The organism is Stenotrophomonas sp. 14P6.2.3, assembly GCF_057799055.1.
This window is the reverse complement of record NZ_JBYOLA010000001.1, coordinates 57,672-115,342: the sequence shown is the minus strand read 5'-3', so window position 1 is coordinate 115,342 and position 57,671 is coordinate 57,672. Positions and strand designations below refer to the sequence as shown.

The 57,671-nt window shown below is 67.2% G+C and carries 50 protein-coding genes (2 of these 50 cut by a window edge); 17 read left to right on the top strand and 33 right to left on the bottom strand.

Features of this window, described 5'->3' with window-relative positions:
* The 4 genes in view from AC27VL_RS00485 to AC27VL_RS00470 are tightly spaced (at most 2 nt apart) and all read left to right on the top strand, a layout consistent with a single transcriptional unit that may run on beyond the window.
* A protein-coding gene (locus AC27VL_RS00485) for a TonB-dependent receptor domain-containing protein (protein WP_488765247.1) crosses the window boundary here: on the top strand, positions 1 to 499 show its 3' portion. The gene continues 1,445 nt to the left of window position 1, outside the view; 499 of the gene's 1,944 nt are visible here — the last part of the coding sequence; the start codon falls outside the window, past its left edge; its stop codon occupies positions 497 to 499.
* Between the two features lie 2 nt (positions 500 to 501).
* A complete protein-coding gene (gene cobN, locus AC27VL_RS00480; protein WP_488765246.1) occupies positions 502 to 4,404 on the top strand; it encodes a cobaltochelatase subunit CobN in 3,903 nt (1,300 codons plus the stop codon).
* Positions 4,401 to 4,877, top strand: coding sequence for a MotA/TolQ/ExbB proton channel family protein (locus AC27VL_RS00475; RefSeq protein ID WP_100465559.1), 477 nt, complete (start codon positions 4,401 to 4,403; stop codon positions 4,875 to 4,877). Before cobN ends, AC27VL_RS00475 begins: the two co-directional genes overlap by 4 nt.
* Positions 4,877 to 5,194 carry a DUF2149 domain-containing protein gene (locus AC27VL_RS00470; protein ID WP_089235810.1) on the top strand — a complete coding sequence of 106 codons (318 nt, stop codon included), beginning with the start codon at positions 4,877 to 4,879 and terminating at the stop codon, positions 5,192 to 5,194. Before AC27VL_RS00475 ends, AC27VL_RS00470 begins: the two co-directional genes overlap by 1 nt.
* 97 nt (positions 5,195 to 5,291) lie before the next feature.
* Here the strand turns inward: AC27VL_RS00470 and AC27VL_RS00465 are convergent, their stop codons facing one another.
* Entirely contained in the window at positions 5,292 to 6,218 is a 927-nt protein-coding gene (locus tag AC27VL_RS00465) for a LysR family transcriptional regulator (protein WP_488765245.1), read from the bottom strand.
* Positions 6,219 to 6,368: 150 nt separating this feature from the next.
* Between AC27VL_RS00465 and AC27VL_RS00460 the strand changes: the two genes are divergently transcribed.
* From AC27VL_RS00460 to AC27VL_RS00445, 4 genes are all read left to right on the top strand, one after another.
* Complete coding sequence (locus AC27VL_RS00460; RefSeq protein ID WP_488765244.1) at positions 6,369 to 7,235, top strand: pirin family protein; 867 nt, start codon at positions 6,369 to 6,371, stop codon at positions 7,233 to 7,235.
* Positions 7,236 to 7,304: 69 nt separating this feature from the next.
* Complete coding sequence (locus AC27VL_RS00455; protein ID WP_488765243.1) at positions 7,305 to 7,985, top strand: hydrolase; 681 nt, start codon at positions 7,305 to 7,307, stop codon at positions 7,983 to 7,985.
* 80 nt (positions 7,986 to 8,065) lie between these two features.
* Positions 8,066 to 8,707: a hydrolase gene (locus tag AC27VL_RS00450; protein ID WP_089235814.1), complete on the top strand. Its 642-nt coding sequence runs from the start codon at positions 8,066 to 8,068 to the stop codon at positions 8,705 to 8,707.
* 80 nt (positions 8,708 to 8,787) lie between these two features.
* Positions 8,788 to 9,186, top strand: a complete 399-nt coding sequence (locus AC27VL_RS00445; RefSeq protein WP_488765242.1) for an OsmC family protein — start codon at positions 8,788 to 8,790, stop codon at positions 9,184 to 9,186.
* Between the two features lie 34 nt (positions 9,187 to 9,220).
* Here AC27VL_RS00445 and AC27VL_RS00440 read toward each other — a convergent pair whose 3' ends face one another.
* The 6 genes from AC27VL_RS00440 to AC27VL_RS00415 form a co-directional block, all read right to left on the bottom strand.
* Complete coding sequence (locus tag AC27VL_RS00440; RefSeq protein ID WP_100465565.1) at positions 9,221 to 9,550, bottom strand: hypothetical protein; 330 nt, start codon at positions 9,548 to 9,550, stop codon at positions 9,221 to 9,223.
* Positions 9,551 to 9,648: 98 nt separating this feature from the next.
* A complete protein-coding gene (locus tag AC27VL_RS00435; RefSeq protein WP_488765240.1) occupies positions 9,649 to 11,388 on the bottom strand; it encodes a putative porin in 1,740 nt (579 codons plus the stop codon).
* A gap of 42 nt (positions 11,389 to 11,430) precedes the next feature.
* Positions 11,431 to 12,129, bottom strand: coding sequence for a cell envelope integrity protein TolA (tolA, locus tag AC27VL_RS00430; RefSeq protein ID WP_488765239.1), 699 nt, complete (start codon positions 12,127 to 12,129; stop codon positions 11,431 to 11,433).
* A gap of 3 nt (positions 12,130 to 12,132) precedes the next feature.
* The gene (locus tag AC27VL_RS00425) at positions 12,133 to 12,546 is read right to left on the bottom strand and encodes an ExbD/TolR family protein (RefSeq protein WP_089235818.1); all 414 of its coding nucleotides are present in this window, start codon (positions 12,544 to 12,546) and stop codon (positions 12,133 to 12,135) included.
* A 10-nt stretch (positions 12,547 to 12,556) separates the two neighbouring features.
* Positions 12,557 to 14,341, bottom strand: coding sequence for a DUF2341 domain-containing protein (locus AC27VL_RS00420; RefSeq protein WP_488765238.1), 1,785 nt, complete (start codon positions 14,339 to 14,341; stop codon positions 12,557 to 12,559).
* A gap of 37 nt (positions 14,342 to 14,378) precedes the next feature.
* A complete protein-coding gene (locus AC27VL_RS00415; RefSeq protein WP_100552662.1) occupies positions 14,379 to 15,995 on the bottom strand; it encodes a ShlB/FhaC/HecB family hemolysin secretion/activation protein in 1,617 nt (538 codons plus the stop codon).
* Between the two features lie 201 nt (positions 15,996 to 16,196).
* Between AC27VL_RS00415 and AC27VL_RS00410 the strand changes: the two genes are divergently transcribed.
* A complete protein-coding gene (locus AC27VL_RS00410) occupies positions 16,197 to 16,538 on the top strand; it encodes a hypothetical protein (RefSeq protein ID WP_100552663.1) in 342 nt (113 codons plus the stop codon).
* Positions 16,539 to 16,545: 7 nt separating this feature from the next.
* On the opposite strand, the gene AC27VL_RS00405 is transcribed toward AC27VL_RS00410, so the two are convergent.
* Positions 16,546 to 17,004 carry a general secretion pathway protein gene (locus tag AC27VL_RS00405; RefSeq protein ID WP_100552664.1) on the bottom strand — a complete coding sequence of 153 codons (459 nt, stop codon included), beginning with the start codon at positions 17,002 to 17,004 and terminating at the stop codon, positions 16,546 to 16,548.
* A 116-nt stretch (positions 17,005 to 17,120) separates the two neighbouring features.
* Here AC27VL_RS00405 and gspH point away from each other — a divergent pair, with 116 nt between their 5' ends.
* From gspH to AC27VL_RS00390, 3 genes are read left to right on the top strand one after another with little or no spacing between them, the layout of a single operon-like run.
* Positions 17,121 to 17,567 (top strand): type II secretion system minor pseudopilin GspH, encoded by a 447-nt coding sequence (gspH, locus tag AC27VL_RS00400; protein WP_488765237.1) that lies wholly within the window; start codon positions 17,121 to 17,123, stop codon positions 17,565 to 17,567.
* Positions 17,564 to 17,926, top strand: a complete 363-nt coding sequence (gene gspI, locus AC27VL_RS00395; protein ID WP_488765236.1) for a type II secretion system minor pseudopilin GspI — start codon at positions 17,564 to 17,566, stop codon at positions 17,924 to 17,926. Before gspH ends, gspI begins: the two co-directional genes overlap by 4 nt.
* Complete coding sequence (locus tag AC27VL_RS00390) at positions 17,923 to 18,537, top strand: prepilin-type N-terminal cleavage/methylation domain-containing protein (RefSeq protein ID WP_488765235.1); 615 nt, start codon at positions 17,923 to 17,925, stop codon at positions 18,535 to 18,537. The genes gspI and AC27VL_RS00390 overlap by 4 nt, the downstream gene beginning before the upstream one ends.
* Before the next feature lie 259 nt (positions 18,538 to 18,796).
* Here the strand turns inward: AC27VL_RS00390 and AC27VL_RS00385 are convergent, their stop codons facing one another.
* The 15 genes from AC27VL_RS00385 to AC27VL_RS00315 all read right to left on the bottom strand — a co-directional run bounded on the left by AC27VL_RS00385 (position 18,797) and on the right by AC27VL_RS00315 (position 45,128).
* Positions 18,797 to 31,198, bottom strand: coding sequence for a filamentous hemagglutinin family protein (locus AC27VL_RS00385; protein WP_488765234.1), 12,402 nt, complete (start codon positions 31,196 to 31,198; stop codon positions 18,797 to 18,799).
* A gap of 196 nt (positions 31,199 to 31,394) precedes the next feature.
* Positions 31,395 to 32,585, bottom strand: a complete 1,191-nt coding sequence (locus tag AC27VL_RS00380) for a substrate-binding domain-containing protein (RefSeq protein WP_100552668.1) — start codon at positions 32,583 to 32,585, stop codon at positions 31,395 to 31,397.
* A 227-nt stretch (positions 32,586 to 32,812) separates the two neighbouring features.
* Positions 32,813 to 34,012 carry a type II secretion system inner membrane protein GspF gene (gene gspF, locus AC27VL_RS00375; protein WP_100552669.1) on the bottom strand — a complete coding sequence of 400 codons (1,200 nt, stop codon included), beginning with the start codon at positions 34,010 to 34,012 and terminating at the stop codon, positions 32,813 to 32,815.
* A gap of 7 nt (positions 34,013 to 34,019) precedes the next feature.
* Entirely contained in the window at positions 34,020 to 35,462 is a 1,443-nt protein-coding gene (gspE, locus tag AC27VL_RS00370) for a type II secretion system ATPase GspE (RefSeq protein ID WP_488765233.1), read from the bottom strand.
* Complete coding sequence (gspD, locus tag AC27VL_RS00365; RefSeq protein WP_488765232.1) at positions 35,459 to 37,834, bottom strand: type II secretion system secretin GspD; 2,376 nt, start codon at positions 37,832 to 37,834, stop codon at positions 35,459 to 35,461. Before gspD ends, gspE begins: the two co-directional genes overlap by 4 nt.
* Entirely contained in the window at positions 37,831 to 38,358 is a 528-nt protein-coding gene (locus AC27VL_RS00360) for a type II secretion system protein M (protein WP_488765230.1), read from the bottom strand. Before AC27VL_RS00360 ends, gspD begins: the two co-directional genes overlap by 4 nt.
* Positions 38,355 to 39,521, bottom strand: a complete 1,167-nt coding sequence (gspL, locus tag AC27VL_RS00355; protein WP_488765229.1) for a type II secretion system protein GspL — start codon at positions 39,519 to 39,521, stop codon at positions 38,355 to 38,357. The genes AC27VL_RS00360 and gspL overlap by 4 nt, the downstream gene beginning before the upstream one ends.
* On the bottom strand, positions 39,518 to 40,423 hold the full coding sequence (gspK, locus tag AC27VL_RS00350) for a type II secretion system minor pseudopilin GspK (RefSeq protein ID WP_488765228.1): 906 nt from the start codon (positions 40,421 to 40,423) through the stop codon (positions 39,518 to 39,520). Before gspK ends, gspL begins: the two co-directional genes overlap by 4 nt.
* A gap of 9 nt (positions 40,424 to 40,432) precedes the next feature.
* Positions 40,433 to 40,870: a type II secretion system major pseudopilin GspG gene (gene gspG, locus AC27VL_RS00345; RefSeq protein WP_089235831.1), complete on the bottom strand. Its 438-nt coding sequence runs from the start codon at positions 40,868 to 40,870 to the stop codon at positions 40,433 to 40,435.
* Positions 40,871 to 40,927: 57 nt separating this feature from the next.
* Entirely contained in the window at positions 40,928 to 41,512 is a 585-nt protein-coding gene (locus tag AC27VL_RS00340) for a hypothetical protein (RefSeq protein ID WP_488765226.1), read from the bottom strand.
* A gap of 119 nt (positions 41,513 to 41,631) precedes the next feature.
* Positions 41,632 to 42,183 (bottom strand): hypothetical protein, encoded by a 552-nt coding sequence (locus tag AC27VL_RS00335; protein WP_488765225.1) that lies wholly within the window; start codon positions 42,181 to 42,183, stop codon positions 41,632 to 41,634.
* 53 nt (positions 42,184 to 42,236) lie between these two features.
* Complete coding sequence (locus AC27VL_RS00330; RefSeq protein ID WP_488765224.1) at positions 42,237 to 43,217, bottom strand: FecR family protein; 981 nt, start codon at positions 43,215 to 43,217, stop codon at positions 42,237 to 42,239.
* 69 nt (positions 43,218 to 43,286) lie between these two features.
* A complete protein-coding gene (locus AC27VL_RS00325; RefSeq protein WP_089237960.1) occupies positions 43,287 to 43,817 on the bottom strand; it encodes an RNA polymerase sigma factor in 531 nt (176 codons plus the stop codon).
* Positions 43,818 to 43,833: 16 nt separating this feature from the next.
* Positions 43,834 to 44,514, bottom strand: a complete 681-nt coding sequence (locus AC27VL_RS00320) for an STN domain-containing protein (protein WP_191078060.1) — start codon at positions 44,512 to 44,514, stop codon at positions 43,834 to 43,836.
* 149 nt (positions 44,515 to 44,663) lie between these two features.
* Positions 44,664 to 45,128, bottom strand: a complete 465-nt coding sequence (locus AC27VL_RS00315) for an Lrp/AsnC family transcriptional regulator (RefSeq protein WP_025874361.1) — start codon at positions 45,126 to 45,128, stop codon at positions 44,664 to 44,666.
* A gap of 124 nt (positions 45,129 to 45,252) precedes the next feature.
* Between AC27VL_RS00315 and AC27VL_RS00310 the strand changes: the two genes are divergently transcribed.
* From AC27VL_RS00310 to AC27VL_RS00290, 5 genes are all read left to right on the top strand, one after another.
* A complete protein-coding gene (locus tag AC27VL_RS00310) occupies positions 45,253 to 45,987 on the top strand; it encodes an AzlC family ABC transporter permease (protein WP_100552679.1) in 735 nt (244 codons plus the stop codon).
* Positions 45,984 to 46,298: an AzlD family protein gene (locus AC27VL_RS00305; RefSeq protein WP_488765221.1), complete on the top strand. Its 315-nt coding sequence runs from the start codon at positions 45,984 to 45,986 to the stop codon at positions 46,296 to 46,298. Before AC27VL_RS00310 ends, AC27VL_RS00305 begins: the two co-directional genes overlap by 4 nt.
* Before the next feature lie 117 nt (positions 46,299 to 46,415).
* Entirely contained in the window at positions 46,416 to 47,243 is an 828-nt protein-coding gene (locus AC27VL_RS00300) for a hypothetical protein (protein ID WP_191077944.1), read from the top strand.
* Positions 47,244 to 47,390: 147 nt separating this feature from the next.
* A complete protein-coding gene (locus tag AC27VL_RS00295) occupies positions 47,391 to 47,819 on the top strand; it encodes a PAS domain-containing protein (RefSeq protein WP_032128130.1) in 429 nt (142 codons plus the stop codon).
* The gene (locus AC27VL_RS00290) at positions 47,816 to 49,351 is read left to right on the top strand and encodes a diflavin oxidoreductase (protein WP_191077942.1); all 1,536 of its coding nucleotides are present in this window, start codon (positions 47,816 to 47,818) and stop codon (positions 49,349 to 49,351) included. The genes AC27VL_RS00295 and AC27VL_RS00290 overlap by 4 nt, the downstream gene beginning before the upstream one ends.
* Positions 49,352 to 49,439: 88 nt before the next feature.
* Here the strand turns inward: AC27VL_RS00290 and AC27VL_RS00285 are convergent, their stop codons facing one another.
* The 10 genes from AC27VL_RS00285 to narH all read right to left on the bottom strand — a co-directional run.
* Positions 49,440 to 50,108, bottom strand: coding sequence for a sulfate/molybdate ABC transporter ATP-binding protein (locus AC27VL_RS00285; protein WP_488765220.1), 669 nt, complete (start codon positions 50,106 to 50,108; stop codon positions 49,440 to 49,442).
* Complete coding sequence (modB, locus tag AC27VL_RS00280) at positions 50,098 to 50,781, bottom strand: molybdate ABC transporter permease subunit (protein WP_089235839.1); 684 nt, start codon at positions 50,779 to 50,781, stop codon at positions 50,098 to 50,100. Before modB ends, AC27VL_RS00285 begins: the two co-directional genes overlap by 11 nt.
* 3 nt (positions 50,782 to 50,784) lie before the next feature.
* A complete protein-coding gene (gene modA, locus AC27VL_RS00275; protein WP_488765219.1) occupies positions 50,785 to 51,528 on the bottom strand; it encodes a molybdate ABC transporter substrate-binding protein in 744 nt (247 codons plus the stop codon).
* Between the two features lie 20 nt (positions 51,529 to 51,548).
* Complete coding sequence (locus AC27VL_RS00270) at positions 51,549 to 52,325, bottom strand: helix-turn-helix domain-containing protein (RefSeq protein WP_089235841.1); 777 nt, start codon at positions 52,323 to 52,325, stop codon at positions 51,549 to 51,551.
* 11 nt (positions 52,326 to 52,336) lie between these two features.
* Positions 52,337 to 53,551: a coproporphyrinogen III oxidase gene (locus AC27VL_RS00265; protein ID WP_100554130.1), complete on the bottom strand. Its 1,215-nt coding sequence runs from the start codon at positions 53,549 to 53,551 to the stop codon at positions 52,337 to 52,339.
* A gap of 97 nt (positions 53,552 to 53,648) precedes the next feature.
* Positions 53,649 to 54,977: an MFS transporter gene (locus tag AC27VL_RS00260; protein ID WP_488765218.1), complete on the bottom strand. Its 1,329-nt coding sequence runs from the start codon at positions 54,975 to 54,977 to the stop codon at positions 53,649 to 53,651.
* A 24-nt stretch (positions 54,978 to 55,001) separates the two neighbouring features.
* Complete coding sequence (locus AC27VL_RS00255) at positions 55,002 to 55,901, bottom strand: peptidylprolyl isomerase (RefSeq protein WP_488765217.1); 900 nt, start codon at positions 55,899 to 55,901, stop codon at positions 55,002 to 55,004.
* 3 nt (positions 55,902 to 55,904) lie between these two features.
* Entirely contained in the window at positions 55,905 to 56,612 is a 708-nt protein-coding gene (narI, locus tag AC27VL_RS00250; protein ID WP_488765216.1) for a respiratory nitrate reductase subunit gamma, read from the bottom strand.
* The gene (gene narJ / locus AC27VL_RS00245) at positions 56,609 to 57,289 is read right to left on the bottom strand and encodes a nitrate reductase molybdenum cofactor assembly chaperone (protein WP_165377326.1); all 681 of its coding nucleotides are present in this window, start codon (positions 57,287 to 57,289) and stop codon (positions 56,609 to 56,611) included. Before narJ ends, narI begins: the two co-directional genes overlap by 4 nt.
* Positions 57,289 to 57,671, bottom strand: the 3' end of a protein-coding gene (gene narH, locus AC27VL_RS00240) for a nitrate reductase subunit beta (protein WP_100552687.1). 1,162 nt of this gene lie beyond the right edge of the window; the window shows 383 of its 1,545 coding nt (coding positions 1,163-1,545); the start codon falls outside the window, past its right edge — the gene reads right to left on this strand; it ends in the stop codon at positions 57,289 to 57,291. The genes narJ and narH overlap by 1 nt, the downstream gene beginning before the upstream one ends.

Genomic DNA, 57,671 nt, shown 5'->3' with positions numbered 1-57,671 from the left:
CGACCTCAAGGATCTGATCCAGACCACCTGCGTGCGCGCCTGCGGCGTGCGTGGCCGCGAGCTGCGCAACTACACCAACGTGGCGCGTGCGCGGATCCGTGGCGTCGAGCTGGCAGCTACGGCGCCGATCAGCGAGCACCTGACCGCCGAAGCGAACTGGAGCTGGCTGGACCCGCGCGACCGCCAGACTGACCGATGGCTGCTGGAGCGGCCCCGCCGCAGCGGCGCCACCGCCCTGAACTGGCAGCGCGGCCCGTTGCAGGCGGCCGTGCGTGGCGAATACATCGGCCCACAGCAGCAGGCTGCCGGAACTGCGCAGACCACCCTGCCCGGCTACTGGCTGTGGTCGCTGGATGCGCGCTGGCGCATCACCGACACGGTAAGCGTGCTGGCGGGCGTGGACAACCTGGCCAACAAGCGGCTGGATGAGACCGGCGCGCTGTATCCGTACCCGGAAACCGGTCGCTACGTGCACGCTGGCATCGAGCTGGGCTTCTGAGCATGCGCGGATGGCGACGGTGGCTGGCGCTGGTGCTGTGCGTGGCCGCGCCAATGGCCCACGCTGCGGCAGCAGCGCCTGCACTGCGGGTGGAGGTGGTCAGCAGCAGCTTCGTACTGCCGGGCAGGATCGCCCGGCTTGATGCACTCGGCAGCCCGCAGGGCGTGCGCTTCCAGCACCGCGTGGTCGACGCCGCAACATCGCTGCCGGCGGACTGGCCACGCGGTATCGATCTGGTGCTGCTGGATACGCCGCGCCCCAATGACGTCGAGCAGGTCACCTCGGCAGTGGACGCAGCACTGCGCGACGCCCCGGTGCCCTGGTTGCGCGTGGGCGGTGGTGCGCCGGTTTCCCATGGCCTGCCCGCCGACGTCGCCCGTCAGATTGCCGGCTATTACGGCAACGGTGGCGAAGCCAACAGCCAGCATCTGACGCAGTACCTGCGTGGCTGGCACGACGCTGCGGAGGCGATCGCGGTGCCGCCGCCACAGGTGATGCCGGCCACCGGCTACAGCACCCGCGGCGGACAGTGGCTGGATGACGCGGCAGCGCTGCAGGCGCAGTGGCGGCAGGAGGGACAAGCCGCGTGGCCGAAGGTGGCGGTGCTGATCTCGAGCAGCATGGTCGGCACCATGCAGACCGAAGTACTGGACGCGTTGATCGAGGCCGGCCGTGCACGCAAGGTGGCGCTGTTCGGGGTGTGGTTCGATGCGGCCGCCGACGATGCCCTGCAGCACGCGCTGCGCGGGATCGCGGTGGATGCCGTGGTCAACCTGACCCATCTGCAGAACGGTACTGCACGCGCCGCCGAGTTCGCGGCGCTGGATGTACCTGTGCTGCAGGCCCTGAACTACCGCCAGGGCGATGCCGATGCCTGGCGCGATGCCGCCAGCGGCGTACCGATGTCGATGCTGGCCACGTTCGTGGCGGTGCCGGAGGCATGGGGAGCGAGCGATCCGATGGTGGTCTCGGCCAACACGCACGGCGAACTGCTGCCGATTGCCGAGCAGGTGGATGCGCTGGCCGCAAAGCTGCAGCGGTTGGCCGCGCTGCGGCATACCGCGGCCGCCGACAAACGGCTGGCGCTGCTGTTCTGGAACGCGCCCGATGGCGAGAAGAACCTGTCGGCTTCACACCTGAACGTACCGCGCAGCATCGAAGCGCTGCTGCCACGCCTTGCACAGTCGGGCTATACGGTGGACGCGGCCGACGAAAGAACCCTGATTGACCGGCTGCAGGCGCTGCTCAGCGGTTACTACCATCCCGAGCGCCTGGACGCGCTGTTGGCACAGGGCCTGGCCGACACCCTGCCGGTGGCCGACTACACACGTTGGCTGGCTACCCTGCCCGCCAACCGCCGCGACGAACTGCGCCGCCAATGGGGCGACCCGGCCGATCATCCAGCAGTGCGCCGCATACAGGGGAAGGCGGTGTTCGTGCTGCCACGCCTGCGCATGGGCAATCTGCTGCTGATGCCGCAGCCACCACGTGCAGGCGAGGTCGGCCAGGCCACCCACGATATGGCCTCGGTGCCCAGCCACTACTACCTGGCGGCCTACCTTTACCTGCGTACGCAGTGGAAGGCCGATGCGCTGATCCACTTCGGTACCCATGGAACGCAGGAATGGACGCCGGGCAAGGACCGTGGCCTGTGGGCCGGCGACTATCCCTGGCTGGCGGTGGGCGACCTGCCGGTCTTCTACCCGTACATCCAGGACAACGTGGGTGAGGCCATCCAGGCCAAGCGCCGTGGCCGCGCGGTGGTGGTCAGCCACCAGACACCGGCCTTCGCCCCATCCGGCCTGTACGACGAACTGCGTGACCTGCACGCCGTGGTGCACGAACTTCAGCAGCTGGATGAAGGCCCGGTACGCGACGCCACCGCCGCGCGCCTGCGCACACTGGCCACCGACAGCGGCATCGCTGCCGACCTTGGCTGGAGCGCACTGGACATGCAGGCCCGCTTCGCCAGCTTCCTGCCGCTGCTGCACGACCACCTGCATGAGCTGGCCCGGCGCAACCTGCCCCTGGGCCTGCACACCTTTGGCCAACCGGCGTCGGCCGATCACCGGCTGCTGACGGTGATGCAGCAGCTGGGCCCGGCCTATCTGCAGGCACTTGGCGAGGACGCGGTGGAGGCCAGCGCCGTGGACTACCGGCAGATCCAGCAGGGCATCGCCTATCGCACGCTGGCGCGCCACCTGCGCGACGGCGTGCCGATCGGCAGCGTTGCCGACACGGAACTGCGCCGCGAACTGCAGCGCGCCGCGCAGCTGGACGCATCGTTGGCCGATCCGCAGGAAACAGAGGGATTGCTGCACGGCCTGGCCGGTGGCTTCGTGCTGCCCGGTGCCGGCGGCGACCCGATCCGCACGCCGGAGCTGCGCAGTGGCCGCAACCTGTTCGCCTTCGAACCGGACCGTATTCCCACCCGCGCTGCCTTCGACACCGGCGAGACAGCGCTGCAGCAACTACTGCAGGCCTATGCCGATGAACATGGCGGACAGCTGCCGCAGAAGCTCGCCATCAGCCTGTGGTCCAGCGAGGCCATCCGCCATCTTGGCGTGCTGGAAGCGCAGGTGCTGCATGCCCTAGGCCTGCGCCCGCGCTGGGACAGCGGCGGCAAGGTGGTGGCGCTGGACATCGTGGCGGACGCCGACATGAAACGGCCACGCATCGATGTCGTGATACAGGCCACCAGCGTCTACCGCGACCAGTTCGATCCCTTCCTGCGCATGCTGGCTGCGGCGATCGAACAGCTTGCGGCGATGCCGGCCACCGCCAGCAACCCCATCGCGCGACACGCACAGGACATGCAACACCGCCTGCAGCAGCGCGGTGTGCCCGCTGAACGAGCCGCCGCCCTGTCGCGCCTGCGCATCTTCAGCAATGCGCCCGGCACGTATGGCAGTGGCCTGAATCATGCCGTATTGGAGCGCGGCACCGTTGCTGGAAAGGACGATGCAGCACTGGCTGCCGGCTTCCTCGATCGCCTGCAGCATGGCTATGGCAGTGATGGCCAGGCCACCACCCTGCCCGGCAGCAACCTGTTCGCCGAACAGCTGCGCGGGGTGCAGGCGGCGGTGCTGTCACGATCGTCCAATACCCACGGCCTGCTCAGTACCGACCATCCGTTCGAATACCTCGGTGGTCTGGCCTTGGCAGTGCGTCACCTCGACGGTGCCAGTCCGTCCCTTTACATCTCGGACCTGCGCGAACCGACGCCGCGCACGCGCAGTGCCGCGCGCTTCCTTGCCGATGAGCTGCGTGCGCAGACACTCAACCCACAGTGGATCAGCGCCATGCAGGGCGAAGGCTATGCCGGCACGCTGGAAGTGCTGAAGAACGTTGACAATCTTTTCGGCTGGCAGGTAACGGCGCCGGATACGGTGCGCGCCGAGCAGTGGCAGGCCGTGCATGACACCTTCGTCCGCGACAGTCGCCAGCTGGGAATGGCGCGCTGGTTCGAGAGCCACAATGCCGATGCGCAGGTGCAGATGATCGAGCGCCTGCAGGAAGCCATCGCGCGGGGCTACTGGCAGGCCGACGATCGTACCCGCAGCGAGCTTCAGGCGCGGTTGAATCAGCTGCAGACATCTGCTGCGGCCGCGTCGCCAGCAAGCTCCAGTGGCTACGGACTCGCACGTGGCCCGGCACCTGCTGCAGCGGTCACTGCGGCGGCGGCCACCATCGAGACCTTGCCTGCCGATGCTGCGCCGACGCCAGCGGCCAGTGTGCGTGGACGGGTGATGCAGCAGGTGCCGCCGCCCTCACCGCACACCCCATCGCTGTGGCTTGCCCTGGTCGCGCTGCTTGGCCTGCTCGGCGCAGGCGCGGCCCTGCAGGCCTGGCGCAATGCGCGACGGGCGCCCTCCCCCTCCCCTTCCAACACGGCCAACGCATGAATGCCCTTGAATCCACCCTCTACGATCTGTCCCATCTGTTCCTGGCACCGGTACTGCTGCTGATCCTGCTGGCACTGGCCTATGCCTTCCTCAGCTTCGGTGCGTTCCTGTGGGAAGCGCTGCAGCGGCGGCGCGGCCATTACCGCCCCGAACTGCTGGCCTGGCAGGCCCGCCACGGCGGCAGCAGTGAAGATCTTGAGCTGCGCATCCTGAAACGGCTGGAGGGTCTGCGCATCGTGTCGCGGACCGCGCCGATGCTGGGCCTGGTCGCAACCATGATCCCGATGGGCCCGGCGCTGCTGGCGCTGACCCGCAGCGATGCACAGGGCGTGGGCGAGAACATGGTGGTCGCCTTCTCGTCGGTCATCCTGGCCCTGGTCGCGGCCAGCCTGACGTTCCTGGTGCTGACCGTGCGCCGCCGCTGGCTGCTGCAGGAACTGCGCCAGTTCGAGCGCCTGCAGGAGGTGCGCTGATGCGCTTCCTCGATGACGACGACGCCGATGATCCGATCCTGTCGGTGGTCAACCTGATCGACCTGTTCCTGGTCGTGGCCGGCATCCTGATGATCGTGATCGTGCGCAACCCGCTCAATCCGTTCGCCAGCCAGAACGTGACCGTGATCGAGAATCCCGGCCAGGCCGACATGCGCATCACGGTCAAGCAGGGCGAGGAGCTGACCCGTTACGAATCCACGGGCGAGATCGGCGAAGGCGGTGGCGTGAAAGCGGGCGTCACCTACCGGTTGCCCGATGGCCGCATGGTGTACGTGCCGGAGGGTGCCGCGCCGTAGGCCAGTAGATCCACGCCATGCGTGGATGAAGAACTGCTCCAACCGAGCAAGGCCGGCCCATGGATGGTCACGCGCCCCATCCACGCAGGGCGTGCATCTACGGTTCCTGCAGCGCATCGAAGCGCTCGGCCAGGTAGTCGATCAACGCGCGCACCGCCGGCAGCAGGCCGCGCCGCGAGGGGAACACGGCATGCACGATGCCGTGCCTGGGCTGCCACTGCGGCAGGATCGGCACCAGCGCGCCGCTGGCCAGTTCGTCGGTGATCATCATCCGCGGCAGCATCAGCACGCCGACACCGGCCACCGCCGCACTGCGCAGGGCGATCATGTCATCACTGACCAGTCGCGGACGGTGGTGCACGCTGGCCGTCACCTCCTCTGGCCCGGCGTACTCCCAGGCATGCAGCTGGGCGGGAGACGCCAGGTCCACGGTGGGCATCATCGCCAGATCGGCAGGCACTTTCGGCGTACCCATCTGCTTGAGCAGGGCCGGGCTGGCAGCGGTACACCAGATGCGACGGGCCAGCACGCGCACCACCAGGTCGCTGTCCTCCAGCGGTGGCGGGCGCACGCGGATGGCCACGTCCACGCCCTCGCCCACCACGTCCACGCGCCGGTTGGTGGCATCCAGCTGCAGGGTCACCTGTGGATGCAGGGCCAGGAAGTCGGCCAGCATGCCGCCAATGCGCGCGTGCAGCAGTGCGATCGGACAAGCCAGCCGCAGGGTGCCCCGCGGCTCGGCGCGTGACAGCGCGATGGCCTCCTCGGCCGCCTCGGCTTCCACCAGCATCGCCTTGCAATGCCGGTAGTAGTCCTGGCCGATCTCGGTGACCGAAAAGCGGCGGGTGGAACGTTGAATCAGGCGCACACCCAGCCGTTCCTCCAGCAGGGCGATGCGGCGGCTGAGCTTGGACTTGGGCATGGCCAGTGCGCGCCCTGCCTGCGAGAAGCCGCCGTGCTCGACCACCATGGCGAAATAGAACAGGTCGTTGAGGTCGCAGCGGCGGATGTCGGCGATGAACACGGGACGATCTCCTGCGGCCCTTGCCGGGCCTTCATCGTTCACGGAATAGGACTATGACGGCAAATTCTGCCGACTACCGGGCCCATTGTCACGGCGATATCGTCTCCGCAACGAAAAACAGCGACCGGTTGCCCCGGTCAGGAGATCGCCATGAAGCGTGTCACCGGTACCTACAGCGCCCCCCGCCCGCACTGGGTGGGCGACGGCTTCCCCGCCCGTTCGATGTTCTCCTACAACACCCATGGCCAGCACCTGAGCCCGTTCCTGCTGCTGGACTACGCCGGGCCGTACAGCTTCCCGCCCAGCGAAACCCCGCGCGGGGTCGGCCAGCATCCGCACCGCGGCTTCGAGACCGTCACCATCGTCTACGAAGGCGAAGTCGCCCATCGCGACTCGACCGGCGCCGGCGGCACCATCGGCCCGGGTGACGTGCAGTGGATGACCGCTGCCTCCGGCATCCTCCATGAGGAATTCCACACGCCGGAATTCAGCAAGCGCGGCGGCACACTGGACATGGTGCAGCTGTGGGTGAACCTGCCGGCCAAGGACAAGATGGGTGCACCGGGTTACCAGACCCTGCTCGATGCGCAGATTCCTTCGGTGGCCTTGCCTGACGGTGCCGGCCGCGTACGCGTCATCGCCGGGGCATTCGATGGCCATGCTGGACCGGCACGTACCCATACCCCCATGGACGTGTGGGACATCCGCCTGCTGCAGGGCCAGCACGCCGAGCTGCCGGTGGCCGATGGCCGCACCCTGGCGCTGGTGGTGTTGAAGGGAACGGTGCGGATCAACGGCGGCCAGGCAGTCGGCGAAGCACAGCTGGTGACCTTCGACCGCAGCGGCGAAGACGTGTTCGTCGATGCCGACAGCGACGCCACGGTGCTGCTGCTCAGCGGCGAACCGATCGATGAGCCGGTGGTGGGCTATGGGCCGTTCGTGATGAACACCCAGGCCGAGATCCGCCAGGCCGTCAACGACTTCAACGGCGGCCGCTTCGGCCAGATCGCGCACTGATCCACTGCATTGCGGCGGGCAACCGCCCGCCGCCTTCCGGGCCTTCGCCCCCTCCCCAGGAGATTGACCATGAGTACCCCCGCCAACTTCAACGGCGCCCGCCCGGTGATCGACCCGGACAACGCCGCGATGCTGCTGATCGACCACCAGAGTGGCCTGTTCCAGACCATCGGTGACATGCCGTTCACCTCCGTGCGCGCGCACGCCACCGCCCTGGCGAAGATGGCCACGCTGGCGAAGATGCCGGTGATCACCACCGCGTCGGTACCGCAGGGACCGAACGGTCCGCTGATCCCGGAGATCCATGACGCCGCACCGCATGCGCAGTACGTGGCACGCCGTGGCGAGATCAATGCGTGGGACAACCCCGAGTTCGTCGCCGCGGTGAAGGCCACCGGCCGCAAACAGCTGATCATCGCCGGCACCATCACCAGCGTATGCATGGCCTTCCCCTCGATTGCCGCCGTCGCCGACGGCTACCAGGTGTTCGCGGTGGTCGATGCTTCCGGCACCTATTCGAAGATGGCCGAGGAAATCACGCTGGCGCGCGTGGTGCAGGCCGGCGTGGTGCCGATGGATACCGCTGCGGTTGCCTCGGAAATCCAGCGCACCTGGAACCGCGAGGACGCCCAGCAGTGGGCGGCGATCTACACGCAGATCTTCCCCAACTACCAGCTACTGATCGAGAGCTACCAGAAGGCGCAGGACGTGCAGAAGAACCACGAGCCGCTGGATTCGCAGCGTAGCTGAGCCCACTGCATCCACGGCAATTCCCGCCTGCCGGCACACCGCCGGCTCCACCGCAAGCCAACCCCGACCAGGACACCCTCATGGCCAGTGAACCGATCCGTGACCCCGTCAGCGACCACCTGCTGACGCCGCAGAATTCCGCCTTCATCATCATCGACTACCAGCCGGTACAGGTGAACTCCATCGCCTCGATGGACCGCCAGCTGCTGGTCAACAACATTGTCGGCACCGCCAAGGCGGCAGTCGCCTACGGCCTGCCGATCGTGCATTCGACCGTGAACGTGCAGACCGGCCTGAACAAGCCACCGATCCCGCAGCTGCGCAAGGTGCTGGGCGACCACCCGACCTACGACCGCACCACCATCAATTCCTGGGAAGACGTCGAGTTCCGCAAGGCGGTGGCAGCGACCGGCCGCAGGAAACTGATCATGACCGCGCTGTGGACAGAAGCCTGCCTCACCTTCCCCGCCCTGGATGCGCTGAAGGAAGGCTATGAAGTCTACGTGGTGGTGGATGCGGTGGGCGGCACCTCGCTGGCCGCGCATGACGCCGCGCTGCGCCGCATCGAACAGGCCGGTGGCCAGTTGATCAGCGTGACGCAGCTGTTCTGCGAACTGCAGCGCGACTGGGTACGGGCGGAGACGGTGCCGGCCTTCATGAATCTTTTCATCGAAACCGGTGGTACGGCCGGCATCCAGTTCTCGTACGATCGTACGGAATGATTCCGTGGCGGCTCCGGCTCCGGCTGGCGCCGCCTTTTCCTGCAGCCGGGCATGGCCCGGCGCTACAACCGGGGATTCCCATGGCCTACGCACGCATTGTTTCGACCGCCGACAACTACCTGCACCACATCAGCAACGGCCATTTCGATGTCGCGGCCGATGAGCCCGCCTCGCTCGGTGGCCAGGGAAAGGGCTTTGCGCCGTTCGACCTGTACCTGGCCTCGCTGGCCGCGTGTACCGCCATCACCCTGCGCATGTACGCCCAGCGCAAGGGCTGGGAGCTGGGCGAGTTCCACGCCGAGCTGCGTTCCGAACGCGATGTGGATGGGCGTTTCCACGTGCACCGCGTGCTGCATGCCACCGCCGAGCTGAATGATGCGCAGTGGCAGCGCCTGCTGGAGGTGGTGGAAAAGACCCCGGTGACGCTGGTGATGCGCGAGGGTGCACGGATCACCAGCGAGCGCGGGGCGGCAGCATAAGTGCATCCACGCATGGCGTGGATCTACTGACCCTTCAACGCCGGGAGTGCAGCACGGTGCGCTGGCGCATGGCGTTGAACTCCTGTTCGACCTGCTGGATGTCCTCGGCCTGGAAGCCGGCGGCATCCAGCAGTTGATCGGCGGCAGCGGCAGCCAGCGGATCATCCTCACGCTGGCGCCAGCAGCGTGCCGGCAGGAAATAGCCGACCTCGCTTCGCCCGCGCATGATGACGACCGGGCGCCCTGCATACAGCAGGAATTCGGCCAGGTGCTGGCGCAACCCCTCCACCGAGACATAGGCCGGCCCGATGCCCAGTGTGTGTGCGGCGGGCTCGGAACTCTCGAACAGCTTGCGACGGCTCATCCACTCCTCCTTTGTGCAACGCGTGGTCTTCCTTCCTTAGACGGGCGCGTCGCCGCGCCCCCGCCACACATGTCCGTGACTGCGATCACGCTGTCCGATCAGAAACCGGTATTGAACTCCAGCTGGAACACGTCGATCGACAACGGTGGACCCGACACTTCCTTGGCCGCCATCCACTTGCCGCTGATCCAGCTGCGCGCATCCAGCGCATAGGCGCCGCCGACGTAGTAGCCGCGCGCATTGGTACCGCCGAGGTGGAAGTTCGGATCGTTGTAAGCATCAGGCAGCGCATCGGCCTCGATCCGCTTGTAGCCCAGCAGGGCCTGCCACTGGCCCTTCTCCTTCAGCTCGGTGGCGCCGAAAGTCGCCTGCAGCATCCAGGCGGTGTCGCCGCTGCGGAAGGTGTCGATGCTGGCACTGCCACCGGCGCCGTAGTTGTTGACGATGCCGTTGTTGGCCCGGGCGAACATGGCCTGCTTGTCATAGGCCAGGTTGCGGATGTAGTCCGCGTCCAGGCGCATGCCGATGTCCTGCGCAAGCTGTGTATCCCAGCGCAGGTTGAAGGTCGCCAGGCGGAATGCCGAGGCCAGGCCCACGTACTGCGGTGTGGGCGTGTTGGCCGGATCCAGCGGATTGCGGGCGATGTCGCGGATGAGCATCAGGGTGTTGCCCTTCTGCATGAACGCCGGCCGCGACCAGTCGGTATCGCACCCGACCGCGCCTGCATACAGCGCGCACGGCGACGACAGGCGGCCGCTGATGTTCTTGAAATCGTAGTAGCCCAGCGCTCCACGCAGGCTGTTGTCATCGTTGAAGCGCCAGTTCACCCCCACCTGTGCACCGGACAGCCACTTGTTCTCGTTGGGCGTCTTCACCCGGCTCTGGCTGGGAGCGCTGTCGGAGGTGTACTCCAACGGCACCACCGCCAGTTTGCCGAACAGGCCGACGTCGTCAGCGATGTCGTACCTGAGATTGGCCGCCAGGCCATCGAAGTTCAGGTCGTTGGAGAACAGCGTGTCGCTGGTCCAGAACGGATTGCCGAAGCGTCCGCCGCGCACCGTCACCCAGTCGGCCGGGCTGTAGGCCAGCCATGCCTGGTCCAGCCACACATCCTTCTTGCCCAGGCCGCCGCCAAGCTGTTCGGTGGTGGACACCGGCCCGTTGCTGCTGCCGCTGGCCAGGCGCACGCCTGCGGTGGTGTGATCGCCGATCATCGCTTCGATGCCCAGCCGTGCACGGATGCGCCACAGGTTGCGGCGGTCCTGGCGGGTGTTGAGCAGCGGCGGCAGCTGCAGGTTGGTGTTGTTGTTGGTATCGAAACCGCTGCCCGCATTCACCGAGGCCCAGTTGGTTTCGATGTCGCTGTTGCGTTCGGAGTAGAAGCGCGACTCACTGCGCACGCGCATGTCACCGGTCACCTTGATGCGCTTGGTCCACTCGGCCACTTCGTTCGGCGCGGCCCAGCCCTCGGCTTTGGCCTGCGCCATCACGTCCTGGCGTACTTCATCGCGGATGCCATCACGCACGCTCTGCGGCACGTACGGCACACGCACGTCGCCTGCTTCCAGCGCCACGCCGCCGCTGCTGGCTGCGCTGCCCGCAGTGCCGCCTTGCGCGGCCGCCGCCTCGGCCTCGGCCTGGACCAGCAGGGCCTGGCCGTCTTCGGGCTTGAGCGCGCCACTGGCGATCAGCCCCTTGATCAGCTTGACCATGGTGGTTTCGGCAGCCATTGCGCTGGCCGGCACGGCCAGGCTTAGCAATACGGCGCAGCACAGCAGCGCCCGTCGGGCCGGCCGCGGGCGGCGGGATGCGGTTCGAGCGCGGTCGTGGTCGTTCATCACGGTTCTCATCGAAAGAAGGGAAATCACGGAGGTCATCGGTCAAGCGCCGGGGCGGCGCCCCTGGATCAGCACGCGCGCGGGGAAATCCAGCGACGCCGGTGGCATCTGGTCGACTTTGCCGATCTGCCGCAGCGCATCGAGCACGGCCACGTCGGCCTCCTCGTTGCCGCTGCCACGCACCAGCTCGACCTTCTCCAGCCGGCCATCCGGCGCCAGCCACACATTCACCTGCAGCTGGAAGGCCAGGCGCTTGACCCGCGCATCGCGCGAGATCGCCTGTTGCATCAGATAGCCCAGGTAGCGGCCGTAGCTGGCATTGCCGGCACCGCCACGGCCGACACCGGACGAGCCACCGCCGCTGCCCGACTGGATGCCGAAGCTGTCTCCGCCGGCCTGCGCATCGGCGTCCATGGTTACCGGGTCGGCGTTGTCCGGCGTCGGCGTCGGCTCTTCGGCCGGCGTTGGCTGGTCCAGCGGCTCCGGCTCAGGCACGGTCTCTTCCGGCGGCGTCTCCGGCTCGGGCGGTTTTTCCGGCGGTGGTGGCGGCGGCGGCGGTGGTGGCAACGCCAGCATCGGCGGCTGCACCACCGGCCGGCGGGTGCTGGCGGTGTCCTTGAACAGCAGCCACCACAGGGCAACACCCAGTACCAGCAGCACCGCCAGCACCAGCGCGATCGTCACCAGCAACTGGCGTCCGCGCGTACCAGGCTCCTGCAGGGGTGGTCGATGGCCGGCCATGCCTCAGCCCTGCGCCTTGCCGGTGACCAGACCGACCTGGGCCAGCTCCAGCCGCCGCAGCAGATCCAGCACCTCGACCACGCGCGCGTACTGCACCTGCGCATCACCGCGCACGATCACCGGGAAATCCGGCGACGTCGCGCGTTCGGTACGCAGGCGGTCCTCCAGCTCGGCCATCGTCACCGGGTAGGCATCCAGGAATACCTGGCCGCTGGGGTCGATGGTGATCGCCTTGGTCTTGGGCTTCTCAAGTGCGGTGCTGTTGCTGGCCTTCGGCAGGTTGACCTCGATGCCGGGAATGGAGGCGTTGCTGGTCAGGATGAAGATCACCAGCACCACCAGCAGCACGTCGACGAAGGGCGTCACGTTGATGCCCTTCTCACGTTTCTTGATGCCGAACTTCGCCTTGTAGGCCATGGCCGGTCCCTCAGCCCTGGACCGCGGCCGGGCCGCGCCCGTCCTGCTCTTCGGCCAGGCGGGCGGCGAACTCGTCGACGAACACCGCCATGTCGGCGCCGATGGCTTCGGCGCGTGCACCCAGCCAGTTGTAGCCGAACAGTGCCGGAATCGCGACGCCCAGGCCGGCGGCCGTGCACAGCAGCGCTGCCGCCATGCCCGGGGCCACCGAATTGATGTCCACCGCACCGGCCATCGCCGCCACCACGAACACCAGCATGATGCCGATCACGGTACCGAACAGACCCACATACGGTGCACCCTCGATGGTGGTCGACAGCCAGTTCATGCGCCGCGCCATCGCCTCCTGTTCGCGCACCATCACCGCGTCCATCGACGCGCGGATGGCGGCGATGGTGGCCGCGCTCAGATAGCCGGAGTTGCCGTCGCGCTGATGGCGCTGCTGCATTTCATCGATGGCCACCTGGTAGATGCGCCACAGCGAGCCGTCGTGCATCGCCGTCGGCACCTTGCCCTGCCGGTCCATCTCGGACAAGGTGCGCAGCGGCACGCCGGAGAGCTTGCTGAAGCTCTCGGTGAACACTGCATTGGCCTTGCTGGTGCGGCCGAAATGACGGCTCTTGGCGATCATGATCGCCCATGACAACAGCATCATCAGGCCGAGGATGGCCACCACCACCCAGGCGTCGAACGGCATCGCCTTGAGGATGAAGGCGAAGTGGCTCTGTCCGGCCGATTGCTCGTCAGCACCGTAGCTGATCAGGCGCGAATCGGCTCCCTGCGCGGTGGCATCGGCCAGCAGCAGCGCCGCCGGGCGCGCCACGCGTGAGATCCGCAGTTCATCCAGCGCACCATCGAAGTTGGCCAGCGGCTGCGTCGCACCCGGTGCATCGGCACCCACCACCGCAGCGGTGGTCAGTGCCGGCAATTCACCACTGAGCTGGGCCACCACGCGACCGTTCAGATACAGCTGCAGCGACCCCTTCTCGGCGGTAAGCGCGAGATGCGCCCACTGTCCTTCCGGGATCGGTTGTGCCGGCGTGCTGCGCTGACCATTGAGCTGCACGAAAGGCACGCGGTTGTCGATGCCCACCACCAGCTCGGCGGTGCCATCGCGCCGGGCGTAGATCGCCTGCGCGGTGGTCTGCGCGCCCGGTTTGATCCAGGCAGAAACGGTGAGCGGCGCGCCCGCTTCCTGTGCCAGCGAAGCGCTGGCCGGCAGCGGCAGCGGACCCGCGCCCAGCTGCACGCCACGCCCGATCACCGTGCTTTCCGCCGCAGGCACCACCGCACCGGCCGTGTTGCCGTAGGCCGTGGTATCACGCGCCGGCGCATTGGCTTCGGCAAAGTGGTAGACCAGCGTGTAGTCCGGATCGAACACCTGCTGGCCATTGCCGCTGGCCGGTGCCTTCGCGTTGCCGTAGTACATCCAGATCGTCTGCGGCGCGGTGGCAGTCAGCGCCGGAACGTCCACCCAGACCAGGGCCAGGCCCAGGTTCGGGTCGAACTGCTCGATCTGATGGGCCAGCACGGTGCGCCCGTCAGCTGAAACGAAGCGCAGGTCGTTGCCACTGTCCTGGGTGCCATCAAAACCGAAATTGCCGGTATGCAGGCGCAGCAGCAGCGGGGTACGTCCGGGATTACCGGCCAACCCTGCGCCCTGTGGGCCGGCGTCGACGGTGATCGGCTTGCGGTACTTCCATTCGGCCTGCCACCAGTTGGCATCGGCCGCGGCGGCGGGCAGCGCGATCAGCGCAGCCAGCAGCAGCAACATTCGGGAAAGCAGACGGTCCATGCAAAAGGTCTCCGGAGAACGCATCTCAAGGGAAGGGTCAGTAGCTGGTGCTGATGTTGAAATGCAGGCGCGGGTCGTCCTTGCGAGTGACCGGGCCATCGGCGTAAGGCCAGGCGTAGTCCAGGCGCAGCTGCAGGTGTTCGCCCAGGCGCAGCTGCGCGCCCAGCCCGACCGACGCCAGGTTGTACTTGTCGCGCTGTTCCGGCAGCGGCTGACGCAGGCGCAGGTAGGCCGCGTCGGCGAAGCTGTACAGGCGCAGGTCGGTACCGCTCCACAGCGACCACGCCGGGGTGCGCCATTCCAGATTGGCCAGGCCACCGTAGTCGCCGATCGCTTCGGCCGAGAGGTAGCCACGCACGGTGTACATGCCACCGGCGGCGAACTGTTCGGCCGAGACCAGCGGCGCATCGGTCGCCTGCAGCGAGCCACGCGCATACCACTGCCAGTCGTTGCCGAAGGTGTGCGTATTGGAGACATCCGCCTTGAACGCTACGAAGCTCGGGTCGGCCCAGTAGCGTTTCTGGCCGAAATCGGTGGCGTTGCTGCCATAGCCGAACAGACGCCGGGTTCCCGCCACCAGCTGCGTGTTGATGCTCAGCTGATCGCTCTCGCCCTGGCGCACGCCGACGAACGCCAGCGTGACCGGCGCGTACTTCAACGGCGTCTTCAGGCTGTCCTTGCCCATCTGCGTGTCTTCTTCGGTGTCCTTGAAGTCCACGCCGAGGCTGAGCTGGCGCCACCACTGGCTGCTGCCGGCCAGGCGGTAGTTGAGCTTGAGACCAATGGAATGACCGTTGCCGATCACGTTGGTGCCGGTGCCGGTGCCGACCTGCCCACCTGCATTCAGTACGCGGCTGTCGGACTTGTAGCCGGACGCTTCCAGGCTCCACGGCGTGCCTTCAAAGGGCATCGTGTACGAGGCCGAAAACACCTTCGCCTGTTTGGTATCTTCCGGTGCAAGGTACACACCGATGTTGGCGCTGTGCCCGCGCTTCCACAGGTTGTCGTGGGCCAGCGATGCACTCAGCCGCAGCTTCTCGGTATCGGCGCTGTGATCGTTGTTGAGCGCCGCACTGGCACGCCAGGGTGACTTCTCTTCCACCTGCAGGTCCACATCCATGGTGCCCGGCACCTTGCCTTCGCGCACCAGCGGAAGCACCTGGCGACGCCCCCCCTCGTTCAGCGCAGTCAGTTCCTTCTGCGCCTGGTCGAAGTCCGGCACCCGCCCCTCAGCCAGCGCCGGTACCCGCTCGCGGATGCGTTCGGGTGAGTCATGACGGGCACCGACCACGCGCAGCTGGCCAATGGGCGTCTGCTGCACCTTCAGCAGCACCACACCCGCATTGACCTGCTGTTCGGGCAGCTCCACATAGACCGATTGGTAGCCGGCCTGCTGATACAGCGCGTTGACTGCATCACGCGCCTTCTCGACATCGGCGAGCGTTTTGCCGGGGCCGAGGAACGGCTCGACCGCGCGTTCGATCTGGCGCGCATCGAGCACGGTGTTGCCGCGCACGATGTACTCGTTGATGTTCACCGTGGGCGCTGGCGCGGCGTCCTGCGCGAGCACTGGAAATGGCAGCGACGCCAGGGCCAGCATCAGAGGATGCAGGGGCAGCGGAAGGCGAGCGGCACGGCACGGAACGGGAGTCATCGAAGGCATCGCGTCGTATCGAAGGGAATGGCCAGGGAGCGGCGCGTGGGTCTACCAACAGGACGTGCAGGCCGCGTCAAAACCGCCAACAGTTTTGTGACAGCACTGTCATCTTTTGACGATGCTGAAACAGGCGCAGGCGGACACTTCGTCTGGCATACGTCTTCATTGCAAAGCGCTTGCTGCCTCAGGAGATTCAACATGCACGCCACCCTGCTTACGCCAGCCCGCCCTGCCCTCTGTGTGGCGTTGGTTCTGGCACTGGCCTCACCCTGGGCGCGGGCCGACCAGGCTGCCAAACAGGCAGATGCAGCGCCATGCATCGAAGTACAGGTCAATGGCGAGCGCATCCCCGCCTGGGACTGCCTGCAACGCAAGCTGGCGCCGGCGGAGAACGCAGCCGCCCGCCCTGCTCTTCCCGAGGCCGAACGCTTGATGCGCAAGCCCGGCAACCAGTTGCTGCAGTACAACCTGGAAGGCACGCGGCAACGCATGGGCGATGCGTTCGGGCGTTCGGTGGTGCCACAGCGCCCAGCGCGCTGAGCCGTGTTCAGTGCCGCCCCAGCGCGGCGGGGACGATGCCATCGGTAGGCATTGGCGGCAATTCGGGCACGGGCAGCGAGCGCGGCTGTCCTGCCTGCTGCAGTTCAATCGCGTTCGCGCTGATTGCTGCCAATACGGTAGATGGACCCAGACGTTGGCCCGGTGCATAGGCCTGGGCAGGCGCGCCATCTACCGACAGCAGCGCCAGCGGCGCGTGTTGCCCGGCCATTACGCCCAGCACGGTCACGTCGGTCTGCACAGCGCCGGGCGAGAGCAGCCGCACCAGCGGTGCGCTCGCAGCGTCGTCGAAGGCCGGGGCAGCGGGTACGGCGACCTGCACCGTGGCGGCGGCAACGCGAACCGGCGCCATGAACAGGGCGATGCTCCAGTATCCCGCCACGGTCAGCAGCAGCATGGCCGCCAGCAGGGTCAACGTGCGATTGCGATCCCAACGCCTGCCGTCCATGTTCCGCACCTTCGCCAGGTTCCTGTGCGGCCACGCTAGCAGCTGACGCTGACGCTTTTGTTTCATCATCCGCGCCTACGCTGGCAGGTATCGGCAGGGACGGGAGGCGATGTCCGATGCAACGCAGACCACGCGGCTTCACCCTGATTGAACTGATGGTGGTACTGGTCATCATCGGCATCTGCACGGCGGGCATCGGTCTTGGCCTTGGCAGCCTGCTCGACCCTGCGCGGCAGCTGCGCCAGGAATCGGAGCGGTTGGCGCAGCGCCTGCAGGTCGCGCGCGATGAAGCACGCATCGATGGTCGGCCGATCCGCTGGCAGGCCAGCGCAGAAGGCTATCGCTTCAGCCGCCGCGACAACGAAGGCTGGGTTGAACTGCGGCGAGATGACCTGCTGCGCCCCCAGCAGTGGCAAACCCACGGCATAAAAGTGCAACCGACAGCCGCCATCGAGTTGAGTCCTGAATGGATCGGCGTGCCGTGGGAACTGGCGTTGTCGCTGGACGGCCGTCGACTGCGTCTTCGTGATGATGGCAGTGGGCAATTGCAGGTCGTGCAGTGAAGCGGAAGCAACACGGATTCACGCTGATCGAGGTGCTGATCGCATTGGCCATCGTGGCCATCGCCTTGGCGGCGGTGATGCGCTCGGTGGCGGTGGCGACCGATGACCAGTCGCGCCTGCGTGACCGTCGGCTGGCCCTGCTGTGCGCGCAGGACCGCTGGCAGGAGCTGCGCCTGGCCGCGCAGCCACCTGGCGATGCACGTCTGCTGTGCCTGCAGGGGCGCACCCGTTTCCTGGTCCAGCAGCACCTGGGCGACGGCGCCGACGGGCAACCGCAGCTGGAGCTGAGCGTGGTGGCCGAAGATGCACCGAAACAATCGCTGGCGCGCCTGCAGCTGCCATGGACGACGGCGCCATGAAACGCGCTGCGGGTGGCTTCACCCTGATCGAAGTGATGATCGCCATCACCATCATGGGCGTGCTGGCGGTGATCTGCTGGCGCGTCCTCGACAGCGTTGCCAGCACCGATCAGCGCCTGCGCCAGGCCGATGCCGAGACGAGTACGGCGATGCGGGTGCTGCAGCAGTTCCAGCGCGATATCGAGATGCGGGCCGACGATGCGCTGATGAACGGCGCGGTGCGACCGGCCGATCAGCCTGCGCGGCTGCTGCCGCCGTCGTTGACCAGTGAGCGCCATCCCGATGGTGGCTTTACCCTGGAGATCACCCGCAGCGTCGGCAGTGATGGGCTGCAGTGGCAGCGCGTTCGCTGGTGGCGGCAAGGCAGCACGTTGTGGCGTGCCAGCGGTGCGCCGTCCGATCATTATCCGCTGCCTGCGCCTGAGCCGACGCGCGGGTTGATGGTGGCGCGTGATGTGCAGCGCTTCGAAGTGCGGGCATGGCAGCCTGGGGTTGGTTGGGCGATGCTGCCGAGCCAGGGGGAGGTACTGCCGGCGACCGGTCTGGAATTGCGGTTGGGGTTGCGTGATGGACGCGGGCCGTTGAGTTACCGGCGGGTGTTGGCGCTCTGAGAGGAGCATCCACGCATGGCGTGGATCTACTGGGCTGCATCCACGCATGGCGTGGATCTACTGCCCCGGTCGCCGGGCGCTGTCCCGCGCCCGGCGACGCCGTGTCGGTGGTCCTCACCGCTGATGGCTGCTCCCTGCCCTCGGTGCCGTCCTGGCTGGGGCCGCCACCGTTCCCTGGCAGCTGGCCCGATCCTCTGGTCTGCGCGTGGTGGGTGCGGACCGTGGTCCGCACCGTTCCTCATCCACGCATGGCGTGGATCTACTGGGTCGGCTGCTTGCCTGCGTCTGCCCGGGCCTGCGGAAACTGGAAGGCGCTGTTGACGTCGTAGCCCGTGGCGGCTGCCGTGTTTCCGCGTGTTGGCGGGTCGATGCTGCTGCTGGAACTGCCGAAGCCGAGAATCTGCACGCTGATCACCGACGGCTGGTTGCGTCGCGCATCGTCCTGGCTCTTGCGCATCACGTCCTGTGCGGCCTGGCTGGCACTGTTGGCCGCAGCGCTGGCCGACGCCAGCGCGTTGACGTTCACCGAGGCCAGTACCGGCAGGCCCTTGCTGTCGCCCTGCACCTGGATGTTGGCGGCGTTGAGCACCTGCAGTGCCGCCAGGTTGATGTTGCCCGACACACGGATACCCGCCTCGCCTGCATCGATGGTGCCCAGCGGAGCGATCAGGTCGACGTCGCCCGGCGCCACTTCGGCGATCGGGTTCAGCGTTGCGATGCCGGCGCCGCTGGCAGGGGCCTGCGGCGACAGGATCACGTTGCCCCAGGTGTCGTAGACCCGGCGCGGCGGGGTGTACAGCAGCGTGGTCTGCGAGCCGCGGCCGGCATTGATGTCGCCCTGCTCGGACCACGCCAGGATGTCACCACCAAAGGTGGTCATCACCCGCGACAGGCCCAGCAGCACGCTGTCCTGGCTGAACAGACGGATGTCGCCCTGGCCCTGGGTGACCAGGCCCGCGCTGGCCGGAGGCACCGCGCCCTGCACGCCCACCACGATCTGCCCGCCCGGTGCCATCAGCTCGATGTTGCCGCCCGCTTCGGTGCGCACGCCGGAACCGCCGTACATCACGATATCGCCAGTACGGTTGATGGTTGCGCCATTGGCATCCTTGTCCGGCATCAGCGTGGCGATCGCTTCGCGCCCGCGCAGGTAGGAACCGAAACGCGGCCCTTCTGCATTGGTGTACTCACGACCACCTTCGCGCAGTTCAGCGTAGTAGACTTGGCGCAGGAAGATGCGCTGCTGCTCCTTCGGCAATGCGTCGAACACGGCCAGCGCCTCGGCGCCGTCGGCAGCCCTGCCGAAGCGCTGCTGCAGCCACTGCTTCAGTTCCTTGTCGTAGATCTTCACCGCCTTGCCAGGCTGCGCCGCCAGCGACTGCGCCGGATCGGCCAGGTTGGCGCTGTCCAGGTAGCGCGCGCGCAGTGCATCGAAGTCTATGCCTTGATTGCCAGCCGTCACGGCAATGCTCGCGCCCGGGCGAGTGTCACCCTGAACGACGCCTCCCAGACTGACGATGCTTCCGGCCTCTTCCTGGCGCAGCTGGCGGCCGGCATTCACCTCGACATTGCCGGGGCCGGCCACCGTCAGGTTGCTGCGGATGATGTCCCGCCCAGCGTCGATCCCGCTGATATCGGTACCGCTGGTGTTGAGCGCGGTGACATTCGCGTTGATCACATCGCGACCCGCGCGCAGTTGTACCGCCGATCCCGCTTCATACCAGTCAAACAGGGTCCGGTTCGCGATACCGGTGTTCTGCATCAGCTGTCGGCGGCCACCACTGCCCAACCCGATGATGTCACCGGCAACGGCATAGAAGCGACTTGGCGAAGTGGGGTGGGATGTCAGCGCACCGGTGGTCGGGGTACTGGGGCCGAACGCGAACAATGGCAGGATCGCCGCCGGATCGGCCCCCTGCACCCCATCGTCGGAGAGATTGTGGCTGACCCGGATTCGGCTGACGCCCCGCTGGGCCATGAATGCAGGATCAAGGGGACCAGGGAGGCGGGCATCACTACCGGAACGTGCAATGCCCGTGGCATCGATCGCGGCAAAGATCGAGCCCCCGGCCAGAACCTCGAGCTGGCCGCTGGCCGAAGGCGCGAGCAGGATCACATCGCCCGTGTTCGCGCCCGGTCCGAGGCCTCGAAGCGAGGCACTGATGATGTCACCACTCGCTGCCACCGCGCTGAACCTGGACGGATACAGCCAGTAATTGATGTTGGGGGGAACGGATCGATCCTGCAGCACGACGCCTTCAGCGAACATGTTGCTACCGGTTGCATGCAGACTTCCGGCCAGGCTTGGTGCGAGATTTCCGCCTGCCGAGAACAGGTCCAGTGCAGTGCCTCGGGTCCAGAGCGAGAACCACGTAGTGCCAGCTGCATGCTGGCCATCACTCAGAACCACGTCGTTGTAGTTGGACGTCGGTACACGCCCCACATCTGCGGCGCCACCAAGAACAATGTCGCCACGGGCCTGCAGGCGGGCGGTGGAATCACCCAGGATGAGCACCGGCCCCGCCATCGCCACGGGTGCGTCGGCCACGAACGGATTCTTCAGGCCCAACGTTCCGTAGCTGCTTTGTACCGCGCTGAGACCGCCGATGCGCGCCGCCTGCAGCAGTGTACTGCCCCGCAGATTGGTCACGGCGCCATTGAGATCCAGATCCTGCAGGAAACCTTCGGGCTGCTGCGCGCTCGCACGCAGGCCCGGGTTGAGCGCACCGCCGCTTCGCAGCGTCAGGTCTCCGCCCCCCGTCAGATGCAGTTCACCGTTGCTGACGCGTCCGGTCGACCCGACCGCAGCGACGATGGCGCTGGAATGGGGCGCAGTCAACAATCCCAGGGCATTGCCCATCGAAGCGATCACCCCCGAGTGGCGGCCTGCTTCCAGGGACAGATTGCCCCCTCCCAATGTGCCGAAGCCAGTGAAGCCGACCATGCGGGGCGTCGCGTCCTGCTCGGCGCCGACGGTGCTGTAGGTGCCGAAGTTGATCCACCAGCTGGTTGCTGTGGTCTGGACACCCTCTGTCGTGCCCGAACCCTGCCGCCACAACCAGTTTCCCACCGCAGCACTTGAATGCCCCGCTTGGTCGCGCTGCACGGTGCCCGATTCGGACCGGCCCGTCCAGACATCGCCGATGATGTCTCGCCCCGCGTCGACCCTGACATCGCCACCATGATCTGGATACCAGGCACGGTAGTTGACCAGCGCCGCATCATAGCTGCCCGAGACTTGATTCTTGCCCAGCAGCGAGGTCTGCCAGGGCGCAGCCGCACGCGCCGGGTTGAACTGCGCGTCGTAGCCATCGCCCAACGACGTCGGCGCACCTGCGGTATACACACCGAAGCCGGACTTCATGCGCACGTCCTGGGCGGCCAGCAGCGTCAAGTCACCCTTGCCCGTTCGCAGCACGCTCCAGGCAGGGGCGCCCAAACGCTTGCCGTAAGTGGTCACTTCGGTCAACGTGCCGCCGCCGTAGCAATAGCCCATCGTCGCGCAGACCTCTTCTTCGGACATGCCCAGTTCGACACCCAGTTCCGATGCCGGCTTGCCGACCCACGACTCATCGCCCCACCACTGCAAGGACCCTTCCTTGTCCACCAGGCGCGGTGCCGCAATGCAGTAGGGGCCGTCGCTGCAGACCGATTCTTCCAGCACCCCCAGAAGCTCGGCGACTTCCTTGGGCGACTTGCCGACCAGGCTGTCATCTCCCCACCAGAACAGTGACCCTTCCAGGTTGAGGAGACGATCCCCTTTCCATTCCGTCGTCGTGGTCACCGTGCCGATGGTGCTGTAGTGGCTGTCCGCCAGCACGATGCTGCCCTCGCTGCCCCAGCGGCGGGTGCGCGGGTCGGCGGCGGTGGTATCCGCACCCGCCACCGCAGTCAGATCCCAGGACGTCGTGCCTTCAGGCAGCATAGCCGCCAGCGCCCAGTTGCGTCCCTGCCGACCGCTGGCATCCGCGGTCCGCAGCTTTACCGGCGCGTCGCCGGCAAGCTCCACCTTGGTCATCGAGGGAATGATCGCACCGGCATGCAGATCCAGTGCGCCGGAGAGTTTCATTGCCATGGGCAGGGCGACACCGGCCGGCCACACCTGTGCGGCCACCGGCGCTGGCGTGCGCAGGCGGAAGCCGGCACCCAGACGGGAGCCGGACTGCAATGCCAGCGCCCGTGCCAGCACGGTACCGGCCGCCATCACCTGCCCGCTGCCTGTCGTTACTGCCGCGCCCAGCACAGTACCGGCCGGCAGCAGCAGCGGCCCGGACAACACCATTTCCACCGGCAGCACGGTTCCCGCCGGCAAGGTCACGCCCTCGAATGGCAATGCATAGTTCAGCGTGGCGCCGGCGCGGAACTCGGTGCCGCGCTGCAGCTGGACACCCTCGCCGGGCACGATCAGGTCGCCGCCGAACGCGGTGTTGGGCGTACCGCTACTGCGCCCCTCCAGCAGCACCCAGCCGTCCTCATCGGGATTGGCCGGCGGCGGCGCAAAGCCGTCATTGATGCTGCCGTAGACATTGATATCGCCCTCGGCACGCAGCACCAGCGCGGCCGATTCACCGAAACCGCGGCGCGCAGGATCGAGCCGGTTCGACTGCGGTCCGTAGCGATAGCCGGACAGATCGATATCGCCGGCCACCACCAGATCGCCACGCGGGTTGTCACTGCTGGTCCGCGCCACGATCTGCACACCCGGGCGCAGGCGGTAGCTCCCCAAGGCCGCAGTGCGCTGCTGCAGGCCGGTGTTGGCCAGCGCGCCGTTCATCCAGACGCTGTTGTCCGGGTCCACCACCGTATCCAGCCAGCGCTGGTTGATCACCTGCGGGCGATGGCCATGCACATCCGGCGCGCTGGCCAGCGGTGCCGAGTCATAGATGCGCACTGCGTTGACCTGGATATCGCCGGCACCGACGATGCGGATGCCGTTGGCCACGTCGATGGCAGCATCATCGGTGCCCACGCGCGGCACATTGAGCTTGACGCTGCCGCGTGCACGTCCATCGTTCTGCCCCGCAGCGGTACCGGCCGGCACCGAGGTGCCCGCACGCAGATCCAACGCCGACGCCCCCCCAAGCTGCAGGCCTCCACTGGCCGACGTCAGCTCGATCGTCGCTCGGTTCGGGCTGTCGATGATCTTGCCGTAGCTGTCCACGCGCAGGGCGCTGCCGTGGGCATCCAGCGCTCCATCCACGCGCAGCACATCGCGTGCCGACAGGCGGATGCTGCCGACCTGTTCGCCGCTGGCATCGATGCGGCCGTTGACCTGCAGGCTGCCACCATCAAGGCTGATATCGACGTGGCGAGCCTTCACTTCATTACCGATCACCAGGTCACCTTCGCTCAACTGGAAGGTACGGCCACCCGTAATGCCGCCGCTCGTCAGCCGTGTGTTGAGCCCGGCAAAGTCCTGCAGTTGGCGTGCACGCAACACCAGTTCAGCGCCGTCGTAGGGCACCTCGGTGCCGCCGGCATCGTAGCGCCCGCTTGCACCGCCCAGCAGTGTTCCGGCCAGCGCCACGCGGCCCCCCTGCTTGCCCAGTGCCTGCACCGTCAAACGACCGCCACGGTTGTTGCGTGCCGATACGTCGATGCGCGAAGCCGCATCGGCGCTGATATCGCCCTCGCTGGATGACAACGTGACATCGCCACCCCAGCTGTATTTGTCCACGTCATACAGGCTGACCTTGCGGCCGGCCAGGTCCAGCACGGCGCTGCCGCCCAACGAAATTCCCTCGCGTGCATAGGCATCGAACCGGCCGGAGGCCAGCGCCACCCGGCTGTCGATCGCGATGCGATCGGCCTTGATCGACAGTTCCGCCCCCAGCGCGTCATTGCCTGCGGTGGCGCCTGCGCCGCGCAGCTGCACGTTGCCGCCACTGCGTATCGCCAGTTGCGCGCCCGCATCGCCTGTCAGCAGCGGCGTGACGATATCCAGCGCGCCTCCCGTCAGCTGCCAGCCGCTGCCAGCCACGTAGTCGCCTTGCTGCTGGAAAACATCGAGACTGCCTTTGCCCGAGAACAGCATCCGCTCGGACGCTGCCAGCGTGACCCCGGCAAAGCCGAGGACCTGGCGATCGGCGGCCACCGACGAATTGGGCCGGGTGAACGGCGCTCGCCCCAACTGCAGCGTGCGCGTGTTGATCTCCAGCTGGCCACTGCCGAGACGACCGACCATCGCCTCCCCGCCTGGCTGTGCCTGTTCGCCGCCCGGCAACGTCGTGCCCGCCAGCGTGCCGTCCCAGACCAGCGTATCGGCAGTGATGCGCGCGCGGTCCGTGGTGGCACCGTAGCCATGGATGGCCGGTGCACCCAGTACCAGGCTGCGCAGGCTGCTGCGCCCGGTCGCGCTGTCACGGGTATCCAGGTCAACGCTGCCGAACACATTGATCGCATCACGCGCGGTCAGGCTCAGTGCTTCCAGCGCAGGCGCGCCAGACGCAGTATTGCCGCGCAGCAGCCGCTGCAGGACATCCTGGTTCATGGTCATGCCGGCCGGCAATCCGCCCGTCGCCATTGCCGCTGCAATGGCCTCGGCACTGCCCAGGTTGAGCGCGGACATGCCCAGTCCCAGCTGACGGGTGCCATAGCTCACCGCATCACCGATGTTCAAGGCGCCGTCGGTGACCACATTGATGCTGCCAGCAGACAGCAAACGGGTCTGCCCACTGCAGCCCGCCGCACAGCCACCAATATCGATCGCCACCGCCCCTGCCGCCGAACCGCCCTGTGCGCTCAGCGCCGTCAGGCGCTGGTTGGACACCGCCAGCAATCCACCCGTGACCAGGTAGGGCGCCGTGGCCTGGTCCACGCGCGAGGGATCGGCCTGGGACAGGGTGTCGATCGAGGCGCCCTGCTCCAGAAGGATGCCCTTGCCGCCGAAGGCAGCCGCGAGCAGCACCTCCTGCGCCAGCAGATTGACGCCGCTGCGCACGGCCAGGCGCGTTGCGTTGCCTTCCACCGTGCTGGTGGTCGCATCGCGGCGGAACGTTCCGCCGATCAACAAGGTTGCCGGGCGCAACGCATTGAGCGCTGCGTCGAAGACGGTGGCACCGCGTTCGGTGCTGGGCGCGCCGCGCCCGTCGCCGACGATCTCGAGCAAGGCATCCTGCGGGGCAAGGAGGTTGACCGAGAGAATGCCGCCGCGCCCCTGTGCACTGCCTGGATTGAAGCGCGACAGTCCAGCAAAGGTGACGGCCGGCGTGCCCATGCGACCCGCGCCATCGCCGAGCATCAGGCTGAGGTTGCCGGCATCTACGGGTCGCCAGCGCAGCGCTTCACCGCGACGTTCAGCCACGCCCTGCACGAATGTGCCGTAGGATGTTTCGTTGTAACTGGCATGGCGCCGTACGGTCTCCGCAGGCGTCAGCAGCAGATCGGTGAGCAGCGGCGAGACCGAACCACCGAAGCCTTGGCCCTGATGCCCGCTGAGCCGCCAGGAACCGGTACCGGTCGACACCGGCTGGCCACTGCCGATCGCGTTCTCCGCGCCGATCTCGACGCGGAACGCGCCGGGCTGCAGGGCGTAGCTGGCTGGCAGCAGCGTGTAGGTGCCGGCCGGCAGCCCCGGTACGCCTGCGGGTATGGTGATCTGTTGACCCACACGCGGGTTGGCGCTGCCGTCTGCTGTCGCCAGCGGAGCCTGCACGTCCGATCGCCCCGGCACGATGGCGTAGACCGCATTGCCAGCGTGACTGAAGCCATAGCGCGGATTCGCATCCGCCAACGTGTGTCGCAGGATATCGACCGAGCCGCCGCGCCCGGCCACGAAGGCAGCGCCGGACAACTCACCTCCGCCGGAAACATCCACGACGCTGCCTGTGGCGCCGTTGAACGCATTGGCCACGATGTCCACACCAATCGGGATATTGACCGATCCGGGGTCAAGCATATTGAATTCGGCACCTGCCTTTCGCCAGGTCACACCGTCCACCGTGCCGCCGAATGGCAGCGTCAGGCCAGCGCCACTAATGGAGGTCACGCTGCCGGCAAGCAGATCGACACGACTGGCGCGATCCGAGTTGAATTCTTGGCCGCCCAGCTGCACACGGCCCCATGGCGCCTGCACATTGCCGCCCTGCACCACCGTCGCCGCCACCAGTTCCAGGCTGCCGAACGCAGAATCCGGTGCCGGTCGCGCACCGCCCGCAACACCATGGATGCGCAGTACGGCCTCTGGATTTTCCCAGGACGGCAATCCAGAAGGGCCGATGGTCGGAACGCCTGCAACGATGCGACCCTTGGCCTGGGCCGCCGGATACAGGCGCGCGGCGCTGATATCGATCGACCCCGGGCCTGCAAGGGTGGATTCCTGCGAACTGCTGGCGACCGGGGCCAGCATGCGTATGTCGCCGCTGCTGCGCAGGTGGACGTGATCGAAGCCGGCCAGCCAGGTGACATCGCGCAGGTCGATCAGGTCGGCGGTGACATCGAAACGATGTTGCTTGCCCGCGTCGAACGATGCCTCCAGCGGACGCAGCGTGCCTTCGCCGGCCGGCTGCCACCAACGCCCCTGCGCAAGGCGGACGTAGGGCGCACTCAGCTGCAGGCGGCTGCCCTCGCTGTTGCCCGGTGCGAATCCCAGGGAACGCTCGTTCACGCCGTGGATCCGCAGGCTCTGGTCCATGCGTAGATTGACGTCACCCTGCGCCCGGACATCACCGAACAACGAGAGATGATCGAAGCCGCCCGCCGTGATCTGCTGGACCGACAGCGCGGCGTGACCGTACTCGAGGCGCGCGGGCAGCACCTCCGTCTGCCGCGTGTTCTGGGTGAGCGAAATCAGCCGTGGCGCCAGCACCTCGGAATCTTTTGCCGTGCTGCCATAGGTGCCGCCACCAAAGGCGACGCCCAACGTGCCGCCACGCGCCTGGTCACCACCTGCCGCCGCATCAAGCGCACCGTGCAGATACAGCGCATTGGCCGCACGCAGCACGATGCTGCCGCCGTCACTGTCCACCCGGGTGCGCCCGCTGCCGTCGATATCGAGCAGTGCCGATGCTCCCGAGGCATCCAGCCGCGCCCCGCGCTCGACCACCACGAAGGTGTCCGGCGGCAGGTGGCGCACGTTGTCCTGGTCCTCCCAGTCCAGTGCACCGCCGATCTCGATCGTCCCGCCCTTGCGTACCTGCCCACGCAGCTGCCCGCGCGCATCGGCGGCGGAAGCTGCATCGCCGCTCACATCCAGCAGCGCCCCGTCGGCGATCGTCCAGCGGCGTTCGCGGCGTCCGTCGGCGCGCACCGTCGATGGATCGAAGGCTTCATCCAGACGGATGCGACCGCCCGCCGCCTTCAGCGTGCCCGCCACATTGATGTCGCCGGAACTGAACAATTCGATCGACTGCCCTGGGTCGACGTTGAGCACGGCATTGCTGCCGATGTGCAGGTCACCGGCCGACAGCAGATGCCCGGCGCGCAGCGTCAGGCTCGCACCCGCGCGCTGGCTGACGCGACCGCTGGCAGGATCCACCATGTACAACAAGGGTGACCATGCCTGCAGACCCTGCTCACGGCTCGAGGCACTCTGCGCACCCTCGGCCAGGCGCAGGACCGGTTGTTCCACATTCAACTGCACGCCGTCTTCAACGGTCAGCCCGTTGTAGCCACCGATGTCGTAGCGGGAAAAGCCGCTGCTGAACAGCGGTGCCTGCAACCGCAGCGCTTCCGACGTCGGCGCTTCACCACCAATGGCGACCCTGCCCCCGGTCGCAAGGGTGAAGGCGCCGCTGCCGCTGCCGAGCGCACTGAAGCGGACGCCATCGCTGATACGCAGCCGACCACTGCCATCGGTGGCGACATCGGTGCTGGCCGCCAACAGGCTGACGCTGCCGCCCTTGCCTACCCGGCCCTTGCCCTTTGCATCGATGCTGCCACCCGCATCCACCGAAATACGTGCGCCCTCAGCCACGGTGATGTCATGGCTGACATTGATGCGCAGCTGTCCACCGTCAATCCAAGCCTGCGTGGCGCCGCCATCCGACACGGCAAAGGGATTGCTCCAACCACCAGCAAGATCAAACCCTGCACCAGAAGCAACATCGACCGCGCCACGCCCGGCGGACAGCAACGCGGTGGGCCGACCGAGCACCGGAAGCAGGTTGCCCGCCTCCACCTGCCCACCCGCGATCTGCACGGTGCCGCCGAAGCTGACCCGGCTACCGGTGAGAGCAAGCTGCCCGCCCTCCTGCAGCCTGAGCGTGCCATCCAGTTCAACACGTCCCGCCGTGGCGATGTCGACGCGGCCCCAGCGCTGTGCGCTCAGGACATTGCTGTCCAGCGACACCGTGCTGCGCTGTGACTCTTCCACCGGCGCCTGCAGCGACCAGGGGCGGGCGTCGGCGGCGATCTCGCCAATCCGCACGTGCGAGTCGTACACCGCATTGCGCCCGGTGTTGTCGTAGCGGCCCAGCCAGAGTTGAGCGTTGCGGGCAGCGGCCGTCTGCGCCTGCGCGTATCCATCCTGCCCCTGATCGGGTCGCCGTGTCTGTTGCAGCCCTTGGAAGGCGGCCGTGTCCACCTGCCCCTGCAGAACGGCGGTAGGCGCCGAGATCAGCAACCGACCCGCATCGCGCCCCACGGTGTAGCCATTGTCGTAGCGTTGCGCCGGTGCCACCAGCGGATTGCGGAACGATTCGGTGACGCCCCAGCGCTCCTGCTTCACCTCAAAGCCCCGGTACAGGCCGTCGTACAGCATCTCTGCCGGGGCATCATCAAGACGGTACAGCTGGCCATCGCGGCCACGCAGCCAGCTTTGCTGGACCACGCCGGACTGCACATCAAGGCTGCCACCTGCCAGATTGATACGCGAACCGGCGTGGCTGACGACTTCCTTGCCAGCCAGCTGGACGGTGCCACCCTGCGCGGCCCATTCGCCTATCGAATGTCCCTGGTTGTCGAGGTAGCCACTCACTTCCAGCAAGCCGCCACCGGCATACCAGCGAGTGCCTTCATAGCCCCCTGTCCCCGCAGCCACCTCGGTCAACTGGCGACGGTCGATCCACACCTCGCTGCTGATCAGCTTGCCGCTGTCACGGTTGTCGGGCGAATCGCGCAGTTCGTTGCCCTGCACCTTCACCTTGACGTTGTTCCTCTCCATCGCCACCTGCACGCCGACCGCACCGGCCACGTCCACGCGGGCGCCGTCGTCCAGATAGCTGCGGCGGCCCGCATCGGAAATCACCTGACCACCGGTCGCCACCGCCAGCGAGCCAGCCTGGAAGTTCACGTCGCCGCCGGAGACGATCTCGATGCGCGATTGCTCGCGTCGATCCTGCAGGCGCGAGAGGTTGTCGAAGGTGCCGCTGTTGCTGGCCCCGCGCAGCTTGTCCTGTTCACCGGACTCCTTGATGAGCGCATCACGCTGGCTGTCCAGCGCAGTGGTCTTGCCGTCATCTTCGATCAGCACCGCCGTCGTCGAACCCGTGGCCAGAGTCACGCTGCCCTTGCTGTCGGAGGACGAACTCAGCAGATGCACGGTACCGCGCTGGTTCAGCGTCGTGGTGGCAACCGCTACACCGGTCTGTTCGACCGTGCGGCCGGCAAGAGTGACGTCGCCCTCGCGCGCTTGGATCAGACCGCTGTTGCGAACGCTGCCGGCCGTGCTGTCGGTGACGAAGCGCGGCGCGATCTCATTGCCCCGGGTGGTCGAAGCCGTGTTCTGCGCCGTGCCCACGCCGCGACGGATCACGAAGCTGTCACCGGCCGCCAGCTGGGCCTGGCCCTTGCGCGTCTCGATCTGGCCCGCGTTTTCCACGCTGTGGCCGGCCAGCAGCACATAGCCACCGCCACGCGTTGCGCTGGTTGGTTCATGGGTGGTGATGCGCGCGCCACGTTCAACCATGACCTTGCCCACCGCATCGGTGAGCGCAGACGTATTCGCGTCGGCGCTGTACAGGCCGTTGTCACGGAACTGCGCGTCGCTGATCCGTGCTGCGGCGGCGACCAGGTTGCGGACGTTGACCTGGCTGTTGTTGCCGAACACCACGCCGTTGCGGTTGGCAACGAACACCGTGCCGTTGGCCTTCAGCTGGCCCAGGATCTGGCTGGGCCGTGCGTTGGGGTCGTTGACCCGGTTCAACACCGCCCAGTCCGGGTTCTGCAGGAAATTGAGGGTGGTGTTGCCACCGATGTTGAAGGTTTCCCAGTTCAGGATCGCCTGGTCAGCGGTCTGCTCGATGCTGACCTGCACCCGGCCGTCGGCGCCCTGCGACTGGATCGCTTCGCGGGCATTGATCCAGCCACGGGTCAGCGGATTCTCGTCCACCTTCAGGCCATCCTTGCCCAGCCCATCGGCCACCACGAAGCCCGCCTCGCGTCGCGCCTGCCTGGCCTGCTCCTGCATGCGCTGCTGCAATGCGATGGCCTGCGCGGCCGTGCCGAGGTTGTCGATCGACTGCTGCAGCTTCTGTCGCGCCGCATCCTGCTGCTGTGCAGGCAGCTGGAACTGGATAGGCACGCCATTGGGCATGCGGCCACTCTGCGCTGCCGCGCCCTGGGCGGCGCCGCGGTCGGCGAACCAGCCGGGGCTGAACGCCTGCTGCGCCTGGCTGGCAGGAGCAACCACGGTGCCCAGCGCCACGGCCACGGCCCAGGCCATCGGGTGGCTGCGCCACAGGGAGGCGGAGAAACGGGCAGCGGGCGAATGCGGGTGCGACATCGGGGACCTCGTCAACCTGATGGGCCGCGTTGGCGGCGGCGAGTACGAAGGGGGCCTGCGCTACGCATGCCCTGCACCTGATAGACGGTGGCCGCGGCGTGAAGACGACAGTTCAGCGCGGATGCGGTGCCACCACGAAAGAAAGCGCCGGCATTTCGGCCGGCGCTTCGATCAGCAGGTGTTGCTTTGCAGACAGTTACAGCGGACGGCCGATGCCCGAGCAGGTGCTCGGGTTGTTCACGGCGCCGGCATTGCTGGCGGTCGCGAAGCGGGTACGGACCGCATCACGCCAGGCCTTGGTCAGCGGGATGAACTTGTGCGCGCGGATGGCCGCATCGTTCGGGCCCTGCTCGACGCCGGCGACCACGACGCTGCCGTAATGGCGGGTCAGGAAGCCACGGACGTTGGCGCCAACAGTGGCGTTCTTGTAGCACTGGCCGAACACGAAGTTGGTGTAGCCAGCGATCGGATAGCCCGCGGACGGGTTGCCGAACACCGGCACCCAGTTGGCGGGGTTTTCAGCAGCGGCGCCGGTCGGCGGAGCAGCGGTCTCCAGGGTCGCCTGCACGCTCACTTCATCCGGCGAGAAGCCCTTGACCTTGGCCACCTTGGTGGCGTCGACCAGGCTCGGGATCACGTCCGGGCCAACGTAGCCGACGCGGCCGTCAACGGCGTACACCGCGTTGTACAGCGAGGTGCCACCGGTAGCCGGAGCGGCGATGAAGTTCGACGGCACGGTGGTGAACAGGTTGGCGAAGGTCGACTGCACCGAGAACGCCGGCACGCCGTTGGTCAGCTTCAGGGTGGTACCGGAGACGTCGGCCGGCTGGCAGGCGCTGGTCAGGAAGCGGGCCAGCAGCTCGCTGGTACCGCTGCTCTCGCCACGGTAGACGACCTGGATGTTGCCGCTGCGGTTGCTGTCGATGCTCGACCAGCTGGTGATCTTGCCCGAGAAGATGCCGCAGATCTGCGCAACCGACAGGTCAACCGCCGAACCGGCCTTGTTGAACGGAACGGTGACCGAGGTGGCAACCGAAGGAATCTGTACCAACGCGCCGAAGCGGTTGGTATCGCCAGCCACGTTGTAGGTGCTGTTGTAGGTGTTCAGCTCGGTGCCGCTCAGCACCGAATCACTGCCAGCGAAATGCACGGTGCCAGTGGTCGAGAACAGCGCCGAGTTGTTTTCCAGGAAGGCCTTCTTGCCGGTGCCCGAACCGGTCACGGCGTAGCTGAAGTTGGCCGGCAGGATGCTGTCGGCCTGGCCCTTGTAGAGGTCGGCCGGCAGCGAAGCGCCGCCGCCGGTGACGGCGGTCTGGGCCGAAGCGGCGCCAGCAGTGGCGAGCAGCGCGGTAGCAACCAGCGCGGCCAGGGTCTTGTACTTGTTCATGATCTTCTCCTGAAGGGTTTACTGCGAAGGTGAAACACCAAGGGAGGAACGGTCACTACACGCCTGCTGCCGCCGAGGGCCTCCCAGCCCACTCTGCGGCGACAGGGACATGCTGGTCGCCGCCGATGACAGGCCGCTTAAGAAACCTGTGGAAGATCGAAAAAAGGTGTGGAGGATTGTGTGGAGAAACCGGGCATCTGTAGATCCACGCCATGCGTGGATGCACGTCATTGCACCAGCTGGTTCATTTCCATGATCGGCATCAGCACGGCCAGCACGATGGTCAGCACCACGCCCCCCATCACCAGGATCATCGTGGGCTCCAGCAATGCCGTAAGTGCCATCGCACGGCGTTCGATCTCGCGCGAGATGGTCTGTGCAGCGCGGTCGAGCAACGGCGCCAATGAACCGGTCTTCTCGCCACTGGCCACCAGATGCACCAGGATCGGCGGATACACTTTCTGCACCTTCAACGCAGCGCCAAGCGAAGTACCCTCGCGCACGCGAGCGGCCACATCATCGGCACAGCGCGCCAGCAGCGCGTTGCCCAGTGTCTGTCGTGCGGCGTCCAGTGCGCGCAGCAGGGGCACGCCGGCGTCCAGCAGGATCGCCAGTGTCGATGCAAAGCGAGCGCTGTTCACGCCCAGCACGAAACGGCCCACCATCGGTACGCGCAACAGCAGGCTGTCCCAGCGCAGACGCAGATCCGGCCGCCGCAGTGCCAGCCGCCAGCCCACCACCAGCGCGCCGATGCCCAATCCCGTCCATACGCCCCACGCGCGTACGAAAGCACTGGCCGCCAGCATCACCTGGGTCAGCATCGGCAGCGTCTGCCGTGCCTGCACGAATGCAGTCACCACCTGGGGCACCACGTAGCTGAGCAGGAAGATCACGATCGCCACCGACACCAGGCTGATCGCTGCCGGGTAGATGAATGCCGTCAGTACCTTCGCCTGCAGCGCGTTGCGCTCTTCGATGTAGTCGGCCAGACGTTCCATCACCCGCGCCAGATCGCCGGAATCCTCACCGGCGCCCACCAGGGCACGATAGATCCCAGGGAAATCGCGCGGCCGCGCCGCCAGCGCCACGGTCAGCCGCTGGCCAGCGCGCACATCGGCACGCACTGCGGTGAGTGCCTGCGCAACGTGCGGGCGTTCGGCCTGTTCGATCACCGCGCTCAACGCGCTTTCCAGCGGCAGGCTGGCAGCCAGCAGGCTGGCAAGTTGCCGCGTGGCCCAGGCCAGTTCGCTGGCCGACAGCCTGCGCGTGCCCCAGCCACTGCCGGCATCGCGTGCGGCTGATACCTGTACCGGTGTCAGCCCGCGCCCGCGCAGTTGCTGGCGCACGCCGCGCGCGTTGTCGGCGTCCAGCTGTCCCTTCTCGATGCGCCCCTGTGCGTTGGCGGCCTGGTAGTCGAACAGTGCCATGCGCGCCTCAGTCGTCACCGGTCACGCGCAGGATCTCCTCCAGCGTGGTCACCCCGCTGTCGACCCAGCGCTGCCCGTCCTGGCGCAGGCTGCGCATGCCGGCACGCCGCGCCGCCTCGCGCAGCGCGGGTTCGCCCTGCCCTTCATGGATCAATGCCCGCACGCGCTCATCCACCACGAACAGCTCATGGATGCCGGTGCGCCCGCGGTAGCCGCTGTTCGCGCAGGCTGAGCAGCCTACGGCCCGCCACACCGTGCGCCCCTCGGTATCGAGTTCGGCACGCCGACACTGCAGGCACAGCCTGCGCACCAGCCGCTGCGCCAGTACACCGCGCAGCGATGAGGCCAGCAGGAACGGTTCCACACCCATGTCGGCCAGGCGGGTCACCGCCGAGATCGCATCGTTGGTATGCAGCGATGCCAGCACGCCATGGCCGGTCAGCGACGACTGCACCGCGATCTGCGCCGTTTCCAGGTCACGGATCTCACCGATCATGATGGTGTCCGGATCCTGGCGCAGGATCGCGCGCAATGCCGCGCCGAAGCTCATGCCGATGCGCGCGTTGACCTGGATCTGGCCGATGCCGGCGAAGTCGTACTCCACCGGGTCCTCCACGGTGAGGATGTTGCTGGTGCTGCTGTCGAGCTGCCCCAGTGCCGCATACAGCGAGGTGGTCTTGCCGCTACCGGTCGGCCCGGTCACCAGCACGATGCCATGCGGCTGGCGGATCAACCCGGTGAAGGTGGCCAGCGTATCGTCGGCCATGCCCAACCGCTGCAGCTGCAGACGCCCGGCATCCTTTTCCAGCAGGCGCAGCACCGCGCGCTCGCCATGTCCCGTCGGCACCGTGGACACGCGGATGTCCAGTGGTCGGCCACCCACACGGATGGCGATGCGCCCATCCTGCGGCAGGCGCTTCTCGGCGATATCCAGGTGGGCCATGATCTTGATGCGCGATACCAGCGCCGCATGCAGCGCACGCCGTGGCTGCACCATGTCACGCAGGGTGCCATCGACGCGGTAGCGCACCACCGAATGCGTTTCGAAAGGTTCGATGTGCAGGTCGCTGGCACCATCACGCGCGGCCTGCGCCAACAGCGCGTTGATCATGCGGATCACCGGCGCGTCATCCTGCGCGTCCAGCAGATCGGTCACCTCGGGCATGTCCTGCATCAGCCGGTCGAGATCGACCTCACTTTCGGCCGCGCCGACCACCGCAGCGGCATCGCCACCGTCACGATACTGTTCGCCCAACCGCTGCTGCCAGACCGCCGCATCCAGCACCTGGAACGGTACTGGCCCGTGCCGGCGGCGCAGCTCGGCCACTGCCCAGGCGGCGGTCTCGGCGGTGCCCAGCAGTACCGGCGCGCCGCCTGCTTCGGCCAGCATCACCCCGTGGCTGCGCACCCAGGCATACGGCAGCAGTGGCAACGGCACGGGCGTGCTCATGGCCCGATGACCAGTTCCGGGGTGTAGCCCAGCCCGCGCAGTTGCTGCAGCGCCGGGTCGAGCGTGGCCGGGTCGCGCGCCACCCGCACCCGCAGACGCTGTCCCGTTTCACCCGGCGTGGTCTCGGCATAGGCCTGCAGGCCAAGCGCGCGCACCTGTGCCACGGCCTGGGTCGCACGCGCCGCATCCAGCCCCTGCGCGTACTGCACCACCTGCACATTGCCCTCGCTGGCCGGATACAACGACGCAAGGCTGCCGTTCTGCAACGGCTGGCCCTGGCCATCACGCGCATTGCCCTGGCCAAGCACCGACAGGTCCTGCGGCGGCAGCTGCGGTGCCGACAGCGCCGGCAACGCCCAGCTCTGCACCGGCTGCGCAGCGGCCTGTGCATTGCGCATGTAGTCATAGCGGTCGCGGGTCAGGCGCTGTCCGGCGGCCGGGTCGCGCACCACATGCGGGCGCAGGAACACCATCAGGTTGGTCTTGGCCCGCTTGCGCGTATCGCTGCGGAACAGCGCGCCCAGCACAGGGATCTTCCCCAGCCCCGGTACGGCGTCGCGGCCGTGGCTGACGCTGTCTTCCAGCAGGCCGCCCAGCACCATGATCTGCCCGTCATCGAGCAGCACGCTGGTATCCAGCGCTCGCTTGTTGGTGATGATGCCGGCGCTGCCCGAGCTCTGCGCATCGATGCTGCTGACTTCCTGGTAGATGTCCAGCTTCACCGTGCCGCCCTCGGAAATCTGCGGACGCACCCGCAGCTTAAGGCCCACGTCCTCGCGTTCGATGGTCTGGAACGGGTTGTTGCTGCCACCCCCACCGTCGGTCACATAGCGGCCACTGACGAAGGGCACGGTCTGCCCGACCATGATGCTGGCCGCCTCGTTGTCCAGGGTCATCAGGTTCGGCGTGGAGAGGATGTTGGCGCCGCCCTTGCTCTGCAGGGCATTGGCCAGCGCCTTCATGTTGAGGATCTGGCCGACGCCCGGCAGGTTGATCGTGCCGTCGATCACGCCGATGTTCAGGCCGTCCTTCGGCAGGACATCCAGCGTGGTGCGCGCAGTGGTGCTGATGCCACTACCACCGGTGGTGCCGCCGAAATGGGTGCCACCGAACGTGCGGCCGTTGCCCAGCATCCATTGCACGCCCAATTCAGCGGCATCGGTCTGGTTGACCTCCACGATCAGGCTCTCCACCAGCACCTGCGCCCGGCGCTGGTCGAGCTGGTCGATCACCCGCCGCAGGTTGCGGTACACCGGCTCCGGGGCGGAAATCAGCAAGGTGTTGGTGGCGATGTCAGCCTGCACCGAGATGCCGTTCTGGCTGAAACCGCTGCTGCCGGCATCGATCGGATCACGACGACCCGGGTCAAGCCGTGGCGATTCCAGCGCATTGCCCTTGCTCTTGCCCTGTGCGGGTTGCGCCGGCGTGCTGGCGCTGCGACCGGTCTCGCCCGGCAATGCGGTGATGCCGTCGCTGCTGCCCATCGCCGGAGCGTCGCTCTGCCCTGCCACCACACCACGCAGCACCCCGGCCAGCTGGGTGGCCTGGGCATTGCGCAGGTACACCACATGCAGGTTGCCGGACTCGTCCTGGGCCTTGTCCAGCTTCTCCACCAGCTGCCGCGCCAGGCGCGTGCGGCCCGGGCTGCTGGAGCGCAGCAGCACGCTGTTGCTGCGCGGGTCGGCCATCACCACCACCTTCTGCGCCGGCTCCGCGCCCTGCGCGTCCAGCAACGGTGCAACCATCGCCGCCACGTCCACGGCAATGCCCTGCTGCAGCTTGACCACGTCGGTGTCCATGCCGGCCGGCGTATCCACGCTGGCGATGACCCGCGCGATGCGCTCCAGGTTGTCGGCGTAGTCGGTGATGACCAGCGTGTTGTTGCCTGGGTTCGCGGTGATCGGATTGTCCGGAGTAATCATCGGCCGCAGCACCGCCACCAGCGCCGCCGCGCTTTCGAAGCGCAGGGCAAACGTGCGCGTGGTTATCTCGCCTCCCGCACCGCCGGCACCAACGCGCCCGCCCAGCAGCTTGGCATCGGCCTGCGGTACCACCCGGCTGACGCCCCCGCTTTCAACCACGGCAAACCCGCGCATGCGCAATGCACCCAGCAACAGCTGGTAGGCCTGCACACGGCTGACCGGCCCATCGGAGACCACGGTCATCTTGCCGGTCACCCGTGGATCGACCAGGAACTGGCGGCCGGTGAAGCGTGCCGCCATGCGCAGCACCCCGCCGATATCGGTGTCCACCAGGTTCAGCTGTACCGGTTCGCCACTGGCGTCCTGCGCCTGCACCGCCGCCGGAAGATGGGCCAGGCCCACCACCAGTGCCAGTACCGCGCTGCAGCCCAGGCTGCGCATCGACTTCATGGATGGCCACCGCCATTGGCGGCCATCACGATGTTTCCGGAAATCCGTGCCGCCGGCATGTTCGCGTCCCCTGTGCGTTGCAGTTGCAGTTGCTGCAGTTCGATGGCCGGGTCGGCCAGCAAGGGCAGCAGCCAGTTCCAGAGCGCATCGGCGGGCACACTGCGCACCTGCAGGTGCCAGCGCCCGTCACGCGTTTCGATATGCAGGCTGCCGGCCAGGCCGGCAGCGGTGATCTGCTGGCGCAGCCCGGCAAGCGTCGGGGGCTGGCCCTGCGCCTGCTGCTGTTGTTCACGGGCACGCAGCAGCGGTGCAAGTGCCGCCGACTGTGCCTGCAGCCGAGGCAGTTCAGCCTGCCAATGGCTGCGCTGTTTCAGCAGCGGCTGCAGCCAGCCCAGCCACAGTGCAGCCGCCGCTAACGCGGCAGCCATCAACAGCAGCATCGCGCGCTCGCGCGCCGCCAGCCGCTGCCAACGGCGCTGCAGTCCATGCAGGGAGGCCGCTGGGCGCCACCAGGCTGCGATCACGGCGCAGCCCCGTTGCTTATCCGCAACCGGCCACCGGCTTCGCGCGCAAGCTGCAGCCCCTGTGCCTGCGTCGCCTGTTGCCAGCGCTCCAGCCGTTGCGCGTCCTCGGCCAACGCCTGCGCGTCGGCGTCAAGTTCCATTTCCAACTGGCCCGGCTGATAGCGCAGGCTGCGAACCTGGCCAGCCAACTCAGGTATGGCCTGCAGCACGCTGGCAACCTGCTGCTGCACGGCAGGAAGCGTCCGTGGCGCTGCCGGCACCGCCAGTGCCCGCCGTGCCTGCAACACCGGGTCGACCACATCGTGGATCTCCGGGAAGTGCGTGCTGAACTGCCGCGCCATGTCCTGCCGCAAGGCTTCACCCTCGCCCTGCCAGCGCGATACCTGCAGTTGCAGACCCAGCGCAGCCAGCACCGCCGCCGCCAACGCAAGGCCGATGGCCAGCCGCGGCGCACCTGCCCCCACGGCCGGCAACGGCAGCGACCAGCCAGGCAGCGGACCGCTGGACTGCGCCGCCTGCGCCAGCACGCTGGCCGGCAGGCGCTCGGCCCAGGCAGGCGGTACGGCATCGATCCACTGCACCGCCTGCACCCCAGCCTGCTGCAAGCGTACGGCAAGCATCTGCATCACCGAAGCCAGGTCACGCCCGCTGCACCACTGGACGAAGCCACGATCACGGCCGCAGCGAACCAGTACATGCTCGCCACACAACTGCAAGGTGGCCTGCCCGGCCGACCACGGCAGCAGCAAGGGGGTCGGATGCAGCGCCTGCAACTGCAGCCCACAGTCCTGCAACTGCTGTTGTACCCGCGCAATCGCCTGCAGGCCAAGCCACGCCACCGCCACCGTGCCATCGGCCGCCTGTGTCCCATGGCCGAGCACTACCTCCTGCAGATCATCCAGCAGCATCGCTTCCACTTCGCCCTGCAGGGCCGCCTGCAGGCGGCGCCCGGACAGCGGCGGCAGCTGCAGCTCCAGCAGGATCAGGTCCTGCGGGTCCAGGCTCGCATGCACCATTGCCTGCGGAAAGCGCTGGCCCAGCGTCGACAGACGGTCACTGCCCGTCGCCAGAACACGGTCCTTGTGCAGCTGCGCCCACTCGACCGCGCTGTCCCCATCCAATCGATCCAGCGCCGGCAGGCGCATTCTCAGCTGCGTGCTCATGCACCGATCCTTGTCCATACCCGTTGCACACGCACGCTGTCATCGCGGTACTCGCGCCAGATCAATGCGCGGAAATCCACCGATGCGCCGTCTGCCTGTACCTGGCCAACCGCCAGGAACCACTCGCTGTGGATACCCAGCGGCATCAGCGCCATCTGTTCGTTGCTCAGCTGCAGCCGGTTGGCGATGTCACCGCGGTTGAGCAGCCAGTGGCCACGATCGCGCTCGCCCAGCAGCGCCTGCAGGCGCCCGGCATCCACCCCGGGTGCAATCGCCTGCAGCACGGCGATATCACTTGTATTGGCGTTGACCAGGGTCTGCGCAGGCAGCACCACCGTGCGCCCCGCCAGTGCCTGTACCGCCACCGGATCGGCGCCGGCCAGTACCTGTTCGATCAGCGACTCGCGCGGCAGCGGTGCGCGCGCCTGCCGCTCGCCATCGCGCAGGCGCGACTGGATCTGCGTTGCGGCACTGGCACAGGCGGCGCGAGGCAGCCCCTGCCCGGCACACAGCGTGGTGAACGCACGCAGTGCCTCCGCTGCAGGCTGGCCGTCTGCCAGCAGCGTGCGCAGGTTGAATCTCGACTGCGCGTCCACCAGCTGCAGGTGCACCGGCAGTGGCACCTGAAGCTGCAGCGGACGCGCCCAGCGTCCGCTGCCAACAGTGGTCAACTGCTCGCGCGCGTCGTCACGCAACTGCTGCGCCGCGCGCTCCAGGGTGGCGTCCACCGCCATACGCACCTGCATGCGCAGCTGATCGCTGCGTACCGCACGCAGCTGCGCCGATTGACGGGTCAGCAGTGCCGTGGCGATCACCGCCACCAGTGCCACCACCAGCATCGCCACGATCACCGCCATGCCCTGCTGGCGGGCAAACGCACCTGGAATTTTACGGCTTGCCATTGTCTGGCCTCACAACTGCCAGGAGCCGATATCCGCGTTGCCGGCCTCACCGCCGGGCTTGCTGTCGGCCCCCAGTGAGAACACATCGATATCGCCGTGCGTGCCGGGGTTCTGGTACTGGTACGGGTGCCCCCACGGATCATCCGGCAGGCGGTCGAGGTAGGGCGTTACCGGCATCGCAGCACTGCCCTGCGGTGGCTTCACCAACGCCTGCAGCCCCTGCTCGGCACTGGGGTAACGACCATTGTCCAGCCGATACAGCTTCATCGCCTGCATCAGCGCGGCAATGTCCTGGCGTGCAGCCACCACGCGGGCCTGATCAGGGCGATCCATCAACCGGGGCACGATCAGTGCAGCCAGAATGCCGATGATGACCACCACCACCATGATCTCGATCAGGCTGAAGCCCTGCTGCCGAGCCCTGCGACCACCCATCTGCGTTGCCATTGTTCCGCCCTCATCATCCTGGAAGAGACCGCTGCCCCATGGTCAGCGGCGCATGTGTCAGTACGATAAACATCCTGCGGAAATCCGCTGTTCCTGCAGCCGATCACCCACGCGGCGTGCATTGGCCACGCAGGCAGCGTCGAGCAGCGACGACGGAATACGCGCAAGCGTGTCGTCCACGCAGCGCTGCAGCAGTGGCGTGGCGCACGCCTGCAGCAGGCGCATGCACTGCAGGGGCGACCAGGCCATGCCATGGTCGAAGCCGATGAACTGCCGATACACCTGGTGATAGCGAAGATCGTCGTGCAGGCGCTGCACGCTCGCAGGCGCGCGCAGCGCGACCAGCAGCACCGCACGCTGCACCATGCGCACCTCCCCGCACTCCTGTGCCAGCGTGGCCAATGCCGATTCCGGCCACGGCTGCAGGCGCGCGTCCAGCGCCTGCCGCAGCAGCATCAACGGATGCCCGCTGGCATCCAGCGCTGACCACCTTGCAGCGTCGGCCCAGGCATCGCTGGACAGCATCCACACCCACGGCTGCCCGTAGCGCTGCACATTCACGGGTGCATGCCGTGCCTGCTCCAGCGACTGGCTCAGGTGGCGATCCAGCTCCAGCATGCTGATCCTGCGACTGTCGTTCATCGGCGTCGCCTGCGCTCCGCGACGCGGGAGCGTCGTACTCTGCAGAAGACGTCAGCAAGGCAACCGAAGCGACAGCACGAATGCGATGTTGAGCAGTGCGTGGCAGCATCGCGGGAATGTCACCGCAGCGTCATCCGCCTGCAGGCTTCCAGGTCCAGGCGCGGAGCATCGCCGCCACAGCGTCGGGCCAGCACGGCAACGTCGCTGCGCTGTGCGAATGCGGCCAGTGCGTGCATCGCATCCGGGTCATCCAACAGTACCGCCATCGACGCCTGCAGCAACGGCAGCTGCCATCCCTCCATCTGCGCATCGCTGGCGGCCACGAACCAGTGCCACAACCGGTGGTAGCGCACGTGATCGTGAAGCGCCGCAAGACCCTCGATGCCATGCATCGCCATCAACAGCAGCGCGCGCGCCAGTGCAGCTGCAGGCAGCGCCCCCGATTCGGACAGCGGCAGTGCCTGCCGCTGCAACCGCAACAGCATCGCCAACGGATGGTCCTGCGGCTCGAACTCCAGCAGCACCGCCTGCTGTCGCCACTGCGCGTCGGACACCACGCATACCCACGGCGCGCCATAGCGGTGCACCATCAGCGGCCGCCGCTGGGTGGTTTCCAGCAGCGCCGACAGATTACGGCGCAGATCCAACACACCGATGGTCTCGTTGCGCATCCTTGGCCTCTCCATGCATGCAGCGGCCGTGCGCGTCGCGCGCAGCCAGGGTCTTACCCCAAGACGGCAATTCCACCCGGAAAGCGACGCAGGCCGAGCGACATGGTCTGCCCGAGCTGCTCCAGCGCCGCATCCGGATCATCGATGCGGAAGCGGCCGCTGACCGGGGCGCGCGCCAGTGCCGATTCGCCCAGCAGCACCTTGCCGCGCCGGTAGCGGTTGATCTCGGCCACCACCTCACGCAGCGGCGCGCGGCGGAACACCAGCATGCCTTCGGTCCACGCGCTGACTTCGGCCGCCACCGCTTCGGCCACCACGCCGCTGAGGCGCTCGTCATACACCGTCTGCTGGCCGGCCTGCAGCTGCAGGCGACCTTGCAGATGCTCGATGCGAACGCTGCCGCGCAGGCAGGTCACACGCACCTGGCCGTCGGTGTTGCGCACATCCAGGCGTGCTGCGCCCTCGTCGGCTACAAGACAGCCCGGCCCGGCAAACAGTGCCAGGCGGGTCCCCGCTGCGGCGTCGATCGCCGCCTGTCCCTGCACCAGCTCGAAGCCCTCACCCTGCGCGTCGCTGCGCCGGCGCAGGCTGCTCTGCGTATCCAGTTCGATCTTCAGATGCGGCGTCGGCGCAATCAGCAGCCGCTCGCCGGTACCGGTATGGAAATCGGCCGTCATCGCCGTCACCGAAGGCCACAGGCCCAACGGCGGGTGCAGCGCAGCCACCACGGCCAGGCTCGCAGGTGCCGCCACCGCCGCCCCCAGGAATGCGCGCCGGCTCCAGCGTTGCGCCGGGGTTGCCGCCTGCGGCTGGCGCGCGGCGGCAGGCAGCTGCTCGCCGGCCAGGCGTACCTGTTCCCATTGCCGCTTCGCGCGGGCAAAGGCCTGCCGATGGCCGGGATCGGCCTCGCACCATTGGCGGAATTTCCTGCCATCGGCCGCCGTGGCCTCGCCCGAGGTCAACCGCACCACCCACGCGTGGGCCTGGCGCTCCACGGCGTCGAGCGGGCGGTGCGGTTGATCGTCAGCGTCCATGAGGGCTCTTGCCGTCCCCGCACGCTGCGGGGTTCTGCTCGGCGTCAAAGTGTAGACGGATGCCGTGCCTCAGAACCGCACCTGCCGCCCCTGCCCACTGCGTTCGGCCAGGTAATCCTGTGCGGCTTTCAGCTCACGCTGCACCAGCCGCAGCGACACGCCCAGGTGCTCGGCCACATCGCGCTGCTGCAGGCCGTCCACGCGGATCGCCAGCAATATCCGGCGGCGGCGCTCGGGCATCCGCTGCAGCAGGCCGACCATGTCTTCCAGCGCCATCTCCTGCTCGGCCGCCTGTGCCGGCCCCGGGCCGGGATCGGCCATGTCCATCAACGTATCCACTTCTTCCAGGCTCAGTAGGCGATGGTCGGCGCGCTGGCGGTCGATCACGGTGTTCATCGCCATGCGCAGCAGATACGCCGCAGGGTTCTGCACCGGGTCCAGGCGGTGTCGACGCGTGCTCAGGCGCATCCAGGTGTCCTGCAGCGCGTCGCCGGCCAGCTCTTCCGAGCCCAGCTTGCGCACCAGTCGGCGCTTCAGTTCGTCGTAGGCGCCCAGCAGATGGTCCATCAGGTCCACCGCCCCAGCCGTGCTGTTGCTCATGTTCGATTCCTTGACATCATGGTTGGGGCGGGCGCCGGCCACAGTCGTGGCCCGCGCTGGAAGGACGGATCTGCAGGGTCACCGGCTGCGGCAGCGCGGCAGCATCGGCGCCCAGCCGCAGGGCCTGCATCGCCTGCAGAAGGCGCGCATCGCGGCGTGCGCTGCCACTGCCGGCAAGCAGTTCGGGTTCCTGCACCTGGCCATCGTTGGCAATGCGGAAGCGCAGCGTCGCCGCATAGGCTCCCGGCGCCAGGTCAGGGTCGCCACAGAAAGCGGTGCGCAGCCGTTGCTGCAGGTCGCCGAAGCGGCGACGCTGCCCCGGGTCGGCGGCCACATCGGTCAGGGAGGATCCGGTGGCCGCGTGTGCACCGCGGCGCAGCACCACGCGTTGTGCACCAATCAGCTCGGCCTCGACACCCGTGTCCTGCAGCACCACCTGCAACGCCTGCAGCGGCGGCAGGCTGGCCTGCAGCGGATGGCTGCTGCGGCCCGTGCCGAGATCGCCGGGATACATCACCGACCACCCGCTGACGACACTGAAGCGCTCGACCGCCTGTTCCAGCGGTTGCGCGGGAATGTCATAGGATCGGATGTCGTCCTGTGCGGCAGCAGCGAAGGCGAACAGCAACCCGGCGGCGGCGGCCACCCTCCAACGTCTGATTGCATGCTGTCCATTCAGCCCCCTGACGTAGAACACATGACCCTCGGCAGCGACATCAGCTGCAGCGGCGGAGCGCGGTGCGACCAGGTGGGTCGACCTGCACACGGCCGGCAAGCGGGTCAAACCGTAGCGGCGTCACGTGTCATTGCGATGACGGCAGCGCGCAGGGGACGCGCCGGGCCAGTTCAGACCGGCAGTTCAGTGGTCTGCTTGATCCGCTGCATGGGGATTTCGGTCTTGGTGTTCTGCACCCCGGCGATGCGGTTCAGGTGCTGTATCTGGAACTGCCGGTACGCGTCCAGGTCGGCCACCGCCACCCGCAGCAGGAAGTCACAGTCGCCAGCCATCAGATGGCATTCAAGCACTTCCGGGAAGGACTTGATGCTGTTGATGAAGTGATTGGTGGTGTCTTCGTCCTGGCCGCGCAGCCAGACACGGACGAACACGGTGAACCCCCGTCCGATCCTCGCCGCATTCAGCAGGGCCACGTAGCGATCGATGTAACCGCCCTCTTCCAGCAGGCGAACCCGGCGCAGGCAGGCCGACGGCGAGAGCCCCACCTGGCGGGACAGCTCCAGGTTCTGCAGGCGACCATCGCGCTGCAGGGCGTCCAGGATGCGACGATCCAGGTTGTCGAGCTGGTACTGCATGGAATTCCACGCCTTGACCGGATCACCGCATGATATTGCACATTCGGCCGAACCAATGGCATCAACGCAACCCGATTTCGTGATCGGACCGTTAGCATGGGTCACCCCCACTCGTTGTTGATCCATGGACGCCCGAACCACCCTGCCCCTGCCTGATCCCGCCTGCGACACCGCACCACGCGCCGAGTTCCTGCGCGGCCTGCGCGCCGCCGTACCGGTGATGATCGGCTTCATTCCCTTTGCCCTGGTGCTCGGCGCCCAGGCCGCGCAGAAGGGCCTGTCGGCGCTGGAAGTGCCGCTGATGACCGGCCTCAACTTCGCTGGCGGGTCTGAATTCGCCGCGGTCGAACTGTGGACCTCGCCGCCGCACATCGCGCTGATCGTGGCGATCACCGCGCTGGTCAACAGCCGCCACCTGTTGATGGGCGCCAGCCTGGCACCGTTGCTGCAGCACCTGCCGCGCCGTCGCGTGCTGCCGGCGCTGTTCTTCATGTGCGATGAAAGCTGGGCACTGGGCGTGGCCGATGCGCGCCGTCGCGCACTGGGCTTCAGCCTGGCCTACTACCTCGGCGTATCGGCCGGCCTGTACACCGTGTGGGTGCTGTGCACCGCGCTGGGCGCGATCGTCGGCCCGCTGCTCGGCGACATCCATGCCTACGGCTTCGACATGGCCTTCCCCGCCGTGTTCCTGGTGCTGCTGCGTGGCATGTGGCAAGGCATGCGCGCCGCCCGGCCATGGCTGGTCAGCCTGGTGGTGGCAGCGGGCACCTACCTGCTGGTACCCGGCGCCTGGTACGTGGCCAGCGGCGCGCTGGCCGGCCTCGCTGCCGCCTGGCTGCTGGCGGAGGACGCGGCATGATCTTCAACGGCCTGATCCACTGGACCTCGGTGCTGACCATCATCCTGATGGCTGCCGCCACCTATCTCACCCGCATCATCGGTTTTCTCGCGCTGCGCAACCGCACCCTGAGCAAGCGCGCGGTAACGGTGATGGAAGCCGCCCCGGGCTGCGTGCTGATCTCGGTGATCGCCCCGGACTTCGTGGCCGACAAGCCGGCCGACCTGGCCGCGCTGGCCATCACGTTACTGGCGGTCACGCGGCTGTCGATGCTGCCGACGGTGCTGATCGGCGTGGTATCGGCGGAGGTGCTGCGGTATGTGATGGGGTGAGCGGCAGAGGACAACCCGCGCCGACAGTCAGCCTCCAGATGCAACACGTCTGATTGTGCGTGCGCCGGGGCGTCTGCAAGGATGCATCCACCGCCTTGGAAGGGTGATCTCCTGCAGATGGAATCCTGGTTGCGGCACGCCACAGGCGCAGCAGCGTTGCTGCTCTGCACCAGTGCGTGCAATACCCTCGATACTCCCCCGCGCGATAGTGTCGGCGCGGACGGAGCGTTTGCGACGCTCCTGCGCGGCAACGCCTCCCAGCTGAGCGTTGGCACCGCGTCGGTGTTGCCCGGCCAGGAGAGTTCCGAACAGACGACGCGCTCGCATACTTGCCAACTGGAAACAATCGCAGTGGTGGTGCGCTGGGTCGAACCCAGCCTATCCGCTGGGCAGGCCGTGAATCTATGCACTGCCGCCGCCCACGCGGCGCGGCAACCGCTCCACGGCGCAGACCTGAACGATACGCCGGTCCGCTATCAGGTCACGATCGTCAGCGACGGTGGCGGCATCTGGCAACAGCCCGCCAGGCCGGCACGACCAGAACTGGTGGTGGCGTTCTGGTTTCCCGCCGGCGACGATGCCGATGCACTGCGCGAGCGCGTGATCTCCACCACCGCGCACGAATTCCACCATATCGCCACCGCGATGGCAGGCCAGCGTCGATGGGGCGCGCACCGGGAACCGGAGGCATACCTCGCCGGGGCATGTGCGCTGCTGGCGATTGAAGGTGAGCTTCGGCGCGAACAGCTTCCCGGCCGCCATGATCCCCGCGCTGACAGCCTGCTGCCGGCGGCTGCACGCCGCTCTGGAAATGCCGGCAACGCGATCGGCCGGTCGTTGCAGGCATTCTTCAGCGGTGATCATATGCAACGCGATGACGAAGACGGGCGCGCACTGCTGCGGTACTGCCAGCAGAGCATCGGATTCCCCGGCATCGCCCGCTAGCGCCGCCCCTTCGCCCCCCCTGCGACAGCCGGTCGCAGCCCCCTCCCGGCGCACGCTTGACCTATATCAATCCGCCCACCGCCACGGGCGCGTATCTCTATGCAGGAACCCAATACGCCGGCGTCACCGGCATCCAAAGGACCTGCGATGAGCTACACCCCCGACAACGCCCAGCTGCTCAACGCCATGCAGAACGTGATGGTGATCTCCACCACCGACCTGCAGGGCAACATCACCTATGCCAACGACCTGTTCTGCACGCTCACCGGGTTCGCGCGCGAGGAACTGATCGGCCAGCCGCACAGCATCGTCCGCCATCCGGACGTGCCCAAGGCCGTCTACAAGGATATGTGGGACACCATCAAGGCCGGCAAGACCTGGACCGGCATCGTGCCGAACCTGGGCAAGGGCGGCGTGCTCTACGTGGTCGACACCACCGTGCAGCCGCTGTTCGATGCCGAGGGCAACATCACCTCGTACATCAGCATCCGCCGCGTGGTGAACGACCTGATGCAGAACTACGACCTGGTCGAGTTCAGCAAGGAAAAGTTCGACGACTTCTACGAGGCTGCGTGAACGCCATTCCCACACGCACGCCCATCAGCCGGCTGCTGGTGGGTTTCGCCTCCGAGTCGGGCAACGCCCGCGCCCTGGCCCAGCGCCTGGGCGCGGACCCGGACCTGCAGCCGCATGGGCCGCAGGTCCTGCCGTTCAATGACATCGATGTGGCCAGCCTCGGCCACGGCGATGTGCTGCTGGCCATCTCCAGTTCGTTCGGCGACGGCGAACCGCCGGCCAATGGCGAGAGCTTCTTCGAGTCGCTGCGCCAGGCGCCCGCCCTGCCCGGACTGCGCTATGCGGTGTTCGGCCTGGGGGATACCGGCTACCCCAGCTTCTGCGGCTTCACCAAGGCGCTGGATGCAGCGCTGAGCGAGCGTCAGGCACAGCCGCTGCTGCACCGTGTCGACGCCGACCTCGGTTACGAGCAGTTTTTCCAGCAGTGGCGGCCGGTGCTGGGCCAGGTGCTGGAGGGTGATGCGACCGCGGGCCAGGATCTGCGCCTGCAGGTGACGGCCTACGGCGAAGACAATGCCTTCAACGCCCGCATCGTCGAACGGCGACGCCTGAGCCATGGTGGCCCTGCCGCCTGGCACCTGCAGCTGGACATCGCCGGCAGCGGCATGGTCTACCGGGCCGGCGACACCCTGCATCTGGTTCCGGAAAACGATCCGGCATTGCTGCAGGCACTGGCCACCTGGTTGGGGGATTCCAGCGCCGTCGACGCCCTGCGCGATCGCGAGCTGCGCCTGCTCAGCAAGGGCGTGCTGCGCGAGCTGGCAAAGCTGGGCGGCAGCGACGTACTGAAGGGCCTGCTGAAGATCAGCCAGAAGCGTGAACTGGACGCCTACCTGCATGGCCTGGACCTGCTGGATGTGCTGCAGGACCACACCACCCCGGACAGCGTGCCGCTGACCCGCCTGCGTGAACTCCTGTCACCACGCCTGCCCCGTGCCTATTCCATCGCCTCGCATCCGCACGATGATCAGCTGAGCCTGTGCGTGCGCGAGGTGCGCTACACCCTGCGTGGCCGCGAACGCTTCGGCACCGCCACCGGCAGCCTGCTGCACGGCGGCGACACAGCCCGTGTGTACTGCCGCTCCAATCCGGGCTTTCACCTGCCCGACAGCGGCGACGCGCCCCTGCTGCTGGTCGGCACTGGTACCGGCATCGCCCCTCTGATGGGCCTGATGCAGGAACTGCAGGCCACCGGCGATGCACGGGAGGTCCATCTGGTGTTCGGCGAGAAGCATCGCGAGCACGACTTCCTGTACCGCGAGCAGCTTCAGGACTGGCAGGCGCGTGGCGTACTGGCTGGCCTGCACACCGCGTTCTCGCGCGATGCCGCGCAGAAGGTCTATGTGCAGCATGTGCTGCAGCAGCAGGCCGCGCAGATGCAGGATGTGCTGGCCCGTGGCGGCCACATCTACCTGTGTGGCAACAAGAGCCACCTGGAAGGTGCGGTGCGTGCAGCCATCGACGCGATCGGCGGTGACGGCCATTGGGACACCCTGCGCGGCGAGGGCCGCACCCACTGCGAGCTGTATTGAGGCGCCTCGCCCAGGGGTAGAGCCGGCCGCTGGCCGGCTGCTCCGGATTCCGTGGTTGCCGGCCAGCGGCCGGCACTACCATCACAGGTCAATCGCCGACGATTCGCCCATCCACCACGCGCGCTACCTGCTGGCCGAACACCGCTACGTCCTGCGGATCGTGGCTGATCAGCAGCAGCGGAATGCCGGTTTCATCCAGCACGGTTTCCAGCTCCTGACGCAGGTGCTGGCGCAGGTCGTGGTCGAGCGCGGCGAACGGTTCGTCCAGCAGCAGCGCCTGCGGCCGTGTCACCAGCGCCCGCGCCAACGCCGTACGCTGGCGCTGACCCCCGGATACCTGTGACGGCAGCAGATCCGCCACATGCTCGATACGGAACGCCTGCAACCACTGCTCCACTGCATCGACGCGAGCCCCGCGCTGCGGATTCAACCAGCCCCGCTCAAGCCCGAACGCCACGTTCTGGCGCACGCTCAGATGCGGGAACAGCGCGTAATCCTGGAACACATATCCCAGGCGACGACGCTGCGGTGGCAGATCAATCCCAGCACCTGCATCGAACAGCGCCTGCCCGTGCAGGCGCACATGTCCATGCTCCGGGCGCAACAGACCGGCCACCGCTTTCAGCGTCAGGCTCTTGCCGGCGCCCGAGGGCCCGAACAGCACCACCTGCCGCTGCGTGCACTGCAGTGCCACGTCCAGTTCAAAGGTCTGGCCGGATGCCTGCAATCGTCGCTGTACCTGCAGGTCAAGCCACATCGCGCAGCTCCCGGCGGCGCCCGCCCACCAGCCGTGCGGCCAGCAGCAGGATCACGATGCATACCACCGACGTCAGGATCACCAGCGCATTCGCCTTGCCATCCTGCCCCGCCTGCACCGCTTCATAGATGGCGATCGACAAGGTCTGCGTGCGGCCCGGAATGCTGCCGGCCACCATCAGCGTGGCGCCGAACTCACCCATCGCCCGCGCGAACGCAAGCAGCAGGCCAGCCAGAATCCCGCGCCATGCCAGCGGCAGGGTGATCCGGAAGAACACCGCGGCTTCGGACACACCCAGCGTACGCGCGGCCTGCTCCAACTGACCATCCACTTCTTCGAATGCGGCGCGTGCCGGCTTGAACACCAGCGGCAGTGACGCTACCGCGGCAGCGATCACCGCCGCCTGCCAGGTAAATACCAGGTTGATACCGAACCACGACTGCAGCCAGGCACCGATCGGGCCATTGCGCCCGATCAGCACCAGCAGGTAGTAGCCCAGCACCGTCGGTGGCAGCACCATCGGCAGGGTCAGTATCGAATCCAGCAGTTCCCGACCGGGAAAACGCCGTCGCGCCAGCAGCGCGCCAAGTGCCACGCCTGCTACGAGATTGATCGCGGTGGCCCAGCCGGCCACTTTCAACGACAACCCCAATGCGCTCCAGTCCAGGTCCATCCGTCAGGGCTTGCCGAACCCGTGCTTCTGCAGGATCGCCTGGCCCTGCGCCGAGCGAACGAACGCCGCGAAGCGCTTGGCTTCCACCGGCTGCGTGCTGGCCTGCACCACCGCGAGCGGATAGGCGATGCGTCCGGCAACCGGAACGTCGAACGCGCGCCGCACGCGATCCGGCATCGCCTGCGCGTCGGTAGCGTAGACAAAGCCCGCATCCACCTCGCCCCGTGCCACGTAATCCAGCGACTGCCGCACGTTCTGCGTACTGATCACCTTGCCCTGCACTGCCGGCCACAGCTTTGCGGCCTGCAACGCACCCTGCGCGTAGCGACCCACGGGCACGCTGTCCGGGTTGCCCAGTGCAATGCGCTGCACGCCGGCACCCGCCAGATCGGCCAATGCGCGCGGCGGCGCCTTCGCCTGCGGCGGCACCACCACCCACAGCGCGTTCACTGCGAAGACCGCACGCGTACCCGCTGCCAGCAGCTTCTGCTGCGCCGCCTGGTCCATCGTTGTTTCATCAGCCGAGGCGAACACATCCACCGGCGCGCCCCGTGCGATCTGCTGCAGCAGCACGCCGGAAGCAGCAAAGTTGAAGTCGACCTTGCTGCCCGGGTTTGCCTTCTCATAGGCGGCGCCCAGCTCGCGGAAGCTCTCGGTCAGGCTGGATGCCGCCGACACGGTCAGGTTGCCGGCCCACGCAGGCAGCGTGACCAGCAGACCCAGAAACACCATTGCGCATCGCTTCATCGTCGCCTCCCAGGCCAGGTTCAATCGGGGTCGTTCTCATCTGCAACGGCCAGCGCCGCCAGCCGGTCAGGTTGCAACAGCAGGATCTCGCGCTGCTTCACCGCAATCACGCCGTCATCGCTCAACCGCCGCAGCACCCGGCTGGCCGTCTCCGGCGCCATCCGCAGATAGTTGGCGATCTCGGTGCGGGCCATGGTCAGGTTGAAGCGGGTCGCGGAAAAACCACGCCGTGCATAACGGGCCGACATATCCAGCAGGAACGCGGCCATCCGCTCTTCGGTGCGGTGGTTGGCCGCCAGCGTGGCGACCTTGCCGATCTCCGCACTGAGCAGGCTGAACAGCTTTGCCTGCAGCCCCGGCATGCGGGTGGCCAGCAGGCTCAGCTTAGGGAACGAGATACGGCACAGGTGCACCGTATCCAGAGCCACCGCATTGCAGGGGAAGCGCGAGCCATGAATCGCGTTGAGCCCGATCACCTCGCCCGGCAGCGCAAAGCCCAGCACCTGCTCGTTGCCTTGGCTGTCATCGACGAAGGTCTTGACCATGCCTGCGCGCACCGCCGCGATGGAATCGAAGGCCTCTCCCGCGCGGAAGATGTAGTCACCCGCATGGAACGGCCCTACATGGTCAACCAGCACATGCAGTTCGCCCAGCGCCGTCTTGTCATAGCCCTGCGACATGCACGCATCGGAGAAGGCACAGGTGCTGCAGAAATGCAGCGCATCGCCATCATCGGCGGCGGCGGGATTCGGCGTGGTGCGGCCGGGTCTGGCCTGGGAAGGCGGAGTCGAAGACATCGGGACAGCACTCAAGCGATGGCGGCCGCCGGCCGGAAGCATGCGGCCATCATACGCCACAGCAACCGCCCTTCCTCGGCCAGGCGAAGCACGCCGCCGTCCCAGCGCGCCCAGCCACGCGCGAGCAGCGGTGCGAGTGCGGGCAGGGTCTCGGCGAAGCATTCATCGAACGGAACATCATTGCGCCACTCGAAGGCGGCAGCATCCAGCGCATGGTCGCAGGCGATGCTCTGCGCGACCTCGGCAGCCAGGCGTTCCCCCTCGGACAGGATCAGGCCCGCGGCCACGCCCATATGCCCCGCGTGCAGGCGGGCCTGCCAGCGCGCCAGGTCATCTTCCGTCCGGTAGAACACCTCACCGATCTGGCTGCATGCCGCAAGGCCGATGCCGATGAAATCGCTGCGATCGCGGCGCGGCACGCCGGCCAGATCGCAATGACGCTGACCGTCACCCGGGCCGTTCGGATCCGGCAGGTCGCCGCGCTGGTGATGGTCACCACCGATACCCACATAGCCCGCCTCGCGCAGCAATCGCCACGCCTGCAGCCAGCGTTCCGATGAGGGATGCTCAGGCAGCGCGCATGGCGCCGGCAGCAGCACGCGCTCGGGCGCATCTGCCAGCACGGCCTGCAATCGCCCGATGAATCCCGCATCCTCCGCCGCAGGTACACGCAACTGGTAGTAGCGCGCGGTAAAGCCCGCGTCGCGCGCCTGCGCCAGCACTGCCGGGCCAGGTGCATCGGCACGATCGATCACGTTCAGCCGGGTGCAGCCCACCGCGCGCAGTTGTGCCGGCGCCACGGCGCTGCCGGCATCCAGCCGCACCTCCACCTGCGGCCGGGCCACGGTGCGCAGGTGCCGCGGCACTGCATCCAGCAACTGCCCCAGCAGCGCCGGCGGCAGTGCTTCGGCAAGGCCCAGCTGCAGCACCATCGCCACCACCTCACGGTCCTCGGCCAGAACATCAGCCTGCAGGCGCAACGCGGCCAGCAACGTGTCCAGATAGCGTTCGGCCGGCACGTCGCGGCCCATGCGGCCGGTCTGGAAACCCAGCGTCAGTCCACGCGGAATCAGGTGCTCGTTGCTGGCGCGCACGGCGGCACGCCAGCCGCTTTCACCGAAGCCGGCACTGAACTGGTCGGGCGGCGGAAACAGCACGTGTCGGGGTTGCCGCAGCAATGCCGCCTGCAGCGCAGTGTCCTCGCTCGCATCAACATGGAAGCTCATGGCGGTCATCCTCGCGCGTTCCTCTTCGCTCAGCCCTGATCGAAATCAAGCGTGACGCATTGCGTTGCTGGTGCCGGCCAGCGGCCGGCACTACCGTTCAGGTGCCGCGCGCCCGATCCGCAGCAGCCGCATCGATCGCCTCCGGCAGGTCGGTCTCGCGATCGATCTGCGGGAAGTGTCGACGCTCCATCCGGCGGATGGCGAAGTGCATCCACGCCAGCGCGGCGGACACCACCACGAACAGCAGCATGAAACAGCTGCTCCAGATACCCAGCGCATCGTTCAACGCACCGAACACGATCGGCAGGATGAAGCCACCAAGGCCACCGATCATGCCCACCACGCCGCCCACCGCCCCCACGTGCCGGGGGTAATACACCGGGATGTGCTTGTAGACCGCAGCCTTGCCCAGCGACATGAAGAAGCCCAGCACGAACACCAGCACGGTGAACATCACCACGCCAATGGCCAGGTGGAAGTGGATCGGACCATGGATGCCCTTCACCACGTACTCGGTATCCGGATAGGCCAGCAGGAACGTACAGATGGCCGACACACCGAAGGTCCAGTACATCACCCGGCGCGCCCCCATCCGGTCCGACATCCAGCCGCCCACCACGCGGAACAGGCTGGCCGGGATCGAATAGCACGCGGCCAGCATGCCGGCGGTGCCGACGTCCATGCCGTACGCACCCACCAGGTAATGCGGCAGCCACAGCGCCAGTGCCACGAAGCCACCGAACACGAAGAAGTAATACAACGAGAACCGCCATACCTGCAGATTCTTCAACGGTGCCATCTGCTCGGCGAACGGCACCGGCTTCACCCCATCACGGCGCCGCTTCTCCAGCGAGGGGTCTTCCTTGCTGAACAGGAAAAACAGCACCGCCGTGATCGCCAGTGCCACTGCCCACACCTTGGCCACCATCATCCAGCCCGCCGCCACCATCACCATCGGCGCCAGCAGTTTGGTGACTGCCGCACCGATGTTGCCGGCACCGAAGATGCCCAGCGCCGTGCCCTGCTTGCTGGCCGGGAAGAACTTGGACACGTAGGCCACGCCTACCGAGAAATTGCCACCGGCAATGCCCACGCACAACGCGGCGAACAGGAATTGCGGGTAGGTGTGCGCGTAGGTCAGCATCCAGGTGGCGACTGCGCCACACAGCATCACCAGCGCCATCACCTTGCGGCCGCCGAACTGGTCGGACCAGATGCCCAGGAACACACGGCTGACCGAGCCGGTCAGCACCGGGGTGGCGATCAGCAGGCCGAACTGGGTGTCGGTCAGGCCCAGCTGCTCGCTGATCTGGATACCGATGATGGAGAAGATCATCCACACCGCAAAGCACACGGTGAACGCGAACGTGCTCAGCCACAGCGCACGCTGCTGCCCGGCACTGGCGGGGGCAAGGGCCTGGTTCATGCAACCTCCTTTCTCAAGAGTGGGTCAGCCGATTTCGGCTTCGGCTTCGATCTCATCCAGCCCGCGTACCGGGTAGCGCTCCTGCAGCTGCAACAGGTAGGCCTGCACTTCGCGTTGGCGCACCTGCAGCTCCAGGTAGTCACGGATCTGCAGCAACACTGCGTCGAACGGCAGCGGCTGCCCTTCCTCGCGCCCATCGATGCTGACCACGTGGTAGCCCCAGCGTGATTCAACCGGGAAGCCGGCCAGGCCCTCGCGCAGGCGGAACACCTGGCGATCGAACTCCGGCGTGGTCTGCCCACGCTGCAGCCAACCCAGGTCACCGCCCTCGCTGCTCGACGGGCAGCGCGAATGGCGCAGTGCGAAGTCGGCGAACAGGTGCGGCGCTTCCTTCAGTTCGTTGGCCAGACGTTCGCCCTCGGTACGCGCCTCCAGGCGCCCAGCCACATCATCGGCCGGCGCGGCCAGCAGGATATGGCGCAGGCGCACGCGGTCCGGCGAGCGGAATCGTTCCGGGTTCTGTTCGAAATAGCGTCGGCAGTCCTCGTCGGTTGGCACGCGATCTTCAATCGCGTCTTCCAGCAGTTGCTGGATCAGCACCTCCTCATCGCTGACCCGGCCTCCGGCTGGCGCCAGCAGGCCCAGGCGCTGTGCTTCGAATCGCAGCAGTTCACGCACCACCAGTGCGCGTGCCGCCTCGGCACGCGACTGTTCCGGGCGCAGCGCCCGATGGTGCTGCATCTCGCGGGCGATGTCGGCCTCGCTGATCGCCGTGTCCTCCACGAACAACCGGCACGGTGCCGGTTGCCCAAGCGAGCGCGGCCCCTGCTCTGCCCCGTCATGCTGGTGCTGGTGGGCCTCGGCCGGAACAGGCTGGGTGGAATCGATCACGGTGATCGGCAGGAACTTCGGCAGGCGGCCCATGGCTTACTCCCGCGGCCCGTAACGCAGCGCCGCCTGGCGACGGCGCACCACCTGGTATGGCCGCCACAGATAGCTGACCGGAATGCTCCAGACGTGCACCAGACGGGTGAACGGCGCGATCAGGAACAGGGTCAGGCCCAGGAAGATGTGCATCTTGTACACCCAGCTGACGCCCTCGATGTAGTCGGCAGCGCCGGCACGGAAGGTCACGATGTGCTGCGCCCACTCGGCCAACTGCACCATCACCCCACCGTCCAGATGTCCGGCCGACACGCGGATGCTGTACAGGCCCAGGCACAGCTGGGCGAACAGCAGCACCAGCACCAGGGTGTCACCGAAGGTGCCGGTGGCGCGCACGCGGGCGTTGGTCAGGCGGCGCACCAGCAGGATGCTGATGCCGATGAAGCACAACGCACCGAACACGCCGCCCACGACCATCGCCAGCATCTGCTTCTGCGAGGAGGTGATGAAGTGCTCGTACACCGCGTGTGGGGTCAGCAGGCCCACCAGATGACCACCCAGGATGGCCAGGATGCCGATGTGGAAGCAGTTGCTGCCGATCCGCATGCCCTTGTCCGACAGCATCTGGCTGGAACCGGTGCGCCAGGTGTACATGGCCTTGTCATAGCGCGCCCAGCTGCCGATCAGCAGCGCCGCCACGGCGATGTACGGGTAGTACTGGAAAGCGAATTGATGCAGGTAGTAATTCATGGCTGGACCTCTCGATGCACAGGGCGGGCCGGTGAGCGTGTCGGTGGCTTGCAGTCTTCGGCAGGAGCTTCGGCGCCGAAACGCACGGCTTCCTCTTCCCACAGCTTGTCCATCGCCTCGGCCGTATCGTCGCGGGGCTCTTCGCTGGCGCGTTGCCGCAGCGCCTCCAGGTTGACCTTGCCGTCGCCGGCCTCCACCAGGATCTCCAGCAGCGGCACATGTGGCAGCTCGCGCTCGGCGGCGCGCGCGGCCAGCATCCCGGCGATGTGGCCGATGTGGTGCAGCCACTCCCGCGCCTCTGCCTCAGGACGATGCGCCAGGAACTCCAGCAACAGCGGCAGGTAGTCCGGCAGTTCGCGTGCATCCAGCTCGAAGCCGTGCTTGCGGTAGGTTTCCACCAGATCGACCATGGCCTGGCCACGGTCACGCGATTCGCCGTGGATGTGTTCGAACAGCAGCAGGCTCATCGAACGGCCGCGGTCGAAGGTTGCCAGCCACGCGGCCTGCGCATCCAGCGGATCGCTGTCCAGCAGCTGCTGCACGAAGCCGCGCAGCTGCCTGCGCCGCGTCGGCGTCAGTGCCACCTCGTCACAGGCTGCCAGCAGTTCCTCGCCGTGCTGCCACAGTTCCTCGCGGGGGTAATCCAGCAGCACCCCCACCAGCTTCAGCACGCTCATCAGACCACCTCCTTGCGGCGGTGGTTGGGCCCGTTGTTCACCACGAAGCTGGTGCTCTTGCGCTGGCCGAACAGGTCGGCCGGGCTGTCGCCGTTGCAGCCGTTGCCGAAGGTGAAGCCGCAGCCGCCGCGTTCGCCGAAGGCGTCGTTGGCGTACTCGCGGTGAGCGCTGGGAATCACGAAACGGTCCTCGTAGTTGGCAATGGCCAGGTAGCGGTACATCTCTTCAACCTGGGCCACGGTCAGCCCGGCCTGGTCCAGCACCGCAGTGTCTTCTACGCCGTCCACGTTCTTGGCCCGGCGCCAGGCGCGCATCGCCATCAGGCGCTCCAGCGCCCGCACCACCGGTGCCTCGTCACCGGCTGTCAGCATGTTGGCCAGGT

Excerpts from the sequence above, each read along its gene's own strand:
- cobN (WP_488765246.1), top strand. The coding sequence starts at position 502 with ATGCGCGGATGGCGACGGTGGCTGGCGCTGGTGCTGTGCGTGGCCGCG.
- AC27VL_RS00475 (WP_100465559.1), top strand. The coding sequence starts at position 4,401 with ATGAATGCCCTTGAATCCACCCTCTACGATCTGTCCCATCTGTTCCTG.
- AC27VL_RS00470 (WP_089235810.1), top strand. The coding sequence starts at position 4,877 with ATGCGCTTCCTCGATGACGACGACGCCGATGATCCGATCCTGTCGGTG.
- AC27VL_RS00460 (WP_488765244.1), top strand. The coding sequence starts at position 6,369 with ATGAAGCGTGTCACCGGTACCTACAGCGCCCCCCGCCCGCACTGGGTG.
- AC27VL_RS00455 (WP_488765243.1), top strand. The coding sequence starts at position 7,305 with ATGAGTACCCCCGCCAACTTCAACGGCGCCCGCCCGGTGATCGACCCG.
- AC27VL_RS00450 (WP_089235814.1), top strand. The coding sequence starts at position 8,066 with ATGGCCAGTGAACCGATCCGTGACCCCGTCAGCGACCACCTGCTGACG.
- AC27VL_RS00445 (WP_488765242.1), top strand. The coding sequence starts at position 8,788 with ATGGCCTACGCACGCATTGTTTCGACCGCCGACAACTACCTGCACCAC.
- AC27VL_RS00440 (WP_100465565.1), bottom strand. The coding sequence starts at position 9,550 with ATGAGCCGTCGCAAGCTGTTCGAGAGTTCCGAGCCCGCCGCACACACA.
- AC27VL_RS00435 (WP_488765240.1), bottom strand. The coding sequence starts at position 11,388 with ATGAACGACCACGACCGCGCTCGAACCGCATCCCGCCGCCCGCGGCCG.
- tolA (WP_488765239.1), bottom strand. The coding sequence starts at position 12,129 with ATGGCCGGCCATCGACCACCCCTGCAGGAGCCTGGTACGCGCGGACGC.
- AC27VL_RS00425 (WP_089235818.1), bottom strand. The coding sequence starts at position 12,546 with ATGGCCTACAAGGCGAAGTTCGGCATCAAGAAACGTGAGAAGGGCATC.
- AC27VL_RS00420 (WP_488765238.1), bottom strand. The coding sequence starts at position 14,341 with ATGGACCGTCTGCTTTCCCGAATGTTGCTGCTGCTGGCTGCGCTGATC.
- AC27VL_RS00415 (WP_100552662.1), bottom strand. The coding sequence starts at position 15,995 with ATGACTCCCGTTCCGTGCCGTGCCGCTCGCCTTCCGCTGCCCCTGCAT.
- AC27VL_RS00410 (WP_100552663.1), top strand. The coding sequence starts at position 16,197 with ATGCACGCCACCCTGCTTACGCCAGCCCGCCCTGCCCTCTGTGTGGCG.
- AC27VL_RS00405 (WP_100552664.1), bottom strand. The coding sequence starts at position 17,004 with ATGGACGGCAGGCGTTGGGATCGCAATCGCACGTTGACCCTGCTGGCG.
- gspH (WP_488765237.1), top strand. The coding sequence starts at position 17,121 with ATGCAACGCAGACCACGCGGCTTCACCCTGATTGAACTGATGGTGGTA.
- AC27VL_RS00390 (WP_488765235.1), top strand. The coding sequence starts at position 17,923 with ATGAAACGCGCTGCGGGTGGCTTCACCCTGATCGAAGTGATGATCGCC.
- AC27VL_RS00385 (WP_488765234.1), bottom strand. The coding sequence starts at position 31,198 with ATGTCGCACCCGCATTCGCCCGCTGCCCGTTTCTCCGCCTCCCTGTGG.
- AC27VL_RS00380 (WP_100552668.1), bottom strand. The coding sequence starts at position 32,585 with ATGAACAAGTACAAGACCCTGGCCGCGCTGGTTGCTACCGCGCTGCTC.
- gspF (WP_100552669.1), bottom strand. The coding sequence starts at position 34,012 with ATGGCACTGTTCGACTACCAGGCCGCCAACGCACAGGGGCGCATCGAG.
- gspE (WP_488765233.1), bottom strand. The coding sequence starts at position 35,462 with ATGAGCACGCCCGTGCCGTTGCCACTGCTGCCGTATGCCTGGGTGCGC.
- gspD (WP_488765232.1), bottom strand. The coding sequence starts at position 37,834 with ATGAAGTCGATGCGCAGCCTGGGCTGCAGCGCGGTACTGGCACTGGTG.
- gspL (WP_488765229.1), bottom strand. The coding sequence starts at position 39,521 with ATGAGCACGCAGCTGAGAATGCGCCTGCCGGCGCTGGATCGATTGGAT.
- gspK (WP_488765228.1), bottom strand. The coding sequence starts at position 40,423 with ATGGCAAGCCGTAAAATTCCAGGTGCGTTTGCCCGCCAGCAGGGCATG.
- gspG (WP_089235831.1), bottom strand. The coding sequence starts at position 40,870 with ATGGCAACGCAGATGGGTGGTCGCAGGGCTCGGCAGCAGGGCTTCAGC.
- AC27VL_RS00340 (WP_488765226.1), bottom strand. The coding sequence starts at position 41,512 with ATGAACGACAGTCGCAGGATCAGCATGCTGGAGCTGGATCGCCACCTG.
- AC27VL_RS00335 (WP_488765225.1), bottom strand. The coding sequence starts at position 42,183 with ATGCGCAACGAGACCATCGGTGTGTTGGATCTGCGCCGTAATCTGTCG.
- AC27VL_RS00330 (WP_488765224.1), bottom strand. The coding sequence starts at position 43,217 with ATGGACGCTGACGATCAACCGCACCGCCCGCTCGACGCCGTGGAGCGC.
- AC27VL_RS00325 (WP_089237960.1), bottom strand. The coding sequence starts at position 43,817 with ATGAGCAACAGCACGGCTGGGGCGGTGGACCTGATGGACCATCTGCTG.
- AC27VL_RS00315 (WP_025874361.1), bottom strand. The coding sequence starts at position 45,128 with ATGCAGTACCAGCTCGACAACCTGGATCGTCGCATCCTGGACGCCCTG.
- AC27VL_RS00310 (WP_100552679.1), top strand. The coding sequence starts at position 45,253 with ATGGACGCCCGAACCACCCTGCCCCTGCCTGATCCCGCCTGCGACACC.
- AC27VL_RS00305 (WP_488765221.1), top strand. The coding sequence starts at position 45,984 with ATGATCTTCAACGGCCTGATCCACTGGACCTCGGTGCTGACCATCATC.
- AC27VL_RS00300 (WP_191077944.1), top strand. The coding sequence starts at position 46,416 with ATGGAATCCTGGTTGCGGCACGCCACAGGCGCAGCAGCGTTGCTGCTC.
- AC27VL_RS00295 (WP_032128130.1), top strand. The coding sequence starts at position 47,391 with ATGAGCTACACCCCCGACAACGCCCAGCTGCTCAACGCCATGCAGAAC.
- AC27VL_RS00285 (WP_488765220.1), bottom strand. The coding sequence starts at position 50,108 with ATGTGGCTTGACCTGCAGGTACAGCGACGATTGCAGGCATCCGGCCAG.
- modB (WP_089235839.1), bottom strand. The coding sequence starts at position 50,781 with ATGGACCTGGACTGGAGCGCATTGGGGTTGTCGTTGAAAGTGGCCGGC.
- modA (WP_488765219.1), bottom strand. The coding sequence starts at position 51,528 with ATGAAGCGATGCGCAATGGTGTTTCTGGGTCTGCTGGTCACGCTGCCT.
- AC27VL_RS00270 (WP_089235841.1), bottom strand. The coding sequence starts at position 52,325 with ATGTCTTCGACTCCGCCTTCCCAGGCCAGACCCGGCCGCACCACGCCG.
- AC27VL_RS00265 (WP_100554130.1), bottom strand. The coding sequence starts at position 53,551 with ATGAGCTTCCATGTTGATGCGAGCGAGGACACTGCGCTGCAGGCGGCA.
- AC27VL_RS00260 (WP_488765218.1), bottom strand. The coding sequence starts at position 54,977 with ATGAACCAGGCCCTTGCCCCCGCCAGTGCCGGGCAGCAGCGTGCGCTG.
- AC27VL_RS00255 (WP_488765217.1), bottom strand. The coding sequence starts at position 55,901 with ATGGGCCGCCTGCCGAAGTTCCTGCCGATCACCGTGATCGATTCCACC.
- narI (WP_488765216.1), bottom strand. The coding sequence starts at position 56,612 with ATGAATTACTACCTGCATCAATTCGCTTTCCAGTACTACCCGTACATC.
- narJ (WP_165377326.1), bottom strand. The coding sequence starts at position 57,289 with ATGAGCGTGCTGAAGCTGGTGGGGGTGCTGCTGGATTACCCCCGCGAG.